At 61.9% G+C, this 55,544-nt stretch carries 61 protein-coding genes (2 of these 61 only partly in view); 10 read left to right on the top strand and 51 right to left on the bottom strand.

Features of this window, described 5'->3' with window-relative positions; genetic code table 11:
- A protein-coding gene (locus tag D0Y96_RS04680) for a hypothetical protein (protein WP_215601608.1) crosses the window boundary here: on the bottom strand, positions 1-301 show its 5' portion. It extends 254 nt beyond the left edge of the window; 301 of the gene's 555 nt are visible here — the first part of the coding sequence; it begins with the start codon at positions 299-301; its stop codon lies off the left edge, out of view.
- 315 nt (positions 302-616) lie between these two features.
- On the opposite strand from D0Y96_RS04680, the gene D0Y96_RS04675 reads away from it, so the two are divergent.
- Together D0Y96_RS04675 and D0Y96_RS04670 are read left to right on the top strand one after the other, a co-directional pair.
- Positions 617-1,222, top strand: coding sequence for a GrpB family protein (locus D0Y96_RS04675; protein WP_117298205.1), 606 nt, complete (start codon positions 617-619; stop codon positions 1,220-1,222).
- A gap of 312 nt (positions 1,223-1,534) precedes the next feature.
- Positions 1,535-1,963 carry a hypothetical protein gene (locus D0Y96_RS04670; RefSeq protein WP_158562212.1) on the top strand — a complete coding sequence of 143 codons (429 nt, stop codon included), beginning with the start codon at positions 1,535-1,537 and terminating at the stop codon, positions 1,961-1,963.
- Positions 1,964-2,047: 84 nt separating this feature from the next.
- On the opposite strand, the gene D0Y96_RS04665 is transcribed toward D0Y96_RS04670, so the two are convergent.
- From D0Y96_RS04665 to D0Y96_RS04455, 43 genes are all read right to left on the bottom strand, one after another.
- The gene (locus D0Y96_RS04665) at positions 2,048-3,625 is read right to left on the bottom strand and encodes a twin-arginine translocation signal domain-containing protein (protein WP_117298203.1); all 1,578 of its coding nucleotides are present in this window, start codon (positions 3,623-3,625) and stop codon (positions 2,048-2,050) included.
- 218 nt (positions 3,626-3,843) lie between these two features.
- Positions 3,844-4,131 (bottom strand): Dabb family protein, encoded by a 288-nt coding sequence (locus D0Y96_RS04660; RefSeq protein WP_117298202.1) that lies wholly within the window; start codon positions 4,129-4,131, stop codon positions 3,844-3,846.
- 35 nt (positions 4,132-4,166) lie between these two features.
- Positions 4,167-4,403 (bottom strand): DNA-directed RNA polymerase subunit omega, encoded by a 237-nt coding sequence (gene rpoZ / locus D0Y96_RS04655; protein WP_117298201.1) that lies wholly within the window; start codon positions 4,401-4,403, stop codon positions 4,167-4,169.
- A gap of 57 nt (positions 4,404-4,460) precedes the next feature.
- On the bottom strand, positions 4,461-5,162 hold the full coding sequence (gene gmk / locus D0Y96_RS04650; RefSeq protein ID WP_117298200.1) for a guanylate kinase: 702 nt from the start codon (positions 5,160-5,162) through the stop codon (positions 4,461-4,463).
- Positions 5,163-5,314: 152 nt separating this feature from the next.
- Positions 5,315-6,226 carry a YicC/YloC family endoribonuclease gene (locus D0Y96_RS04645; protein WP_117298199.1) on the bottom strand — a complete coding sequence of 304 codons (912 nt, stop codon included), beginning with the start codon at positions 6,224-6,226 and terminating at the stop codon, positions 5,315-5,317.
- Complete coding sequence (locus tag D0Y96_RS04640; RefSeq protein ID WP_117298198.1) at positions 6,223-8,100, bottom strand: ABC transporter ATP-binding protein; 1,878 nt, start codon at positions 8,098-8,100, stop codon at positions 6,223-6,225. The genes D0Y96_RS04645 and D0Y96_RS04640 overlap by 4 nt, the downstream gene beginning before the upstream one ends.
- A gap of 1,121 nt (positions 8,101-9,221) precedes the next feature.
- Positions 9,222-10,247 (bottom strand): RNase adapter RapZ, encoded by a 1,026-nt coding sequence (gene rapZ / locus D0Y96_RS04635; protein WP_117298197.1) that lies wholly within the window; start codon positions 10,245-10,247, stop codon positions 9,222-9,224.
- Between the two features lie 115 nt (positions 10,248-10,362).
- Positions 10,363-11,241: a flagellin N-terminal helical domain-containing protein gene (locus D0Y96_RS04630; protein WP_117298196.1), complete on the bottom strand. Its 879-nt coding sequence runs from the start codon at positions 11,239-11,241 to the stop codon at positions 10,363-10,365.
- Between the two features lie 80 nt (positions 11,242-11,321).
- On the bottom strand, positions 11,322-12,755 hold the full coding sequence (gene flgK, locus D0Y96_RS04625) for a flagellar hook-associated protein FlgK (protein ID WP_117298195.1): 1,434 nt from the start codon (positions 12,753-12,755) through the stop codon (positions 11,322-11,324).
- A 53-nt stretch (positions 12,756-12,808) separates the two neighbouring features.
- Complete coding sequence (locus D0Y96_RS04620; protein WP_117298194.1) at positions 12,809-13,063, bottom strand: hypothetical protein; 255 nt, start codon at positions 13,061-13,063, stop codon at positions 12,809-12,811.
- Positions 13,064-13,067: 4 nt separating this feature from the next.
- Positions 13,068-13,370: a flagellar biosynthesis anti-sigma factor FlgM gene (gene flgM / locus D0Y96_RS04615; RefSeq protein WP_117298193.1), complete on the bottom strand. Its 303-nt coding sequence runs from the start codon at positions 13,368-13,370 to the stop codon at positions 13,068-13,070.
- Between the two features lie 53 nt (positions 13,371-13,423).
- Positions 13,424-13,786: a hypothetical protein gene (locus tag D0Y96_RS04610; RefSeq protein WP_117298192.1), complete on the bottom strand. Its 363-nt coding sequence runs from the start codon at positions 13,784-13,786 to the stop codon at positions 13,424-13,426.
- A complete protein-coding gene (locus D0Y96_RS04605; protein WP_350448965.1) occupies positions 13,786-14,913 on the bottom strand; it encodes a flagellar basal body P-ring protein FlgI in 1,128 nt (375 codons plus the stop codon). Before D0Y96_RS04605 ends, D0Y96_RS04610 begins: the two co-directional genes overlap by 1 nt.
- Before the next feature lie 74 nt (positions 14,914-14,987).
- A complete protein-coding gene (locus D0Y96_RS04600; RefSeq protein WP_252263491.1) occupies positions 14,988-15,707 on the bottom strand; it encodes a flagellar basal body L-ring protein FlgH in 720 nt (239 codons plus the stop codon).
- Positions 15,704-16,159, bottom strand: coding sequence for a flagella basal body P-ring formation protein FlgA (locus D0Y96_RS04595; protein ID WP_117298189.1), 456 nt, complete (start codon positions 16,157-16,159; stop codon positions 15,704-15,706). Before D0Y96_RS04595 ends, D0Y96_RS04600 begins: the two co-directional genes overlap by 4 nt.
- Before the next feature lie 43 nt (positions 16,160-16,202).
- Positions 16,203-16,991, bottom strand: coding sequence for a flagellar basal-body rod protein FlgG (gene flgG / locus D0Y96_RS04590; protein ID WP_117298188.1), 789 nt, complete (start codon positions 16,989-16,991; stop codon positions 16,203-16,205).
- 44 nt (positions 16,992-17,035) lie between these two features.
- A complete protein-coding gene (locus tag D0Y96_RS04585) occupies positions 17,036-17,770 on the bottom strand; it encodes a flagellar hook-basal body protein (protein ID WP_117298187.1) in 735 nt (244 codons plus the stop codon).
- Between the two features lie 70 nt (positions 17,771-17,840).
- Positions 17,841-18,323, bottom strand: coding sequence for a chemotaxis protein CheX (locus D0Y96_RS04580; RefSeq protein ID WP_158562210.1), 483 nt, complete (start codon positions 18,321-18,323; stop codon positions 17,841-17,843).
- A 34-nt stretch (positions 18,324-18,357) separates the two neighbouring features.
- Positions 18,358-18,741: a response regulator gene (locus D0Y96_RS04575; protein WP_117298185.1), complete on the bottom strand. Its 384-nt coding sequence runs from the start codon at positions 18,739-18,741 to the stop codon at positions 18,358-18,360.
- An 82-nt stretch (positions 18,742-18,823) separates the two neighbouring features.
- Complete coding sequence (locus D0Y96_RS04570; RefSeq protein WP_117298184.1) at positions 18,824-19,726, bottom strand: GspE/PulE/PilB domain-containing protein; 903 nt, start codon at positions 19,724-19,726, stop codon at positions 18,824-18,826.
- Complete coding sequence (locus D0Y96_RS20370; protein ID WP_252263490.1) at positions 19,714-20,454, bottom strand: FliM/FliN family flagellar motor switch protein; 741 nt, start codon at positions 20,452-20,454, stop codon at positions 19,714-19,716. Before D0Y96_RS20370 ends, D0Y96_RS04570 begins: the two co-directional genes overlap by 13 nt.
- Entirely contained in the window at positions 20,455-21,462 is a 1,008-nt protein-coding gene (locus D0Y96_RS04560) for a flagellar motor switch protein FliM (protein ID WP_117298183.1), read from the bottom strand. It lies immediately after the preceding gene.
- Positions 21,429-22,379: a FliA/WhiG family RNA polymerase sigma factor gene (locus tag D0Y96_RS04555; protein ID WP_252263489.1), complete on the bottom strand. Its 951-nt coding sequence runs from the start codon at positions 22,377-22,379 to the stop codon at positions 21,429-21,431. The genes D0Y96_RS04560 and D0Y96_RS04555 overlap by 34 nt, the downstream gene beginning before the upstream one ends.
- 83 nt (positions 22,380-22,462) lie before the next feature.
- Positions 22,463-24,562: a flagellar biosynthesis protein FlhA gene (gene flhA / locus D0Y96_RS04550; RefSeq protein WP_117298182.1), complete on the bottom strand. Its 2,100-nt coding sequence runs from the start codon at positions 24,560-24,562 to the stop codon at positions 22,463-22,465.
- Complete coding sequence (locus D0Y96_RS04545) at positions 24,559-25,722, bottom strand: EscU/YscU/HrcU family type III secretion system export apparatus switch protein (RefSeq protein WP_117298181.1); 1,164 nt, start codon at positions 25,720-25,722, stop codon at positions 24,559-24,561. Before D0Y96_RS04545 ends, flhA begins: the two co-directional genes overlap by 4 nt.
- Positions 25,719-26,507 (bottom strand): flagellar biosynthetic protein FliR, encoded by a 789-nt coding sequence (locus tag D0Y96_RS04540; RefSeq protein ID WP_117298180.1) that lies wholly within the window; start codon positions 26,505-26,507, stop codon positions 25,719-25,721. The genes D0Y96_RS04545 and D0Y96_RS04540 overlap by 4 nt, the downstream gene beginning before the upstream one ends.
- A 17-nt stretch (positions 26,508-26,524) precedes the next feature.
- Positions 26,525-26,800 (bottom strand): flagellar biosynthetic protein FliQ, encoded by a 276-nt coding sequence (locus tag D0Y96_RS04535; RefSeq protein WP_117298179.1) that lies wholly within the window; start codon positions 26,798-26,800, stop codon positions 26,525-26,527.
- A 31-nt stretch (positions 26,801-26,831) separates the two neighbouring features.
- Positions 26,832-27,542, bottom strand: coding sequence for a flagellar type III secretion system pore protein FliP (gene fliP / locus D0Y96_RS04530; protein WP_252263488.1), 711 nt, complete (start codon positions 27,540-27,542; stop codon positions 26,832-26,834).
- Positions 27,539-27,937, bottom strand: a complete 399-nt coding sequence (locus D0Y96_RS04525; RefSeq protein WP_158562207.1) for a flagellar biosynthetic protein FliO — start codon at positions 27,935-27,937, stop codon at positions 27,539-27,541. The genes fliP and D0Y96_RS04525 overlap by 4 nt, the downstream gene beginning before the upstream one ends.
- Before the next feature lie 39 nt (positions 27,938-27,976).
- Complete coding sequence (locus tag D0Y96_RS04520; RefSeq protein ID WP_158562205.1) at positions 27,977-28,315, bottom strand: FliM/FliN family flagellar motor C-terminal domain-containing protein; 339 nt, start codon at positions 28,313-28,315, stop codon at positions 27,977-27,979.
- 123 nt (positions 28,316-28,438) lie between these two features.
- Entirely contained in the window at positions 28,439-29,962 is a 1,524-nt protein-coding gene (locus D0Y96_RS04515; RefSeq protein WP_117298176.1) for a flagellar hook protein FlgE, read from the bottom strand.
- Between the two features lie 39 nt (positions 29,963-30,001).
- Entirely contained in the window at positions 30,002-30,541 is a 540-nt protein-coding gene (locus tag D0Y96_RS04510) for a flagellar hook assembly protein FlgD (RefSeq protein ID WP_117298175.1), read from the bottom strand.
- Between the two features lie 34 nt (positions 30,542-30,575).
- The gene (locus D0Y96_RS04505; RefSeq protein ID WP_147324904.1) at positions 30,576-31,118 is read right to left on the bottom strand and encodes a flagellar hook-length control protein FliK; all 543 of its coding nucleotides are present in this window, start codon (positions 31,116-31,118) and stop codon (positions 30,576-30,578) included.
- 1,262 nt (positions 31,119-32,380) lie between these two features.
- A complete protein-coding gene (locus tag D0Y96_RS04500) occupies positions 32,381-32,857 on the bottom strand; it encodes a hypothetical protein (protein ID WP_117298173.1) in 477 nt (158 codons plus the stop codon).
- A complete protein-coding gene (locus D0Y96_RS04495) occupies positions 32,854-34,170 on the bottom strand; it encodes a FliI/YscN family ATPase (RefSeq protein ID WP_117298172.1) in 1,317 nt (438 codons plus the stop codon). Before D0Y96_RS04495 ends, D0Y96_RS04500 begins: the two co-directional genes overlap by 4 nt.
- Positions 34,171-34,911 carry a FliH/SctL family protein gene (locus D0Y96_RS04490; RefSeq protein WP_117298171.1) on the bottom strand — a complete coding sequence of 247 codons (741 nt, stop codon included), beginning with the start codon at positions 34,909-34,911 and terminating at the stop codon, positions 34,171-34,173.
- 16 nt (positions 34,912-34,927) lie between these two features.
- Entirely contained in the window at positions 34,928-35,998 is a 1,071-nt protein-coding gene (gene fliG, locus D0Y96_RS04485; RefSeq protein WP_117298680.1) for a flagellar motor switch protein FliG, read from the bottom strand.
- Positions 35,999-36,009: 11 nt separating this feature from the next.
- On the bottom strand, positions 36,010-37,551 hold the full coding sequence (gene fliF / locus D0Y96_RS04480; protein ID WP_158562203.1) for a flagellar basal-body MS-ring/collar protein FliF: 1,542 nt from the start codon (positions 37,549-37,551) through the stop codon (positions 36,010-36,012).
- 133 nt (positions 37,552-37,684) lie between these two features.
- Positions 37,685-38,029 carry a flagellar hook-basal body complex protein FliE gene (gene fliE / locus D0Y96_RS04475; RefSeq protein WP_252263487.1) on the bottom strand — a complete coding sequence of 115 codons (345 nt, stop codon included), beginning with the start codon at positions 38,027-38,029 and terminating at the stop codon, positions 37,685-37,687.
- 90 nt (positions 38,030-38,119) lie between these two features.
- Positions 38,120-38,629, bottom strand: coding sequence for a flagellar basal body rod protein FlgC (gene flgC, locus D0Y96_RS04470; protein ID WP_117298169.1), 510 nt, complete (start codon positions 38,627-38,629; stop codon positions 38,120-38,122).
- Between the two features lie 60 nt (positions 38,630-38,689).
- The gene (flgB, locus tag D0Y96_RS04465; RefSeq protein ID WP_117298168.1) at positions 38,690-39,082 is read right to left on the bottom strand and encodes a flagellar basal body rod protein FlgB; all 393 of its coding nucleotides are present in this window, start codon (positions 39,080-39,082) and stop codon (positions 38,690-38,692) included.
- Between the two features lie 92 nt (positions 39,083-39,174).
- The gene (locus D0Y96_RS04460; RefSeq protein ID WP_117298167.1) at positions 39,175-40,449 is read right to left on the bottom strand and encodes a sigma-54-dependent transcriptional regulator; all 1,275 of its coding nucleotides are present in this window, start codon (positions 40,447-40,449) and stop codon (positions 39,175-39,177) included.
- Between the two features lie 53 nt (positions 40,450-40,502).
- On the bottom strand, positions 40,503-41,198 hold the full coding sequence (locus tag D0Y96_RS04455) for a response regulator transcription factor (RefSeq protein ID WP_117298166.1): 696 nt from the start codon (positions 41,196-41,198) through the stop codon (positions 40,503-40,505).
- Between the two features lie 221 nt (positions 41,199-41,419).
- Between D0Y96_RS04455 and lexA the strand changes: the two genes are divergently transcribed.
- The gene (lexA, locus tag D0Y96_RS04450) at positions 41,420-42,022 is read left to right on the top strand and encodes a transcriptional repressor LexA (protein WP_117298165.1); all 603 of its coding nucleotides are present in this window, start codon (positions 41,420-41,422) and stop codon (positions 42,020-42,022) included.
- 102 nt (positions 42,023-42,124) lie between these two features.
- On the opposite strand, the gene trxA is transcribed toward lexA, so the two are convergent.
- The 3 genes from trxA to thrC all read right to left on the bottom strand — a co-directional run bounded on the left by trxA (position 42,125) and on the right by thrC (position 44,982).
- Positions 42,125-42,457, bottom strand: a complete 333-nt coding sequence (gene trxA / locus D0Y96_RS04445; protein WP_117298164.1) for a thioredoxin — start codon at positions 42,455-42,457, stop codon at positions 42,125-42,127.
- A gap of 306 nt (positions 42,458-42,763) precedes the next feature.
- Positions 42,764-43,660 (bottom strand): homoserine kinase, encoded by an 897-nt coding sequence (gene thrB / locus D0Y96_RS04440; RefSeq protein ID WP_117298163.1) that lies wholly within the window; start codon positions 43,658-43,660, stop codon positions 42,764-42,766.
- Complete coding sequence (gene thrC / locus D0Y96_RS04435) at positions 43,657-44,982, bottom strand: threonine synthase (RefSeq protein ID WP_350448964.1); 1,326 nt, start codon at positions 44,980-44,982, stop codon at positions 43,657-43,659. Before thrC ends, thrB begins: the two co-directional genes overlap by 4 nt.
- A gap of 247 nt (positions 44,983-45,229) precedes the next feature.
- Here thrC and D0Y96_RS04430 point away from each other — a divergent pair, with 247 nt between their 5' ends.
- The 6 genes from D0Y96_RS04430 (at position 45,230) to D0Y96_RS04405 (ending at position 50,676) form a co-directional block, all read left to right on the top strand.
- Positions 45,230-45,382, top strand: a complete 153-nt coding sequence (locus D0Y96_RS04430; protein ID WP_252263486.1) for an excisionase family DNA-binding protein — start codon at positions 45,230-45,232, stop codon at positions 45,380-45,382.
- A gap of 54 nt (positions 45,383-45,436) precedes the next feature.
- Positions 45,437-46,213, top strand: a complete 777-nt coding sequence (modA, locus tag D0Y96_RS04425; RefSeq protein WP_350448963.1) for a molybdate ABC transporter substrate-binding protein — start codon at positions 45,437-45,439, stop codon at positions 46,211-46,213.
- Positions 46,214-46,217: 4 nt separating this feature from the next.
- Positions 46,218-46,886: a molybdate ABC transporter permease subunit gene (gene modB / locus D0Y96_RS04420; protein WP_117298162.1), complete on the top strand. Its 669-nt coding sequence runs from the start codon at positions 46,218-46,220 to the stop codon at positions 46,884-46,886.
- Positions 46,879-47,595, top strand: coding sequence for an ATP-binding cassette domain-containing protein (locus D0Y96_RS04415; protein WP_117298161.1), 717 nt, complete (start codon positions 46,879-46,881; stop codon positions 47,593-47,595). The genes modB and D0Y96_RS04415 overlap by 8 nt, the downstream gene beginning before the upstream one ends.
- Positions 47,596-47,987: 392 nt before the next feature.
- A complete protein-coding gene (locus tag D0Y96_RS04410; RefSeq protein ID WP_117298160.1) occupies positions 47,988-49,799 on the top strand; it encodes a hypothetical protein in 1,812 nt (603 codons plus the stop codon).
- A gap of 307 nt (positions 49,800-50,106) precedes the next feature.
- Positions 50,107-50,676, top strand: a complete 570-nt coding sequence (locus D0Y96_RS04405) for a TPR end-of-group domain-containing protein (RefSeq protein ID WP_117298159.1) — start codon at positions 50,107-50,109, stop codon at positions 50,674-50,676.
- A 9-nt stretch (positions 50,677-50,685) separates the two neighbouring features.
- On the opposite strand, the gene D0Y96_RS04400 is transcribed toward D0Y96_RS04405, so the two are convergent.
- A complete protein-coding gene (locus D0Y96_RS04400; protein ID WP_434090768.1) occupies positions 50,686-51,777 on the bottom strand; it encodes a gluconeogenesis factor YvcK family protein in 1,092 nt (363 codons plus the stop codon).
- A 504-nt stretch (positions 51,778-52,281) separates the two neighbouring features.
- Here D0Y96_RS04400 and D0Y96_RS04395 point away from each other — a divergent pair.
- Complete coding sequence (locus D0Y96_RS04395) at positions 52,282-53,988, top strand: amidohydrolase (RefSeq protein ID WP_117298156.1); 1,707 nt, start codon at positions 52,282-52,284, stop codon at positions 53,986-53,988.
- Positions 53,989-54,015: 27 nt separating this feature from the next.
- Here D0Y96_RS04395 and D0Y96_RS04390 read toward each other — a convergent pair whose 3' ends face one another.
- From D0Y96_RS04390 to D0Y96_RS04380, 3 genes are all read right to left on the bottom strand, one after another.
- A complete protein-coding gene (locus D0Y96_RS04390) occupies positions 54,016-54,450 on the bottom strand; it encodes a TA system VapC family ribonuclease toxin (RefSeq protein WP_117298155.1) in 435 nt (144 codons plus the stop codon).
- The gene (locus D0Y96_RS04385) at positions 54,447-54,599 is read right to left on the bottom strand and encodes a hypothetical protein (protein ID WP_158562201.1); all 153 of its coding nucleotides are present in this window, start codon (positions 54,597-54,599) and stop codon (positions 54,447-54,449) included. Before D0Y96_RS04385 ends, D0Y96_RS04390 begins: the two co-directional genes overlap by 4 nt.
- Positions 54,600-54,717: 118 nt before the next feature.
- Positions 54,718-55,544: the 3' portion of a TCR/Tet family MFS transporter gene (locus D0Y96_RS04380; protein WP_117298154.1), read on the bottom strand. Its footprint extends 490 nt past the window's final position; 827 of the gene's 1,317 nt are visible here — the last part of the coding sequence; the start codon falls outside the window, past its right edge — the gene reads right to left on this strand; its stop codon occupies positions 54,718-54,720.

Genomic DNA, 55,544 nt, shown 5'->3' with positions numbered 1-55,544 from the left:
CGAAATGCCAGTAAGATTCCGTCCACGGCATCACGAGAAGCAGAAGCGCCGTGAACAGCAGAAGGATGCGCCCCGCAACGATGGAGTCCGCAAAAAATCCATCGATACACATCCGTCTTGTCATGAAAATCTGCTTCACACGGCTTCTCAGATTAACCATATAGTACACCCCCTCTCCACAGGGACAGAGGAAGTACGAATCGAAATGGAAAACGGAAATGGAAGCGAGCGCTGTTTCCCTCCGTGCCAATCCTGTTTTCGGAAAACCCCAGCCCGGCCCGCATGCAACGAATCCGCTCATCCAATCCACGCGTTTATTAAATCCGCGTACGTTATTGGATGCGCCTGCCGAAGAAATCGTCTGGCCGCCGGACGCATGGTGCGAGTGCCGGGTGCCCCATGTCCGGATTTTCGGACATGAGAGCCAAACAAAAGGCTACAAATCCTGATTCCTGTCATCCTGAGCGAAGCGACCGCAGGTCGCGTAGTCGAAGGATCTGCATTTCCTCGTTGCAATCTGCTCCATCCTTTGCCCTACAGCCTGCCTTGCGCGCACCCTAAGTGTCTGGACTCAGACGCGGATTCTGCACACACCTGGACATCCCTTCCAGCCATCATGCGGGATATTCCCGCAATTCACTACACTAACCAAATGCACGATCCCGCACAGGCGAGACGGGCGCTCGGCCATGTCTCCATCGTCTCTCCGGACCCGTCCTGGCCGGAATATTTCTCGCGGGAGCGTGCGCGGCTGCGGTCCTTCCTTGGCCCCCTGGCCGATGAGCTTCAGCATTACGGGAGCACCGCCGTTCCCGGACTCAGCGCGAAACCCATCATTGACATGATGACGCCCGTCGCCTCTCTTGAGCAGGCGGACGCGCTGAGCGAGCAGCTTGCAGCCGCAAAGTACCGCAGGATCGATGCAGGTTTCTTCAAACGGCGCTTCTTCCGGAGAACAGCCGCAGATACGAACCTCGCCTGGCATCTCCACCTGGTCGTTGCGCCCGCCTGGCCCGTCAAAAATGAGCTGCTGCTCCGTGACTGGCTGATCCGTCGCCCTGACGTCGCCCGCGCCTACGAGGCGCTGAAGATGGAACTGGCAACCGCATACGGCGACGACATGCCGCGATATACCGAAGGTAAAACCATCTTTCTGCGAAAAGCCGTCAACGATGCGCGTCTCAGCCACGGCCTTCCGGCCGAGCACGACTGGGATGAATAGTTCCTCCTGCCTGCGACGGCCAACGCGCTCATACAATGTGAAGAGCAATCCCGTCTGAACAGAATCTGACTGCGGCAATCATGGAGTTATCCGGGGGTGTTATGGCGTTTCGCGTTTTACGTCATCCGCATGAAACTAAAATCGGTATGTCGCAGTCTTCCCACAGCAGGAGAATTACCCTTCACAGGAAAGACTATGAAAATCATAGCGTTCGTTGCATTTCTCTTCGCTGCATTGATATCAGCATCTGCCCAGGCTCCGTTAGACGGCCCTCTTCCTCCATCCTGTGGTCCCAGGTACGACACGTTCAAGGTGAAGCTGGACAACTCCCGGCACTCACTAGCGCAGCCTGATTCCGGAAAAGCACTGATTTACTTCATTCAGGAAAGAGTTGCCGTCGTTGGCGTCGCCGACTCCATGTTATTCGGAATTGACGGAACGTGGGTGGGCGCCGATCGTGGCAATTCGTACTTTTCGGTCTCCATCAATCCGGGAGAACACCACATTTGTGCCGCGCTGCCTTACTACCGGCAGACAAAATCCTCCGGCTTCCATCGCGAAACAAAAATCGTGGTGCCGATACAGCTCGATGCGAAGGCGGGAAAAACTTATTTCTATCTCGCACAGCATGTTACGGCAGGTTACACGCTGGAAGTAACTCCGGTCAGCAGGGACGAGGGTAAGTATCTGATCGCTTCATATCCGCTAAGCGTTTCCCACAACAAACACGAAAAGGAATAGCACGCCATTCCGGCTGGATACCGCAGGCAAAAAGGCCCGCATCAGCGGGCCTTTTTGCCGAACAGCCTTCAGATCACCGCAGCCTCAGACCTCCTGCCGCAGGTTCGCGCGCAGCGTGAGTGAGCCGTCCTCATTGAGCTGCTGGTGGCAGGCCCAGCGCACCGGATAGCGCATCTCCTTCACCTCGATCTCCGCTTTCAGTTTCAGCCCCTGCCACTTCGTTCCCTTCGGCAGCACGATCTGCGCCTGACGAATCTTCCCCGGCAGCGGATACCCCGGATCGAGACAGCCGCTCCGCAGCGGCTTGCCGTCCTCGCTCTCCACCGTCACCCGCAGCACGCCCGGAACCCCGGCAATGCCGTCATTCGCAAAGCCGATAATCAGCCCCGTATAGCCATCGGCCTCATAGCCCCAGATGAACGATGGCCGCACGCGATACCCGATCTTCCGGTTGATCCGGTCGAACCACGCCGGATACGCCTGGTAGTAGCCCGCCAGATTCTGTGCGCTGATCTGATGAAAGTTCCACAGCGACCAGTAATTCGCCCCGATATCCATCACATGGGCAATCATGTTCTCTGCCGGAGAGATGCCCTCGACGCTGGCCTTCGGGTCCGCCGGCTTGCCCGGAAGCCCCTGCTCGAGCAGCGCTCCAATCCACGGCGGCCGGTTGCTCAGCGCCTCGATCTGTTCGTTCTCGATAAAAATCGTGTCGCTGCGAATCCAGTTATTGCTCCGCACCGTGCAGTCCAGCATCTCCGAGTTCCCTACCCGGCTGAAGTCCGGCTGCGTGTTGGTCAGCAGCGGTGTCTTCTTAAAGTTATCGAGCTGCACTTCGAGCATGTCCATCCACGTGCGCTCCGCCGTCTGGTAATCGGGAAAGGGATTGTTGCTGAAGGGCCACGTATGCCCCTCGCCCCAGAACCCGTACATGAAGGTGTCGATAAACTCGACCGACGGATTGCCGTCGAACTCCGCCGCCAACTGTCCCACCAGCTCGCGAAAACACTGCTGAAAGAAGGGATCGTCGAAGCGCGGCTGATACCGCGAGTAAGGATTCTTCACAAAGCGCGCTCCCGCCGCCTGATCCTTCGGATCGTTCAGCACCAGATCCACCTTCGGCACCCGCTCCAGCACAAAATCCGGCAGCGCCGGCGCGTGCCAGTAGTCCGGCGCGGACATCTGAATGCGCAGCCCCACCTGCTTGCCGCTCTTCTTCGCCAGATCGAAGACCAGCTTCACGTAATCCGGCAGCTCCAGCCGTCCCGGCCGGGGCTGAACCTCCCGCCAGGTGGGACGGATATACAGCTTCTGCCCCAGCGGAAAGTTCACCAGATCCTCGATCCCCTTCGACACGTTGTCCGACTTGATCTCTTCGGTTCCCATGTCCGCCGTAATGTAGGTGACCAGCCCTTTGCCGTAATTCGGCACCACCTCGTCCGAAGGCGTCGTGGTCATCACCACCTCGTCGCTCGGTATCACCGCATCCGGCGGATACTGCGGAAAGGGCCCCTGGTTCAGCCGGTCTTTTACCGCCGGCCCCGATCCAAAGTCGTACTTACTCCAGTTATGGGCAGGCACAATGCCCTGCGCCGCGCCGGTGCCGATCCCGAGCACGCCGGCCGCGGCAGCGCCGCCTTTCAGAAAGTCTCTCCGCTGCATCAGGTTCGTGTCTCTCTTTCCGGTTCAGATCATTCCGCTGAAGACCAGCAGCACTATATCGTCGGCATCCGGCTTCCTGCAAAACAAATCGTAAAGGAAACAAAGAAAACGCAGGAAAAATGAAAGCAAAACAAAAGGCCCGCCATCGCCGGCAGGCCTTTGATTCTGCTGAATGTCCCCGAATTTACCGAATCGCCGCTGTTTGCTACCCGCGGCGATCAGACCTCGAAATCGACCTCGACCGGATCGACCAGCGGCACCAGCCAGCTCAGCAGCCGCTGATGCACCGGATGTCCGTGATACGCTTCGAGCGAAGCCAGGTCCGTGAACTTCATCACCCCGCCCAGCTCATAGCCCAGCGACCGCGGCGAGAGATTCGTTCCCACCCATGTCTCGTCCAGCCCCGGAATCTGTCCCTGAAGCGCTCGAATCTCGTCGATCACGCGCTGCTTCTGTTCTGTCGTAACACCCGGCTTCCACCGGAACGCAAAGGTATGAATGACCATGCGGTCATTCTACCCGCGCTCAACGATGCCTGTTGTTACGAGATCACGAACCGCGGTACATCCGGCGAAGCGATCTCCGGTTTCACAATCGGAGTGTTCTCATGCCGCACATACGCCACTTTCCCGGCTGCGATCTCTTCCTGCGCCACCTTGCACGCCTTTGTCGATCGCGCTGAAATCAGTGGCTGAGAACCGTTCTGAAGCTGCCGTGCCCGGCGCGCCGCCACCAGCACATAACGGAAATTACTGTCGAACTCCTGTTGTATGCCCATCTCTGCTCCCCTGGCCTTCTGAACCCGATCTCCCCGTCCGGCCCCGGCAGCCGCCTGTCAGACGTGCACCGGCGTCACCCCGAACTTCTCCAGTACCGGCCGAATCCGCGCCTCAGCGTTCTTTTGCCTGCATCCTTCCGCCAGCCGGATCAGCCGTTCCGTATCCGCCGTGATTTCGCCGCCCTGACGGCGCACGCGCTCCGCCGTCACAATGGCTGCCAGTTCTTCCACGGCCCGGTCGAGAATATCGTTGACGAGAATATAGCCATATTCGCGGTAATTCTCAATCTCCTGTTTTGCTTTCGCCAAACGCCGCTCGATAATCTCGTCCTGAATCTTCCCCTCGGCCCGGCTCCGGTTCCTCAGCCGCATCGCCAGAATCTCCGGACTCGGCGTCACCACAAAGATGCTCACCGCCTCCGGAACCTTTGCCCGCACCTGCGTCGCGCCCTGCACGTCGATATCCAGCAGCAGATCGCGCCCCCGCGCAAAGGCATCGTCCAGAGTCTGCCGCGCCGTTCCGTAGTAGTTACCAAAGACATCGGCATACTCCAGAAACTCGCCGGCCTCGATCATCTGCTGAAACGTTTCCCGCGTCGTGAAGTGATACTCGCGGGCCTCTTCTTCCGATCCGCGCGGCGGCCGCGTCGTGTACGAGACCGAAAATTCCAGTCCGTTGACCAGCGACCGCAGCTGGTTCACCAGCGTCGATTTCCCCGATCCCGATGGCGCCGAAATGATGAATAAAATACCAGCCAAGTGTGTGCGCTTCTCCTTAAGCGATACCTGCCTTTTCGGTAGAAGCACCAGGCTTCAGCCCGGTGAATATAGCCGGAAAAGGAAAGGGGGGCTTTAGCCCCGGTGCTCTTCAGACCCTTCTCATCGGGCACGCCCTGCCTCTCTACTGGCAGTTATTCTAAATTCTGAACCTGTTCTCTGGCTTTTTCGATCTCCGACTTCATCGCCAGGCCGGTTTCCGTTATGCGTGGACCATTTCCGGCAACGCCGCCCGTCTTGGAAAGCAGCGTGTTGGCCTCGCGGTTCATCTCCTGCAGCAGAAAATCCAGCCGCTTGCCGACTTCTCCGCCTGCATGCAGCAGCCCGTGAAAGTGATCGATGTGCGTCCGCAGCCGGGTCACTTCCTCTTCCACATCGCTCTTCTCCACCAGCAGCGCTACCTCCTGCAGCAGCCGGTCCTGGTCGAGACTGCTGTTCAGCACTGCCTGCAGCCGCGTCTGAATGCGATCCAGATAGGCCTGCTGCACGTTCTCGCGCAGCTTCGCAACTTCTTCCACATGCACCAGCAGCCGATCCATCCCGCCATGCAGATCCACCGCCAGCACGCCGCCCTCCTGGCCGCGCATCGCATTCAGCGCATCCACCAGCCCGTCGATCTCCGGCAGCACGGCCTTTTCCATCGTCTGCATCTCTTCTTCCGAGTTCCGCGAGTCCCCCGTCAGCACGCCCGGCAGCCGAAAGATCACATTCAGATCCGGCTCCTCGCGCAGTCCGTGCTCCTTCGCCGCCGTGCGGAAGGCGGCGATGTAGCCGGCCACCAGCGCCGCGTCGTAGCTGGCTTCGGCCTTCTGGCTGCGATCGAGGCTCAGCGTTACCTCCACGTGGCCGCGAATCAGCTTTTCCTTGAGCGCCCGCCGCAGCTTCATCTCCAGCGCATCCGTTCCGCCCGGCATGCGCATGTGCAGATCCAGAAAGCGGTGATTCACGCTCTTCAGGCTCAGTGAAAAGCCCAGCGTCTCTGTGACGCGCCCGGCAATGCGCGCGTACCCCGTCATCGAATGCACTGTCTTCGCCGCCGTCGTCATAGCTCTGCTTTCCCCATCAGCGCCGGCTCCGCTGTCATCGCTTCATCCATATCGATAAACTGCAGCCGGTACAGCTTCTGATACGTGGGCGATATCTGCAGCAGCTCCTCATGCGATCCCACCGCCGTAATCCGCCCGCCTTCCAGCACCACAATTCTGTTGGCCCGGCGCACCGTCGACAACCGGTGCGCGATCACGATCACCGTGCGCGCCGCCATCAGATTGCCCAGCGCCACCTGCACCAGCGATTCGCTCTCCGTATCCAGCGCCGACGTTGCCTCGTCCAGAATCAGCACCGGAGCATTCTTCAGAATCGCCCGCGCAATCGCCAGCCGCTGCCGCTCACCGCCCGACAGCCGAAAGCCCTTCTCGCCGATCAGCGTGTCGTACCCGTCCGGCATGCGCAGAATAAAGTCATGCGCCAGCGCCGCCTTCGCCGCCTCCTGCACGCGCGCGAACGAGACGTCCGGCTGACCGTACGCAATGTTGTTCCGCACCGTGTCGTTGAACAGAATCGTCTCCTGCGTCACCTTGCCGATCTGTTCCCGCAGCGAAGCCAGACTCACCTCGCGCAGCTCGTGCCCGTCAATCAGAATCCTGCCACCCGTCGCATCGAAGAAGCGCGGAATCAGATTCACCAGCGTCGACTTCCCCGCGCCGCTCGGCCCCACCAGGGCCAGCACCTCGCCCTGCCGGATCGTCAGATTGATATCGTGCAGCGCTTCCTTCTCGCCCTCATCGTCGCTGTATGCAAAGCTCACATGCTCGAGCGCAATGCTCTCCCGAAAGCCCTTCAGCACATGAGGATGACGCGCCTCGCACACCTCATCCTGCGCGTCCATAAAATCGAAGATCGCCGACGATGCGCCCAGCGCCTGCTGAAAGCTGTTGTAGTACTGCGCAAATCGCCGGATCGGGTCATAGAGCTTGAACAGCGCCACGATGAAGGCGAAAAAGGTGCCCACCGTCATCGCGTGGCTCTGAATGCGCCCGCGTCCCACCAGCAGCAGCAGCGCAATCGCCACCGCTCCCACAAAGTCCATTAAAGGAGAGCTGATCGCCTGCGCCCGCACCGAGCGCAGATTGGCGCGGAAGAGCCGCCGTGCCGCCTGGCGAAAGCGCAGCAGCTCCCAGAACTCCATATTGAAGGCTTTGACGATGCGGTTGCCGGTGATCGTCTCGTGTAAAATGTTCTGGATCTCGGCCAGCCGGTCCTGCCCTTTGCGCGTCGTCTGCCGCACATCGCGGCCGATCCGCCGCATCGACACGATCACCACCGGCACAAACAGCAGCAGAATCCATGCCAGCTTCCCGCCCAGCGCGATCACCAGAATGACGGTGAAAAAGAGCGTGAAGATCTGCTGCAGAAAATCCGACAGCACCGACGAGGTGGCATACTGCACCCGTTCAATGTCGTTGATCAGCGCCGACAGCAGCGTTCCCGTCGCATGCTTCTGAAAGAACGAGACCGACCGCCGCAGAATTGCCTCATAAAGGTCGTCGCGCAGATCGGTAATGGTGCCGAAGCCGGCATAATTCGCCAGATAGGTGCCGATGTAATCGCAGATGCCCTTGAGCAGCGTCGAGACCACAAAGGCAAACGCCACCACGCTCCAGTCGTTGTGAATCCAGCTCGGGACCAGGCTTTGCAGCGTGATGTGCAGATGGAAACGGGCGCCGATCTCGGTCAGCAGCGAATTCTGTTTGACGCTGCCGGCCGTCTGCCCCGGGTGCAGCACATTGTCGAAGATCGGTCCGACCAGAAAAACACGAAAGGCGTCGAAAAGTCCCACCCCGGCGGCCAGTACCACCGCCGCCAGGCTCTGCAGCCAGTACCGGCGCGCATAGTACAGCAGGCGCCAGACTCGCTTCACGCGCGCCCCGTTTCAGACCAGGAAGAATCAGGCATCCTCGTATTCTAGGGGATTCCGCGCCGCCCGGCATCTCCCATCTGCCCGGCAGCCGGTGAATCCCTCCTTGCCATCCCGGCATACCGCTTGCCATCTTTAATCCTTCTCCTGTCATCCCGAATCTGCCTTCTCATCCCAAACCTTCCCCTTCTCATCTCCGAGCCCTTCCTTTTGTCATCCCGAGCGAAGCCGAGGGATCTGCATTTGCTTCTCGTGAGGTGGGTGTTCGCAGAATCCGGGTGCCCCACCTTCGCGAACCGGGGTCCCCGGCGAACAACGTTCGCTGGGGTGGAGAAGCTAAGGTGGGAAGGCTTCATCGCTTTGTATCAGGGCACGGCTTTAGCCGTGCCGAACCAGCCTCAAAAACTAAAGGGCTTCAGCCCCTGTGCGACTCAGCCACGGAACACTTCCCCTCTCGCGTCAGCAAGACCCGGTAGAAGCACCGGGCTTTAGCCCGGTGAATAAAGATGTAAGAAGAAAGGGGCTTTAGCCCCGGCTCCGCCAAAACACGAAACCACCAGGGTGCTCCATGTCCGGATTTTTGGACATGGGAATGAGAATCTCTCCCCTTTGTCATCCCGAGCGAAGTCGAGGGATCTGCATTTGCTTCTCATGAGGTGAGTGCTTGCAGAGCCCGGGTGCCCCCACCTTCGCGAACCGGGGTCCCCGGCGAACAACGTTCGCTGGGGTGGAGAAGCTAAGGTGGGAGGCGTCATCGCTTTGTATCAGGGCACGGCTTTAGCCGTGCCGAACCCATCCTCAAAACCAAAGGGCTTCAGCCCCTGTGCGACATAGCCGCGGAACACGTCCCCTCTCGTGTCAACGAGACCGGACGCACCTGTCAAGCCCCCTGACCGCTAACCTGTTCCGGAAGAAGCACTTCGGAAGAAAGATTCCGGAATGGATTTCTTCCCCGTTTTTTATACTGGAAACAGGAGAAAACCGGATGGGCATCTCTGTCTGGCCTCACAGCTATGATTTCTTTTAAAAACAACAGGATAGCCGGGGATAACCGAAGTAATACCTTCGTAAGATGTTGAAAACAAATGATTTAGCGCGCCTATAGGGTCAAAAAGAAAACGCGCTTAACGGGGCATATCCCGGTGCTCGGTTTTGACCCGATACCCCTGATTCGAGAGCCGCCGCGCAATCTCTTCGGCAATCATCACCGAGCGATGCTGTCCGCCCGTGCAGCCGAAGGCCAGCGTCAGATAGCTCTTGCCCTCATGAATGTAGTGAGGCAGCAGAAACAGCAGCATCTCCGTCACCCGCTCCAGAAACTCCTTCGTCTGCGGAAACTTGAGGATGTACTGAATCACCTCCGGGTCCTTCCCGGTCAGCGGACGAAACTCCGGCACGAAATGAGGATTGGGCAGAAAGCGAACATCGAAGACCAGATCGGCTTCGAGCGGCAGACCGTTCTTGTAGCCGAAGCTGAGCGACGAGACCAGCAGTGTGCTGCCGCCGCTGTCCTGACGGAACTTGTTCTGAATGTAGGCGCGCAGCTCATGCACATTGAAGTTCGAGGTATCGACGATCAGATCGGCGACATTCCGGATCGGATCGAGCAGCTTCCGCTCCGCCTGAATCGCCCGCGCCACCATCTCCTCGCGCCCCAGCGGATGCGGTCGCCGCGTCTCGGAGAACCGCCGCAGCAGTGCCGGCTTCGAGGCCTCCAGATAGACCACCGAGGTGGGCAGAATCTCCCGCACTTCCTTCAGAATCGCAGCAAACTGATCGAGGCTCTGCCCCTCGCGCACATCCACCACCAGCGCCGCCCGCCGAATCTCGACCGACTGCGCCACCAGCTCGGCAAAGCGCGGCATCAGCGCAATCGGCATATTGTCGACCGCGTAAAAGCCGAGATCTTCAAAAGCCTTCAGCGCAGAGGCCTTGCCCGAACCGGAGAGCCCGGTCAGCACCACCAGGTCGCGCGTCTCATGCGCCCTCGCCGCTGCTGCTGCTGCCGCTCCGGTCAAAGAAGCGGCCGGAGTACGATCCGCGCTCTTTGCAGACTTCTTATCGGCTGCGGGCCTGCGCCGCTGATTCCCCTTACTCCCGGATGGCGGCGGCGGTGCAGGAACGCTCCTGCTGTCTTTACGGGGAGGCATGCGCCCATCCTAGCATTCTGTCATTTCATCCTGTCACTTCACCTGATACATGCCACAGCACTTCATGCTCGCGGCTCAGTTACAGCGGTTACAACGGTGCGGTGATCGGTTCAGGTCACAGATAGTTGAACAGAGTGCCCTCTTTCTCGATGATCGAGATCGTCTGCGAGATCGCCGACTGCTGCGACTCATCGAGGCTGAGCTGTGTCGCCGCCTGCGCCGTATCCGTCTGCAGCAGATTCGTCTGCGCCGCCTCGGCATCGGCCGACTGCGTTCCGTTGTAGGTCTGCGCCGCTTCAAGCCGCGTCATCGAGTTGTCGAGCGTGACCCGCTGCGCACTCAGCCACGTCATCGCCGTGTTCAGGGCCGTGGTATCCGCCGCCGCGGTTGCCGAAGGCGTGCCGGAGGAGTAATCCGCAATCAGGTTGTTCAGCGCGGCCATCACATTGCCTCCGCTGCCGGAGAAGATCTGACTGCCGGGAAGATTAAGCTGAATCTTCTGTCCGCTCGGCGTCTCCAGATAGCTCACCACCGTATCGCCCTGATATGTGCCGGTTGAAGAGTACGCGGGAGTATTGCCCTGACTGCCGGAGAAGACATACTGGCCCAGATACGTCGTATTCGCCAGCGCCACCACCTCATTGAGAATGCTGCCCAGCTGCGAGGAGATCGACTGAATATCGGAGGCATTCAGCGTTCCGTTGTTGGCCTGCGTCGCCAGCGAAAGCGCCTGGGTCAGCTGGCTCACCACGCCTCCCAGCGCCGAGTCGCTGACCTGCAACATGCTGTCGACCGCATCCGACGTCTGCGAAAAGGTGTCTTCGACGCCCAGCTCCGCGTTCAGCAGCACGTTGCTGCCCACCGCCACCGGATCATCGCTCAGTGCATTGATCCGCCGGCCATCGGAGATCTCCTGGCTGATCTGCGCCTGATTGGCCGTCGCCGCATCGAGTGCCGCCGTCAGATTGGAAACATACTGCGAATCCACACGCATCGCTTTCTCCTCGCTTCTCCCTGTTTCTCCCGTCTCTGCCCCGTACCGCTCTGCCTGATCCGCTGCGCCTCGATCTGTGTTTAGCTGATGGAGGTCTCCACACCCAGATTCAGCGCCGACACCATTACCTCATCGAGAATGGTGAATATCTTCGAAGCCGCCTGATACGACTGCTCGAAGGCCTCCAGCGACGCAGCCTCTTCGTCCTGATTCACGCCGGAGAGCGAGCCGATCTGATTGTTCAGCTGCGTCAGCGATGAGTTCTGCGCCGTATTCTCCGTCGAAACCTCGGAGACCAGGCTGCCCAGGCCGGTGACAAAGGCCGAGTAATAGCTCGTCGCCGTGTCCCCGCCCACGATCGTCGCACTGGCGAGATTCGCCATCGCCGTCGCGTTCGTATTGTCCGACGAGCCATTGCCCGAAACCGCTGCAGCCACCAGAGACGGATCGCTCATCACGACCGACAGATTCGCCGCCGATCCCTCCGGATTCGCTGCCGTCGCCGTTCCCGGAAGGCTGAAGATCGCCGTTCCCGCATTGCCGTTCAGATCGGTTCCGGCCTCGTTCTGTGTATTGACCGCAGATGCCAGCGAGTACGCCAGCTCATCGAGCGCATGCTGCGCCTGCGGAATGTCCTGGTCACGCGTTGTGAGAATGCCGCCCAGTTCCCCGCCGCCTGAGGTCAGATCGGAGGTGATATCGGCGTTGGCCGCGTCGTAGAAGTGTGTGACCCCGTTCTTCATGCCGGTCGTAATCGCATACGACTGGCCGCCGGAGACCAGCAGCGCGCCACTCGAGGTGGTCAGCGTCAGGCCGTTATCCTCGGTCTGAATCTGGTTGAATCCGATCAGCTGCGAGAGCTGGGTCAGATCCTGCTGGCGCTGATCCTCGAGCACGCCGGCATCGCTGTTCGGACTCGTCGACTCGATCTGGAGGTTGAGGCCCGCGATATTCTGCGTCAGCGTATTCACCTCGCCGGCAATGCCGCTGCTCTGCTGGTCGAGCGCCTGCTGCTGGCCGGAGAGCTGCGAGGCCACGCTGTTGAAGTCGTCGCTGAGTGTCGTCGCCGCGCTCAGAACCCCCTGCCGCGCCGCGTTGCCCGACGGACTTGCCTCGAGCGAGGAGAGCGAATCGAAGAACTGCGTGATGTCATTTCCGATGCCGTCCGCAGTATTGTTGCTGCTGCTGGTATTGGAGGTCGCGTCGGAGAAGAGCTCCTGCAGCTGATCGAGCGCCGTCAGCCGCGCGCCCGAGGCGCTCTCCGCCTGCGTCTGCTGCTGCATGCTCTGCTCGAGCACCCGGTCCCGCTGCGAGACCGGCCCGGTCACAATGGCTCCGTCGCCATAAGTGGTTCCGTTCAGCGTGACCGAATCGTTCTCTTCCCAGTTCGCCACCTCGCGCGTATATCCCGGCGTCGAGGCATTTGCGGTGTTGTTGGCGACAATGTCGAGCGCCGCCTGATCGGCATCGAGCGCTCCGGTGGCAATGCTGAATGCGGTATTGAGAGTGGCCATAGTCTCCGTCCTTCGTTCCCTGTCGTTGCGCCGCCGGAATGCCGCCGTACCGCTCAGCCCCGGAAGGGCGGCCAGGCACTCCGCCGCTCATCTCCGGGCAGATGTCTGCTTCCCGCCAGACGGAGGTTGTGCCGCGTATATCCCAGCATTCGTGCCAGTACCCTGCTGCGTGTCATCACTTCCTTCCGCTCTCCTGCCAGAGGTGGCGAGACCGGATGCATCGCCGCCTCCGCCAGGGCTTCCAGCCTTTCCGCGTCGACACGCGTCAGAGCTTCAATTGTCTCGTTGACCAGCATCAGAGCGTTCATCCCGTCACCTCTCCAGCATCGAACCCATCAGTTTCTCCGCCACCGCCGAAGCGCTGACGCTGTACGTGCCTGCAGACAATGCCTGCTGCACCTCTTCCACCTTGTCCATGCGCACATCGGGCAGCGCAAGCGCCTGATGCACCAGAACCGCTGCGTCACTCAGATGTGCTTCATCACTGGCCGTCGTACCGGTTGCCGGATATCCTCCGGCTACTTCTGTCGCCGGCGTCTCTATCGCCTGAGCTCTCTCCGCCGCCGGTACAGCCTCTGCCTGCCGCACTCCCTGAAACTGACTTCCAATGTCCATACACTCCGAACTCCTCTCTCTGATCCCTGCATCGGCAAGGGAGAGGAAGCACTTTAGTCATTTCTGATGTTCGACTCTGAGACAGTTCTCACACTTCCGTGGGACGGCTCCGCTTTGCCCGCCGCCCCGGTCTTTTCGAAGTGCTTCAGAATCTCCGTGGCGATCCCGAAGCCGCCTCGCTCGGAGATAGCCTTTGCCATCGACTCTGACCCGAAGCTGGCTAGCGCATTCTGGCTGTCGTCTCCGTCCTCCTGGCCGTCCGCCCCGTCAGAAAACAGGCTGTGCCGCTGCATCGGCTCCAGAAGCTCCTTCATCAGAGAGGCTTCAAACTCGTGCGCCGCCGATTTCAGCCTCGGATTGTATGGCGCAGCGGCTCCGGCGGCAGCGCCGGTACCGGTCAGTCGGCTTGCCTCCATCACAGCACCTCCAGTTCCGCATCCAGAGCCTGGGCCTCTTTCATCGCCTGCAGAATCGAGATGATGTCCCTCGATGTCGCGCCAATCTCCTGCAGGCGCTCCACCAGGTCGTCGACGGTCGCTCCCTCGTGCAGCTCGATCTGATTGGCCGGCTTATCCTGCGCCTGAACCGAGGTTTGCTGCACGACCTGGGTCGTTCCCTGCCCCAGCGCATTGGGCTGCGACACTTCCATCCGGCTTACCACATTCACAATCAGCCCTCCCTGCAGAATCGAGACCGGCTGCAGGCGCACATCGCCCCCGATCACCACCGTTCCCGTGCGTTCATTCACGACCACAATCGCACGCGGATAGACCGCCGTTTCCACACTTTCGACACGGGCAAGGAGTGCCGGCAGATCCTCATCTGGGCGGGGTGCGAGAACAATTCTCCGGCTGTCGACCGCGTGGGCCAGATCACGCCCCAGCGTGTGATTGATGGCATCCGCCATCCTCTCCGCAGTGCGGAAGTCGGCGTCGTTCAGCAGCAATGAGAGAGGACGCAACTGCGAAAGATTGAGCGGTACGGCGCGCTCGACAATCGCTCCCGAAGGAACCCGTCCCGTCGTCGGGTGATTGAGCGAGCGGGCATTGCCATTGCTGCTGACCGAATATCCGCCCAGCACCAGAGGGCCCTGTGCCTGGGCATAGATCTGTCCGTCGGCTCCGTAGAGCGGGGTCATCAGCAGCAGACCACCCTCGAGACTCCGCGCATCCCCTGCCGAAGAGACCGTGATATCCATCTTGTTGCCGGGCTCGGCAAAGGCCGGCAGCGTCGCCGCCACAAAGACCGCCGCCATATTCTGTACCCGCATCTGGGCCGCCAGCGAGGATTGCTGCAGGTTCACTCCCATGCGCTGCAGAGCCGAGATCAGGGTCTGCACAGGAAAGACGGTCTGCGAGCTGTCGCCGGTACCGCGCAGCCCCACGACGATACCGTAGCCCACCAGCTGGTTGTCGCGAATTCCCTCGACCGTCGCCAGATCCTTCACCCGCACCAGCCTGGTATGTGGAGTGGCCTGCGCGCCGGCGGATTCCGCTCCGGTGCCGGTCTGCGCTGCCGCCGAGAGCGGGCAGAAGACCGGCAAAAGGCTGCACAGCAACAGACTTCGCGCGCAGCGCCGCATTGTGTCCATCCAGCCTGATCGCACCCTCGAACTCCTCAGAAGATCAGCAGTTTTTCGAGCAGACGCACAATGGCATTCTGCCGGTATGTGTAATCGTTGATGATGCCCTTGCCGGTCACTTCCACCTCAAGATCGGTGATGGCCGTCGAAAGCACCTGATTCTGAGAGCTGATATCGTCCGGCCGCACGAGACCGCGCAGCGTAATCAGCTCCGTCTGCTGGCTGAAGGTCACCTGGCGCACGGCCTCGATCACCAGCATTCCGTTCGGCAGCACATCGGCCACCTCTCCGCCCAGCGTCGTGCTCAGGCTGGAATTCGTCACGCTCTGTCCCTGCGCGTTCAGCCCCGAGGAGGAGTTCTGATTCAGCAGATTGTTCAGCACGTTGCCCCCGGTACGCTTCCCCAGCAGGGCGGAGATCGAAGAGCTGGCAGTGGAGGCGCGCGAGTTCTTGACTGTGCCGTCGGTCGAAGCCGCCAGGCTCTCGGAGACCACGACGGCGATCGGATCGTGAAGGTGCATCGCGCGCACGTCGGCGGTGAGCCGCGAGAAGCGCCCGTCATCCCTCCAGATCGAGCCCGGCGTGCGGGTGTCGATGCTGGCCTGCGCCTTCACCCGCGTGATATAGGCGCGCAGCTCGGCATCCGGAGGAGAGCTCTTTGCCGTCTGGGTCTTTTTGCTCTTTGCCGCATGCGCAGGCAAAGAGCAAAAAAGCAGAAGACACAGCGCCGGCAGCAGAACAAAGCCCGGCTTCATCGTTTCCTCCATCCCGTTGCCGCAGGCAGCAACTCGACTGAGGCCGGCCCGCGTACTACCCCGGTCAGCACGGTTCCGGAAAGACCGGTTCGCACGCGAATCTTTTGTCCTGAGTGCCCGGCCTCGAGCGCTGTTCCGGTCAGACGCATGTCAGCTGCTGACTCCCGCTGCCACAGGGTGACGCGCATACCGTTTGTCACCTGGGGAGAAGAGGGCGTGATGCGAGCCGCTTCCATGCTCTGCGCATCGCCAGCCGCGGGCGTCTCCTGCGAAGGCATGAACAGGGCCGGATGGTCCGGATGGGCGCAGTCGATCATCATGGCCCATCTGCGATGCAGGCCGGCATCCTCCCAGTAGCGGTAAATCCGGGTCGTCGATCCGCTCCGGCAGGGAGCCGCATGGGCGACAGGGCTTCCAGCCAGCATGGCAATCAGCAGAGGTATGGCTCGCATCGTTCTTCTCCTGCTCTTCCTGCTTCTCTGAGGTCTCTTCCTGTTACCGGGCCATATTGTTGACCTGGCTGTACATGTCGTCCGCGGCGCGAATCACCTTGGAGTCGCTCTCATAGGCGCGCTGCGAGAGCACCATCTGCACGAAGGCGCTGACCACGTCGACGTTCGAGTTTTCGAGATATCCCTGCTGAATGGTTCCCAGTCCCTGCGTGCCACCCGGAGTATCGAGAATCGGATCACCGGAGGAGAGCGTCGCCGTGTACAGGTTCGATCCGACGCTGTCGAGGCCTCCGGGATTGACGAAGGTCGCCAGCTGGATCTGCCCGAGCTGCGTCGGGTTCTGCTGACTGGGCAGCGTCGCATTGACGACGCCATACGGCGTGATAGTGATGGCTGTGGCGTTGGAAGGAATGGTGATATTCGGAATCAGCGTGTTTCCGTTGATATCAACCAGCATTCCCTGATTGTTGGGAGTGAAATTGCCGGCGCGCGTGTAGGCCAGCGTGCCGTCCGGCCGGGAGACCTGAAAGAAGCCTCCGCCCTGAATTGCCATATCGTACTGGCCGTTGGTCTGGTTGAGATCTCCCTGGGTCATGATGATCTCCGAGGCCGCAGACTTCGTGCCGAGACCGACCTGGAGACCGGCGGAGACCGCCTGCTGGCTCTGCGCCGCGCCGGGCGTGATCAGGTTCTGGTAGATCATGTCCTGGAACTGCAGCTGCCGCTGGCGAAAGCCCACGGTCGAGGAGTTGGCCAGGTTATTCGCAATCGTGTCAAGGTTGAGCTGCTGCGCGCTCATGCCGCTGGCCGCTGTATAAAGAGCTCGAATCATCGCATTCCTCCGTGCATCTGCCGATCTGCGCGCACTCTCTGCCGCTATACCTTCGGAAGGTCTTCGCTGGCTGTCTTGTCAAACTCTCCGTTGAAGATGGAGAGCGCCTTCTGCATCATCTCGGCCTGCCGCTGCACCAGGATCAGCTGCAGACTGCCCTGAATCACATCCTCGTTCGAGGATTCGAGCGCTCCCTGGCGAATCGATCCGTCCGCCGCGCGACGCACCGCATTCTTCACCGGCGCATAGCGGTTGGCGCCCTCCGCCTCGATGTCGGAGGCCGATGGAAAGGTAAACAGCCCAATCCTTCCGGCGACGGCGCCGCCCACGGAGACAGCCCCATCGGAGCCGACCGTGATCTCGCCATCCGGAATCTGAATGGCTTTGTTCTGCGCATCGAGCACGGGATCGCCATCGGCGGTAATCAGCATGCCCTGCCGGGTGCGCTGAAACTGGCCGTCCCGCGTATAGCGGATGCCCTGCTTTGTCTGAATGGCGAAGAATCCCTCGCCCTGGATGGCGAGGTCGAGCGTGTTGCCGGTCGGCGTCATCGCTCCCTGTCCCAGGTCGAGCCGATTGCCGCCCAGTACGCCAAAGTCGTTGACGGTACGGTTCAGCTGGGACCCCGGAGCATCCGGCCCGACAATCGCATCACGGAAGTATTCGCGCTCGGCGCGAAATCCGCTGGTGTTCACATTTGCCAGATTGCTGGCCGCCGAATCGAGGGCTTCGGTTCGGGCCAGCAGTCCGGAAAAAGCTGCATAGTAGCCGCTGTCCACCGTTTCTCTCTCCTGCCCTTACCTGTTGCAGAAGAAGTGCCAGAGTCGGCGGCCGCAGATGAGAAAGCTCTCAGCGAATCTCTTCGGAGAAGATGGTAAAGCTGAAGGCGCAGCTCTCAAACTGATAGCAGCGCTCGATGCGAAACTCCGCGCGCTGCGGATACAGCTCATAGCTGGTTCCGGTAACTACAGTCGGTGTCGAAAGCATGCAGGCCGAGGCCAGGGCGGGCAGTTTTCCCTTCCATGCTCCGGCGATCATATTGCAGACCTCACCGACCGCGTCCTTCACCGTTGGATCGAGCCCTGTGATCTCCATCCCGGTCAGATGCTCGGCCATGCGTATGGCCACACTTTCGCCGGCGCGCAATACGCAGGCCCCGCTCATCGCGCCCGCAAGCCCGATGACCGCCGAGATCGTCTCCCGCTCCTCGGCCGGCCACTCCTCCACGATCGAGCAGGGCAGGCCCATCATCATGCCGAAGACCTCCTCGACCGTCTGGTCAAGGTGCTGACGATAGACCTCTGCTTCCGAAATCCTTGCCGATGTTGCCATTCTCTTCTCCGTTTCGCGGTGGTTTAGCTGAAGCTCAGACTGCGTCGAGCAGCGGGAGTACCCGGTCCTTGACCTGCTCCGGAGTGAAGGGTTTGCGGATATAGCCCATGGCGCCGGCCGCAATGGCCTCGCGCACATGTTCCTCGCTGCTCTCCGTCGTGATCATGACCACCGGCGTATCCGGCGCCAGATTACGGGCCTGCATCTGGCGCAGAAACTCGAGGCCGTCCATGTGCGGCATGTTGATGTCGGAGAGAATCAGATCCACCTGTTCTCTGTGCAGAAGATCCAGGGCTTCCACCCCGCTTGCAGCCTCAAGAACCGTTGAAAGCTCAAGGCCGGCCTGGCGCAGGGCGCGTTCCACAATCTTTCTCATCACGGAAGAGTCGTCCACGATCAGCGTGCGAATCCTGTTCATTTGGTGAGTGCTCCCCTTCTTCTCCGGATTATCGGCAGGGCCGATCCGGACTTCAGAGCGGCTCCCGGGGGGAAACTCCTGGTCATCCGAACCGGGTGATCGAGCACACGACGTCTTCCGTTTCGTCTTCCTGTGCCGGCGCGCCCTTTCGATGCCACAGGCGCAGCCAGAAGTACTCCCGCAGCCTCACGAGTTTCCCCTCCTGCGGTTTTGTGGCTTCGATTACCCGGGTCAGCTCCTGCGTCAGAACAGATGAAGAGGCCGCTTCGATCAGCCGGGCGGCGGGAAAGCGCTCTCCAAGCATCACCGCATGGGCGGCGCGAAACTCTGAGCCGTCGGCCAGACCCGCCTCCACCCGCAGCCCTGTCATACGCTCGAGAGCAAAGGTCACACAGCGATCGATCCGATCGGCAAAGGCCACATACAGCACGCTTGCTGCAGCCACATGCAGCGGCAGAACTCCAAAGGCATCGAGAAAGAGCCGCGGCACCAGGCCGCAGACCGTCTCCGGCCGATAGTTTGCAATCTCAAAGACCGGACAGTTCCACTGGATGCCGAGCGCACGGGTCAGCAGCCGCTCCTCGAGACCGGTCTGCTCGACCAGCCACGTACCGACGCGCACCGCCTGCTTCCCTTTTGCGATTGCCTCGCGGTGTGCATCGAGTGCCGCACGAAGCTGCTCACGGGAGATCCATCCCTTTTCGAGCAGGATCAGCCCGATGGGAACACGATGCCGGTGCCCCTGCGGAAGGTCGGCGGCACCCTCCGTCTCGCGCCGCAGACAGCCTTCGACGGCTGCACGCGTGCATTCGGCGCTGCATGTCCAGCCGCCCTCGATCACCGGCGCCTGCCGGTTTCGCCATAACCGCAGCCAGCTGCTGCCGCACTTTGGATTGGCGCAGACCGGAAAGAGCGCGGAGTTTCCCCGCACCGCGCTTTGAAGAGACACCTCTTCATGAGGCTTCGGCTTTGCTAAAACAGGCATCGGATGCTCTCCAGGCGGCTCCGCGGCTCCGCCACTTCGGTGACGCGCAGCCCGAAGTTTCCATGCACCAGCACCACTTCGCCGCGGGCAACGATCTTGTCGCCCACCACCAGATCCACCGGATCGGTGACGTTACGATCAAGCTCCACCACGTCGCCTGGTCCCAGATCGAGGACCTCCCGCAGTGGCAGCTCCCGCGAGCCGAAGCGCAGCGACGCCTCCAGCTCAATATCGAGAAACAGATCCAGATTTTTCACCCGAGCTCCGGAATCGGCCGCAGCCGTTTGTGTGGTTCTCCCGCTGTCCTTCTTTCGCACTTCATCGGAAAAGGTGATGCGTACCGCCGAAGCGCTGAAGCGCATTTCATAGCTGACGGCGAGGCTCCCGAGCGGTTCTCCGGATACTTCGCGGCATTCCACCGCAGAGGTTCCGGGAACCGATTCCGCAGCGGCGCAGAGCCATGCCGCCCATCGGTCTTTTCTCTCCTGCCGCTGCCCCTGCTGCTGATCTTCCTGTTGCGGGCTGCCGCCGGCCGGCAGCGGAAGGCTGGCCCAGTCGGCAAAGGTTCGCAGACGCCCCGCATGCTCTCCTTTTATGGTCAGCTCGAGCGCGGCACTCTCCGGATCGACAGAAGAAGACGCGCAGGGCGCAAAGAGAACCGATTCATTCAGCTCACGCTGCAGCACCCGTGTGACCGCAGCCAGAAACTCATCCAGAAAGTTCTTCATTTAGTCTCCCGTGTCCTCTCTGTAGGAAACCAGGTGGGCCCCGCGCTGCTCTCCGTGTCTGACCGCTACCGCCTGGAAGCGTGAAATGCCGGCGATGCGAAACTCCGCCGGGTGATGCGCGCCCAGAGGCAGGCGCAGGATCATGCCCTCCTCGAGACGCTCCAGCTCCTGTGCCGCGAGGCGCATCGGGGGCAGCTGCAGCGCAGCGCCGAAGCGGGCATGCGCCAGACGCTTTCGCATGCGCTCGCGAATCTCGGCCGGATGCTGGCGCTGCCGAGTCCAGTCGCCGCTCAGCCGCCGCAGAATCGTATTCGAGACCACCGCCGGAAAGGCCAGATTCAGCAGACCGCTGGCTTCGGCCATGCGAATCTCGAAGCTCAGGCAGAGCGTCTTCTCCGAGACCGGCATCAGCCGCGCCACCTGCGTCTGCATCTCGCGGCGCTCAAAGTGGAAGTTCAGCCCCACCGGCTGCCAGGCGCTGCTCAGCTCGCGGCAGATCGCTTCGACGACGCTCGACAGAATCGACTCTTCGATGTCGGTCAGCTCGCGCAGCTGTCCGGAGCGGCCTTCGCCGCCCAGCAGCAGATCGACGATCGAGGGAGCCGGCGCAAGATCCATCTGCAGCACCGAGACCGCACGCAGCGGCTCCAGACGTACCGAGCAGATATAGGCCAGCTCCGGAATGCGGAGCATAAACTCGTTGAACGGCATCTGCTCGGCAGAGACCAGATTGACCTGAAAGCGGCTGCGCAGCCATGCGCCCAGGTTGTGGGTGAGATTCCGGGCAAACATGTCGTTGAGCAGGCTGATGGCGCGAAGCTGCTCGTTGCTGATCTGTCCGGCACGGTTGAAGCTGTAAGGCTGGACATGGCTCCTGTTCTCCTGGACGGTCGACTGCCTGCGCGCCCGCGCCGCCTGGAAGAGCTCATCGATCTCATTCTGCTTGAGTGCTTTCTTTTCCATCATCCGTCCTGTCAGTGACCGGCCCGCGTACGAGGTGCCCGCCATGCTGTGCCTGCGGGGCGTTTCGCGCCCTTTGCCGCAAAGTCGGCCAGCAGCGCACGAAGGTGCAGCACGGCGCCGGCGTGAATCTGAGAGACCCGCGACTCGACGACACCCAGCGTCAGCCCGATCTCCTTCATCGTCATCTCTTCGTAGTAGTACAGCGTCATCACCAGCCGCTCCCGCTCCGGGAGCTGCTCAATGGCCTCCACCAGCCGCTCCCGCAGCTCTCCGTGCAGACAGCGAAAGAGGGGATCATCCTCCGGCCGGTTCGGAATATAGGCGAGCTCCTCTTCGCCCGAATCCTCGGCCCGCTCCATGTGCAGCGTGCCGATCTCAAGCCCCTTCAGCTCGCCCAGAAGCTGCTGATAATCGCTCAGCTCCATCTCAAGCTCGGCCGCAATCTCGGTCTCCGACGGCGCGCGCCCCATCCTTGCCGTCAGCCTGCGAATCGCTTCTTCCACAGCGCGGCCTTTGCGCCGCAGATCTCTCGGACCCCAGTCAAGCGTGCGCAGGCTGTCCAGAATGGCGCCGCGGATGCGGAACTGCGCGTAGCTGCGAAACTGTACCTTCTTGGCCGGGTCGAACTTCTGAAAGGCGTCAATCAGACCCAGTACGCCCGCGCTTACCAGATCTTCCATCTCCACATGCTGAGGAAGCCGTTCGTGGATACGCCTCGCCAGATAACGCACGATAGGCAGATGCTCAACCATCAGCCTCTCCTGTTCGGACTGGGAGTTCTCGCCCGCATATCCTGTGGCTCTGGCCGCCTCTTCTGCGAAATCTCCTCCGGCATCGGCCGGGGCGGTGGAAAGCCTCAGAACCGCGCCTTCCTGGAATGCAGCCTCGCGGAGCGTCAGCTCCACGGAGGCCGGCCGTACCTCGGTTCCTGAAATCCTCTGCGCCCGCACCGTGTTTTCCATATCTGTCCTGTCCGTATCCGGCCTGACCGTGACTTTCCCGACGGCTGTTCTCTTCCTGCTCCGCTTTTTCTCTGCGCCGGCGATCACCGCACCACTCCGATCGATCGCAGCCGGACTTCGGGGGAGATCTCGGCAGGCGAAAGAACGCTGATCTTCGGCATCACAGGCTCAAGCCAGCGCCGCAGGTAATATCGGGCCGGACTCTGACAAAGGAGCACGGGACGTGCCGAAGATGTGCCGGAACCGATTAGCTGTTTCAAAGAATCGGCGATGCGGCGGATGACCGGCGTCGACGGCCCACGGGTATCGGCGGAGAGGCGCGCCGCGCCCTCCGGATGACAGGCCGCTGCCAGCTCCTCCTCGATCGCAGGATCGAGAACCACGACCCGCAGCGTGCCGTCGCCGTCGAGCAGCGGCTGCACCACGCGCCGTCCCAGCGCCTGGCGGGTGGCCTCCACCAGATACGCGAGGCTGCGGTTCTGCGGCGCCGCTTCGACCAGCGTTTCAAGGATCGTCCCCAGATCGCGGATCGAGACCTGTTCGCGCAGCAGCTGCTGCAGCACCTTCTGCACCTCGCCGAGAGAAAGCGTCTTCGGCACCAGCTCTTCGACCAGCTTCGGATGGCTTTCATTCAGGGCATCGAGCAGCCGCTTCGTCTCCGCGCGCGTCAGCAGCTCGTGCGCATGTTGGCGGATCATCTCGCCCAGATGCGTGCTGACCAGCGTGACCGGATCGGCCACGGAATATCCGGCCGCCAGCGCCTGGTCCTCGAGCGCCGGCTGAATCCACTTCGCGGGCAGGCCGAAGGCCGGCTCCCGTGTCTCCCTGCCGGGCAGCGGACGGGGCTGCGCGTCGCTGCTGACCGCGAGCAGCGAGCTTCCCTCCGTCTGCCACCGGCCGATCTCCATGCCGCGCAGCGAGAAGACATACTCCCGCGGCTTCAGCCGCAGATTGTCGGAGATATGCACGGGAGGCACCAGAAAACCGAGATCGCCGGCCAGATGGCGGCGCAGCATCCGCACCCGGGTCAGCAGCTGTCCACCCTGTTTTTCATCTACCAGCGGGATGAGCTGGAAGCCGATCTCGAGGCTCAGCTCGTCCATTTTGAGCAGCGAAGCCATCTCCTCGCCCCGCGCTCTGGCGTCGGCCTTCTTTGCCGTCTCCTGTGGTGCGGCATCCGCCTCCGGACGCTTCTCCATCCTTCGCCCCAATGCCATCAGGCTGGCTGCCGGCAGAAGAAAGGCCAGCTTCGGAAGCCCCGGGACCAGACACAGCGCAGCCAGCACGCCTCCTGCGATGTACAGCGTGGTGCCGCGGCGAAAGAGCTGGCTTCCCAGCTCGCTCGACAGCGCTCCGGAGGTCGATGCCCGGGTCAGCACAATGCCGCCCGCCACCGAGACCAGCAGCGAAGGGATCATCGTCACCAGACCGTCGCCCACCGTCAGCGTGGTGTAGGTTTTAAGCGCTTCGCTGACCGCCACTCCCTGCTGCAGCGTGCCGATCAGCAGCCCGGCCACGATGTTGATCGAGGTGATCAGGATCGTGGCCAGCGAATCGCGCTGGTTGAAGCGCGCCGCGCCATCCATTGCGCCGTAAAACTCCGACTCCTGAGCCAGCGCCTGGCGGCGCTTTCTGGCCGTGGCCTCATCGATCAGGCCCGCATTCATGTCGGCGTCGATCGCCATCTGCTTGCCGGGCAGCGCGTCGAGGGTGAAGCGGGCCGTCACTTCCGCGGTGCGCACCGCGCCGTGGCTGACCACCAGAAACTGAATCGCGATCAGCGCCAGAAAGAGCACGAAACCCACGACATAATTGCCGCCCACCACGAACTGCCCGAAGGCCTCGATGACCTTGCCGGCCGCGGCTGTTCCTTCGCTGCCATGCAGAAGAATGCGGCGGCTCGAGGCGATGTTGAGTGAGAGGCGGAAGAGGGTCAGCAGCAGAAGCAGGGTCGGAAAGACGGAGAAGTCCACCGCCTTTCTCACCTGCACCGCCGACAGAAAGACCAGCACCGAGGCCGCCATCGAACAGGCCAGCAGCAGGTCCATCAGCAGTGCCGGAATCGGAATCAGCATGACGAAGATCACGCTGATGGCGCCGGCCGGCAGCGCCACTTCTCTCAGCCGATGAATGAATCCGCCATGCTTCGGCGTGGCCGCAGGCAGAAGCGTTGCAGTACTCATGGTTGTTCTCCTCCCGAATAAGCGTGTTGCATGGTGGCTGCCTGTGCGGCATCCTGGGCGGCCCTGGCCTGCCGCTTCTTCGCCTGCTCCCGCAGCTGTTCCTGGCGAATGCGCTCTTCCACCTGGCGGCGATAGAGCCATGCGAGAATCGCGGCCACGGCGGCGTAAAGATCGTGTGGAATCGCCTGTCCCGGCTCGACGTGCCGGTAGAGTGAGCGGGCCAGCGGCGGGTTCTCGACGATGGGCACTCCGGCCCATCGGGCCTCGCTTTTGATCTGCTCTGCAAGCAGATCCCGGCCCTTCGCCAGAACCTTCGGAGCCTCCATCGTGTCGAAGTCGAAGCTCAGCGCGACGGCATAATGCGTCGGGTTCGTAATCACCACCGAGGCCCGGCTCACATCGGCCTTCAGCTGTCTGCGGCGCATCTGGCGGCGCAGCGAGCGGATGCGCCCCCGCACCTGGGGATTGCCCTCGGTCTGCTTCAGCTCTTCACGGATCTCTTCCTTCGACATCTTCAGCCGGTCTTCGCGGCTTCGCCATTCGACCAGGTAATCGATGGCCGACCAGGCAAAAAGAATCCACGCCGTATCCTGCAGCAGCCGCCAGGCTTCTCCAAAGAGCGCCGGCATCCGTGCCAGGCTGAGCACCGGATACGTGAGCTGCTCCATCGTCAGCTTTTGAGCCATCCACAGCAGCGCTGCGACCGGGATCAGCGTCTTCGCGAGGCGAGCGGCGCCGCGCAGCGAGAAGATGTTCTTCAGATTGGTCACCGGGTTATACCGCGACCACTTCGGCTGCAGCGCTTCGGCATGGAACCGCAGTCCGCGATTCTGCGCGATCCCGCAGAGCAGCACCGCCGCGACTCCGGGCAGCAGCACCGTCACCAGCGGCAGCAGCGCCACGACCGTGGTTCTGCGCAGCGCGAGGATCACCTCCATCGTCCGGCCTTCGTGCCACACGGCCGGAGAGCCGAGAGAAAGAAAGTCGTCATAGGCTCCGCGCCATCGCATCACCCACGACTCGGCCGCCCATCCCAGAGCCAGAACACTGGCCAGCATGCCGCAGGCCGAGAGCATCTCCCGGCTGAGGACACGGTCTCCCTGCTCCTCGGCCTTCTGCCGCCGCCGCGGTGTTGCCCGTTCTGTCTGCTCGGCGCTCATCGCAACCCCGGCTGCACTGCCGAATGCCGTACCAGCTCGGCGGCAGCGGTGAGCAGGCTGTCAAACCTGGCTTCGATAAAGCGCGGCCACAGCGCAAGAGAGCCGATCAGGACCACATAACCGCAGATCGTCTTCAGCGGAATCGCCACCGACATCACCGGCAGCTGCGGCGAAAGCCGCCCCACCATGGCCACGGCAAATTCGACCAGCATGGTCGCCGCCAGCACCGGAGCGGCCAGCTGCAGCGCAGCGAGAAAGATGCCCGCAGCCATTTGCGGCAGCACCACCCCCGGATGCGAATCCATGGCGAACCCTCCCAGCGGAGCCCAGGCAAAACTGCGCAGCAGCGCCGCCAGCAGTGTGCGGTGCAGCCCCGCGGCCAGCAGCACCAGCGTGCCCAGCAGCGAGAGCGCCTGCCCCAGCAGCGGCGTCTCCACCTTTGAATTCGGATCGAGCAGGTTGACCAGAGAAAAGCTGAACTGGATACCCAGTATCTGCCCGGTAAAGAGCAGCATCTCGTCAAGCAGGCTGAGGCAAAGCCCGAAGATGAGCCCCACGCTCAGCTCTCCCAGAACCGGAAGTACGCCGATCCGCGCCTGCGCCAGAGGCAGACCGGCCACCGCCGGAGCGATCAGGATGCTGACTGCCAGCACAAAGAGCGCTTTCACTCGTACCGGAATCGCTTCGGACGAGAAGACAGGAGCGAAGACCATCAGCCCGCTCAGCCGTACCATCACCAGCACCATGGCCGACAGAAATCGTGGCCAGCCGGGCGCGGATGGCATCCCTGCTCCGGACGCGATCATCCCTGCCCCAGAAAGCGATGGAAGTCGAGAAAGAGGCTGCTGGTATAGCTGATCAGCCGGCCGAGAAACCACGGCATCCCGGCGATCAGAAGCGCCATCACCACCAGCAGGCGCGGCACGATCGAGAGTGTCTGATCCTGCAGCGAGGTCAGCGTCTGAAAGAGACTCAGCAGAAAGCTTGTCGCGCTCGCCGCAATCAGCACGGGCGCGCCGAGAATGAGAGCTTCGCGCAGCAGATGCCGCATCAGCTCCGCCGCCTGGTCCGGGCTCATCGTTTCCTCCCTGGGAACGTTGCACCGCACACTAAAAACTCTTCAGCAGCGACCCGGCCAGCAGGTTCCAGCCGTCCACCATCACAAAGAGCAGAATCTTCAGCGGCGTCGAGATCACCACCGGCGGCAGCTGAAACATGCCGATCGAGGTGGTAATCGAGGCCACCACCATATCCACCAGCAGGAAGGGCAGAAACAGCACCGCGCCGATCTCGAATCCGGCCTTCAGCTCGGAGAGCATGTAAGCCGGAATCACCACCTGCAGCGGCAGATTCTCCGGCTTTGCCGGACGGCTGGTCTGGGAGGCCGCCGTAAACAGCGCCAGATCCTTCTCCCGCGCATAGCGCAGCATGAAAGTCTTCGGCGGCCCGGCACCGCGCTCGATCGCCTCCCATCCGGTGATCTGTCCGTGACGGAAGGGCTCGACCGCCTGCTGATCCACCTGCAGCAGCACCGGCTGCATCAGAAACCAGGTCATCATCAGCCCCAGCCCCATCAGCACCTGATTGCTTGGTGCCGTCTGCGTCCCCAGCGCCTGGCGCAGAAAGTGAAAGACCACCAGCAGGCGCACCATCGGCGTCATCGACAGCACGATCGCCGGCAGCAGCGTCAGCAGCGTCAGCGTGAAGACAATCGTCCAGGGAACGGAATTGCCCCCTGCTGCCAGACGGCTGTCCAGTCCCGGCAGCGGAAGCAGGCCGGGCGTGGCAGCCACGGCGCTCATCAGCAGTGCTGCGCTCATCGGGCCTCGCTCCTGTTCCGCTCTTTTCTCTGCACAGTCCTGGAATCCCTGGAATCCATTGCCGGATCGGTCAGCGAAACCGCCGTCGGATCTGTTCGCGACTCTCTCGCCGCGCTGCGCGGTATCGCGGCGATCCGGCTCCGGCCGGTGGTCGGTGCTGCCTCCGTCACTTCCATCAGAGGCGTGATCGTCTCATCGGAGACCGCGATCAGCATCTGCCGGCCGCAGCAGCTCACCAGCATCAGAGCCTTCCGCTGGCCCAGAGGCAGACGCTCCTCGATACTCAGCCGCGTCTCCCGGTGCATCTGTCTTCGGCTCGCGCTGCGCGCTGCAGCCTTCAGGGCATGGACAGCCTTTGCGCACCACGCGAAGAGCGGCACCGTACTCAGCTGCATGACGAGTTCTTTCTCTCTGATCCTTTGCATCGCGGGTTCTTACACCAGGCGCGTTACGCGCACGGCGAGTTTTTGTTCCACCACCTCGAACTCGGACCAGACCAGCTGCACACCACCGCCCCGCACGGGCAGATCGTCGCCGCTGGCCCACACCGTTTCGAGCACGCGGCCTTTTTCGAGCGCAAGCAGGTCTTCCACGCGAAAGCCCGGAACCGGAACCAGAACGTCCATCTGCACGGGAAGGCGGCTCAGCACCGATTCCGGAGAGAGAGGGTCCTTTGCGGCAGTCGCACTTTCGGTCGGCACCAAAGGGGCTGGTCCGGCATGCTCCTGGGAGGCGACTGTGGGGGTAGCGGGAATCTCGGCATCGGGTGGCATGATGCCGGACTGAAGTGCAGATATGTGACCGAAAATGAGGCAAAAAGATAAGCAGTTTCTAATAAAAAGCGGCGACATCAAAGAGATACCGCCGCTGGAGTGTCCGTGTGCTGCCTGTCAGTTTCAATGGATCATATTTATTGTTTCCTGCGCGATCTGATCGAAGGTGGTGACGGCCTTGGAGCTTGCGCCGTAGGCCTGCTGTTCCACGATCAGGTTCGAGAACTCGTTCGAGATATTCACGTTCGATCCCTCGAGCGCTTTTCCCTCGATCGATCCCAGTCCGTCGGTCCCGGCCACCCCGATCGTCGCCGCTCCGGAGGCTGCCGTTGTCTGGTAGCTGTTGCCCGCATCCAGCTGCAGGCCCTGTTCATTGATCACGCTGGCCAGCGCAAGCTGACCCACCGCAGCCGTCTGGCCGTTGTCGTACGTGGCAGAGATCACACCGCTCGAGTCCACCGTGAAGCCGCTGTACTGGCCGCTGGTGTAGCCGTTCTGCAGGGTGCCCGAAGAGCCGGAGGCTGCCGATACCTGCTCGATGGAGGCGTCTCCGTTCGATTCGAAGAGATTCCAGGTGATATTCAGGTTCCCCGCCCCGTCGGCCAGGCCGGCAAACTGAATGCCGGAGATATTCGCCGAGGGAGAGGAGAGATTCCCGCTGGCATCGAAGCTGAGCGTGCCGGTGGTGTTGGTTCCGACCGCATCCTGCACCACGTTTCCGGTGGTGGAGATGTTCGTCCCCGAGATGTTCAGCGTATTGCCGGTCACGGTCACGGTCGTGCCGGTAATGCCCGCCGTGGTGATGGCGCTGTTCAGATCGGCGGCATAGGTCGCGAGGCTTTCGCCCGCGGTAATCGCCGGAGCGGCAATCGTGCCGGTGCCGGCCCCGGCCGGTCCGGTGATCGTCAGGTTCGTGGAAGGATCGAGGGTGGCGCCTGCGCCGAAGTTGTAGCCGACCGTTGTGACTCCCGCCGTTGTCGAGGAGGCCGGTGAAAGCGTGTCGGCCATCGAGATGTTATACGACCAGGTATTGGTTCCGGTCTTGGTGAAGTTCACATTCGCCGTGTGGCTCTCTCCCAGCGAGTCGTACACCGTGATCGGCACGGTCACCGCCGAGGCGGAGCCGGCCGCCGCCGAGGCGTCCAGATTGGCCGTCATCGACATCGTGGTCGTCGCCTGCGGAGCTTCCACCTGGCCGATCGGGAGCCGAATCGCCGTCAGTCCTGCGCTGGTATTCACGGCGCCGTTGGCCACCGGATATCCCATCACCGACTGGCCGCTCAGCGTAACCAGGTTCCCGTTCTCATCTGCCGTGAAGCTTCCGTCGCGCGTATACTCGGTGCCCGAACCATTCTGCACGACAAAGAATCCATTCCCGTTGATGGCATTGTCATACGCGCTGGACGTTGGAGTGATGCTGCCCTCGTCGGAGAAATCGGTCGTGGTCGAATCGACCTGGGTGCCGGCGCCCACCTCGATCGGGTTGCCCGAGCCGGTCGAGCCCAGCTCCTGGTAAAACAGATTGCTGAAGCTGGCCTCCTGACTTTTGAAGGCCGTGGTGTTCATGTTGGAAAGGTTGTTGGCAATGGTATTGAGCGCGGTCTGCGCCGACTCAAGCCCGGTCAGTGGAATCGAAAACGAGGACATCCTTTTCTCCTTTGTCGGTGTTCTGCGCATAGCGCGCGTTTACTGCTGATGAAGTCTCTGCAGAATGTAAGCCCGCAGATCAGACGCCGAGGACGATGACGGCAGAGAAGATCGATCTGCGCTTCCGGATGCCGCCTCACCTGTTGCACCTGGTACATGCGCACTGAGAGCGGTCGCCACTCTTCCGGCTGAGGCTCCTGTGTCGTGTGCGCTCAGGTTGCCGTGGATTGTCTGCTGGCTGGCCGCCGCCGCCGTGCCCGATGCTGCATCGGAGCTGCTCGTTCCGGAGCTCGAAGAGCTTCCACCCAGATCCGTATTGATCTGAATCAGCTGCTCCAGACTGTTGACCTGCACCAGCTGATCGATATATTCGTTCGGATCCTGATTCGAGGTTGGATCCTGATTCTTCATCTCGCTGACCAGCAGCGTCAGAAAATCATTTGCGGTAATGCTTGCTTCGCTGGTATTCGAAGAAGAGCCCGAAGAGGCATCCTCTGCCGAGGCCCCGGAAGCCGCCGGCGCCGGATGCAGGCTCTGAAGAGATGACAGCTCTGCTCTTTGCTGCTGCGGAATATGCATACTTTCCTTTCTGTCTCGTTCGTCCCGATCTGTGTCAGGCCACAACGCGGATCCGGGAAGCCGTACCCGTCGTGATGTTCCCGGCAGCCGGCGTGGACGCATCCTGATCCGGCCCCGGCTGTCCAGCGTGCTGCGCAGCCTGCGCCTGGCGGGACGCATCAGGCCCCGCGCCGCCCCCCTGACCATGACTGTGCGGAGCATTCCCCGTGCCTCCATTCCCGGCATTGGTTCCTGCACCGGCACTCTGCGACCAGCCATGCTGGACCGCTACGTTGCCTATCGCAACGTTGTGGTCAGAGAGAAACTGCGAGAGCGAGGTCAGATGTGATGCCAGGCTGGCATGTGCGGCCGTGGAGGCGGTGGTGAGCAGCGCCGAAACCTGGCCTGCCTGCGACTGAGCGTGAATCTCCGTCCAGCCCAGAGCCGGATCACGCACTCCGACCGTCACGCTCTGCGGCGTGCTGTGGAGCAGGATTGCGGCTGAGTCGGTCCCGGCGTGCTGATCCATCCGGTCATAGGGGTTCACCGAAGTTGTGGCGTCGTGACCGGGTGCCGTCGCGGCAGTCTGTACCGCCATCCCACGCGGCGCGGAGGAAAGATGTCCTGCTGCCGCGATGCTCCCTCCCGGAAGCGCTGCGCCTGAAGGCGTTCCCGAAGCCGGCCCTGTCAAAGCGCCTGATGTGTCTCCGGAAGCCGCTCCCGCTGAAATGGTTCCGCCCGGCCGTGCCGTGGCCTTCTGTGCTGCGGCATCTTCGCTGGCTGCGTGTCCCACGGTCTTTGCGGCGTCGGCTCTTTGTTCCACCGGAGAAGCCGAACGGTCAGGGACAAAAGAAAGAGCCCTGGAACCAGAAATGCCTTCGTTGTCCGCGGATCTTTCTCCCCGCCCGCTCGGTATTCCCTGCACTCCGCTCCCAGGCATGGAATCCGGCGGCGCCTCGCCGATCTTTACCGCCCCTGTATTTGTATTTGCAGCTTCCGGTGATCCTGTACCTGCTTCTTCGACATCCGGCGCGCGATCTGTACCATCTGTGCCTTTGGTGCCGCCATGCAATGTCGCTGCATTCTGCCGCGTATCCGCTGCCACCGGCGAGTCCGGCCTCTGATCGTTCTGATGTACGGTCCCCCGCACTGAGAGAAACAGATGCGGACCGTACAACGTCGCGGAGAAAGCAGGTGTTGCCACTCCCCCTGATGCCTGCGAGCCTTTCGCATCGGTCCCGGATTCCGGCTTCGTATGCCGCTTCGATTCTGTCTTCGCTCCCGCGCCGTTCGAATCTGCATCCGCGTCCGTCTTCGCAGTGGAAGGCGCTGCTTCGTTCTGTTCTGCTGGCCGTCGTTCTGCCGCATGACCGGAAACGGTCTCCCGCACAGCGAGCCGTCCGGCCTGTACTCTTTCTGTTCCGGTCTGAAGCTCCGCAGTGGTTTCGGCATCCGCGTCGCTTCCTTCTGTCAGAACCGGATGCTGGTCCGGCTCCTGCGCCGGTCCGCCGCGAGATCGCCCTGCAGCCGGCGTACCCTCTCCGGCGGTGTTCTTCATACTCTTCGAATCGGATATTTCCTGCTCCATGAGATCCGTGAAACCTCCGCAATGCACGGAATCTGCGTCCAGCCTGTCCCGCAGCACTGCACCGAACATTGCCGGATGGATTTCTCCGGCCGACGCCAGGGACCCGGCCGGTGATTTTCCCGGTCCCCCCGATCCTGTGAAAAGGCTCTGTCGCTCTGGCGAATGCGCCGAAGCGGCTCCGGCGGCGTGAACGGGCAGGTGCATGCGTTTCTCCCTGCCCTGTCACATGCAAACGACGTGCCAGGGAAGCGCACTGGCGGCTTAGAAAATTTTCAGGCAGGTCCGCTCTTCGATCCACGCTTTTGCCGGGCCTGCGACTGGGCGCGGCGCAGCTGAAACCAGTCATCGAGGCTTCGCTGCATCCGGCGTTCCTCCTGCACCTTCGCCTCTGCCGCTCCTGCTTCGATCACCACCGCCACCTGCCGCTGCTCCCGCCGCCGCACTCGCCAGACCTCTCTCGCGCGATCGGCCTCCTGCGTCTTACGCTCTCGCAGAACATCGAGCTTCGCTTTCTTCCATTGGGCCAGATCGCCATCGGCCCTGGCCAGCAGCCGCTCTTCACTCGCCGCTTCCGGGCTCTTCTCTGTTGAGGCCATCCGGATGCGCAGGCTCTCCGTCAGAATGGACTGTTCTCTCGCCACGCTCTCCTCAATGCGAGCCAGCTGCTGCGTCCGCTGCTCCACCTCTACGCGGCTTACGTCTTCAAACAGTGTCCGCAGGCGCAGCACGCGCGTAAGATTTCCTCTCACCCTCCGCACTCCCGCGCCAGAGCCAGCAGGCGATCACGGCCTTCCGCAAAGGTGACCCGTTCCGCGGCGTCCTGTTCCAGATAGCGGCGGATCGCCGGCCGGGAGCGCATCGCCTGATCCAGCTCCGGGTCCGACCCCTGGCGGTAAGCACCGATGCGCACCAGATCTTCCGATCTTGCCCACGCGGCCAGCAGACGGCGCACCACGGCAGCCGATCGCCTGTGCTCCGGTGTGGTCACAGCCGGCATCAGCCGGCTTATGGAGTCGAGAACTTCAATGGGGGGATACCATCCCTCGGCTGCGAGCGTGCGAGAGAGAACGACATGCCCGTCAAGAAAGGAGCGCACCGCATCGACCAGCGGGTCCTGCTGATCGTCGCCCTCCATCAGCACGGTATAGAACGCGGTGATGCTGCCCTTCTGAAACTGCCCCGCCCGCTCAATCAGCCGGGCCAGACGATGAAAGACCGAAGGCGTATAGCCCTTGGCCGTCGGAGGCTCTCCGGCAGCCAGCCCCACCTCCCGCGCCGCCATGGCAAAGCGAGTGAGCGAATCGAGCACCAGAAGAACATGGCGTCCCCGCGCGGCAAACCACTCCGCCACACAGGTCGCCGCCAGAGCTGCGCGCATTCTCAGCAGCGGCGACTGGTCCGAGGTGGAAACCAGTACCACCGCACGCTTCCGCCCCTCCGGACCAAGGCTCTCTTCCAGGAACTCTCCCACCTCACGTCCGCGCTCACCCACCAGCCCTACAACAATCACTTCGGCTTCGCTGTTCCGCGTCATCATGCCGATCAGCGTGCTCTTGCCTACGCCCGAGCCGCCAAAGATGCCCACACGCTGGCCACGGCCCACGGTCAGCATGCCGTCGATGGCACGGATTCCCGTCCCCAGCGGTCTGCGAATGGCGACACGCTCCAGCGGATGCGGGATATTGCCATCAAGAGGCATCGCCGCAGAGACCTGAGGACGCCTGCCTCCGTCGATCGGCTGCCCCAGTGCGTTCAGAACTCGCCCGATCAGCGCCTCGCCCACTTCAATATGCGGCATGATGCCGAGACCGGTAACCGCATCGCCGTAACGAATGCCATCCGAGGAGTCGAGCGGCATCGAAAGCACCTGAGCCCCGCGAAAACCGATCACTTCGGCAAGGTGCCGCGTGCCCTCTCCATCGATGATTTCGCAACACTCGCCGACCGAGCAGAGAGGCCCGGCCGACTCAATGGTCTGGCCGACCGCCTCCAGCACGCGTCCTCTCCAGCGCAGCGACGATCTCTGCCGGAGCCGCGAAAAATAAGTGCCCAGCAGTTCCATCTACCCCGCCTGGCCCCGGCTCCCCGACGCCTGCTCAGAAGCCGCACCGCGCATCTCCTCACGGCTCTCCAGCAGATCGAAGAAGCCCCGTTCAATCTCTTCCATCTGGGCGCGCACTCCCAGATCCACGCTGCCTGTCTGCGCCTCCAGCACCGCTTCGCCCGACTGCAGCCGCTCGTCGGAGATCAGCTCCGGCCGCAGCGCCAGATTGGGTATCAGCCGCAGCATCTCCGCCCACAGATCAAGCTCTGCGGCAGGCACGCGCAGACGCACCTCGGCCGTCTCGGCGAGCTGCCCCAGCGCCACGCGCACCGCGCCGGAAAGCATCAGCGGGTCCATCTGCGCTTCACGATGCAGAACGCGCGCCGCGACAGCGAGTGCCAGACGAACGACTTCATGTTCCACCGCGCCAAGATACTGGTCCCGATCGGCGCGAAAGGATTCCGCCGCCTGCGTCAGACCCGTTGCGCATCGTTCGAGCAGCTCCGTCTGCCTGTGCAGCTCTTCCGTGCGCCCCTGCTCGATACCCTCCCGCCGTGCTTCTTCGGTCTGCCGCGTCAACCTTGCCGTCTGTTCGCGCAGAGTGGCGATCTGCCGCTCCAGCTCCGAAGCGCGCTCTGCGGCGCTCTGCTCCTGCACCTCGCCGGGCTCGGCCAGTATGCTCACAGAAAGGTTTGCCCCGTTACCGCCAAAGGGCAGGTATTCAAGACGCTGAACTCTGCGTTCGGTCTCCTGCAGCATTGCTTCGCCTCCGCGATCAGACAATCAGATCGTCACCCTGTTCCAGCTTCAGAATGATCTTGCCTTCGGACTCGAGCGTCCGCGCCAGATTGAGAATCTCCTGCTGTGCGCCGGCGATCTCGCGCGCCCGTACCGGTCCCATCACTTCCATGTCCTCGCGCAGCATCTCCACCGCGCGCGAAGACATCGCCTGATAGACATGCGCCCGCAGATCTTCCCGCGCGCTGCGCAGCGCCAGAGCCAGCTGACGCTTGTCTGCGGCGGCGACGATCTCGCGCATGCTGCTGACCGGAATCGTCACCAGATCCTCGAAGGTGAACATCAGGTTCCGGATGTTCAGCGCCATCTCGGGATCGGTCTCTTCGATCTCTTCGAGAATCTTCTTCGCCTGCTCTGCATTCTGCCGGTTGAGCAGATCAGCGACCGCCTTGTGGCCGGAGTAGGATTTCCGGGTCCCGTCGCCGATATTTTCAAGACGCCGGTGCAGAATCACGGCAACCTTCTGCGCCATCTCCGGCGAGAACTGACGCATGGCCGCCAGCCGGACAACCGCCTCTACCCGGCGCTCCTCATTCAGGCTGTCCAGCACCAGAGAGGCACGCCTCGGATCGAGATGCGCCAGTACCAGCGCGATGGTCTGCGGATGCTCGCTGTCAAGAAACTTGCCCAGATGCAGCGGGTCAACCTTCTGCAGCATCGAAAGGTTTCCCTGGCTGGCCTCCTGCGCGCGCTTCACCAGCTCCAGCAGATCCTCGGCGCGCTGTTTGCCAAAGGATTCGACCAGTAACCGCGTCGCGTAATCGATGCCGCCATGCAGCATGTAATGCTGCGTCTCGAGCATCTCGTAGAACTCCTCCACCACATAAAACGAGAGGTCGGGAGGAATGTTCTTCAGGTCCGCAAGCTCTTCCGCCAGGCGCTGCACGTCCTGCTCGGGCAGGTTCTGAATGATCTTCTTGCCCAGCTCGTCGCCCATGGCCACGATCAGGATCGCCGCCTTCCGCAGACCGGAGAGGCCAGGGTAGGAAGTCCGGCGATCCGGAGTCGAGGCAGGCAGCGCCGGAATGGGGGATACAGGTGTGGTCATCGCGCTCTCCGTCATTCCGTATGAATCCAGCTCTGCAGCAACCTGGCGCTCTGCGCCGGATCGCCCTTCATCTGTTCGGTCACCTGGTCAAAGACCGCCTGGGCCCGCAGCTTCTGCTGCTCGATGGGAGGCTGCTCCAGAGCTTCAGACGCCGCGCCATCTCCGCTCACCAGCGCCGCCACCGGAAGCTCACCTGCTCCGATCTTTCCGGCTTCGGCTATGGCGTGCATTGCCGGCCGGACCGCAAAGAACAGCACGGCCAGCAGTCCGAGCAGCAGGGTTGCGTATTTCAGCAATGGCTGCGAAGAAGAGAGGGTTCGCAGCAGACGCTCTCCGGTGTTTGCCTGCTGAACCGCGCCATTCTCCTCGAAGGCAATGTCCTCGACGCTGACCTGATCTCCGCGCGATGCGTCGTATCCAACCGCAGCCTGGGCAAGATCGGTCAGCCGCTGCATCTCCTGCTGCGTGCGCGGCTCCCACTGCGGCTGTCTGCTACTGCCCAGCTGACGGTAATTGATCAGAATCGCCGCCGTAATCCGGCGCACCCGCCCCGGATTCTGCACCGTATGCCGCACTTTTTTCGATGCGCCGTAGGTCGCGCTCTCCTGCTTGATGCTCTGCATCTGCGCGCTCTGCGAGGGATAGAGCGGCGGCTGCACGTTAGGAGCGTTGCTGGCCGTTCCTGGAATCCCGGAGACCTGCGGCGGTGCGGAGGTCTGTTCCGAGCGCTGCATCGAAAGACTCACCGTTCCGTTCGGATCGTAGGTCTCGTCCACCTCATCGGCGCTCGATGTGTCATAGTCCACGTTGACCGAGGCGCGCACATTGCCTGCTCCCGCCACCGGCTCGAGCGTGCTTACAATTCTCTCTGCCAGCGCCTGCTCATGAGCCTCCGCGACCGCATCCGCGCTTTTGCGGCCGAGCTGCCGTCCGGCATCATCCACCAGCACCACATTCTCCGGATGCAGGTCGTCGACGGCGCTGGCCACGAGGTGGCGAATGCCGTCGGCCTCTTCGTCGGAGAGCGTGCGGTCCCGCAGCTTCAGCGTCACCGACGCCTTGGCGTCGCGCTGCTGCTCGCTGAAGAGGGAGTCATGCGGCATCACCAGATGCACATGCGACGACTCGACCGGGCCCAGCGTGTCGATGGTGTGCTCGAGCTCGCCCTCGAGCGCCCGCTGATAATTCACCTTTTCGTCGAACTCCGAGCCCACCCAGTTCGGCTTGTCGAAGAGCTCGAATCCCATCCGTCCGCTCTTCGGGCCGCCTTTGGCCGTGGCCGCCAGCCGCGCCTTGTCCAGCCACTCCGCGGGAACCCGCAGCACGGTGCCATCCGGCGATACATCGTAGGGAATCCCGGCCGTAGTTAATTCCGCAGCGGTCTCCCGCGCATCGTCCGGCTGCATCCCCGCATAGAGCGTGCGCCAGTCAGTCCGTGTCGCATACCAAAGGATTCCGGCCAGACAGGCCAGAACCGCGGCCGCGGCCACCGCCAGGCGAATCCGGTGAGGCCGCTCCATCTTCTGAAGACGCGCCAGAGCCTCTGATGCCATGGCGCTCGCGCGCTGCGGAAAGCCCCTTTGTAGCTGCCGATTCTCGTCCATCTCTCTGGTTTCGCTTTCTCAGCTTCCGCTCGTTTGTGTTGCCCGCTTCCCACCTGCGCATGCTTCGCAGTGCAGCGTGAGATCAGAACTGCATCCCCATCACCTGCTGATATGCCGCTACGGCCTTGCTGCGCACGGCCAGCGCCAGCTCGAACGACATATCCGCCTTCTGGGTAGCGATCATCGCCTCGTGCACATCCACCCCCGTGCCCTCGAGAAGCCCGTTCACCGCGCCCGATGCCTGGTCTTCGAGCGCGTTCAGATTCTTTACCGCATCCTTCACCATGCCGGAAAACGGCATCGCTGCCCCGGTCGCCTCCGCGCTGCTGGCCGTCTCCGGCGTCACTCCGGTACTGATCGATGAAAGAGCCACAGTCAGCGCATCACTCACCGCGGAGGTCATGGCATTCACGGCGCTGGCCATCATCGGAGAAAGCTCCCTTCTACGGTCTTCTTTGCGATCTGCATCGTCTTCGGCCTCTTCATCGTTTCCGCGGCGCGCTGTTTCGGCAGCCGGCTATTTGAGGATGTCGATCGACGAGCTGATCATGCCCTTCGTCGCCTGCACCGCCGAGCTGTTCAGCCCGTAGGCCCGCTCAGCGCCCATCAGGTCCACCATCTCGGTCACCGGATTGATATCCGGATAGGAGACAAATCCATTCGCATCGGCATCGGGATGCTGCGGATCATACCGCTTCAATACCGAAGCCTTGTCCTCGACCACGGCCGAGACCTCGACACCGCCGATCTGTGCCTCATCTTCGGCCTCTGCCCCGATTGGCGCGCCGACTGGAAAAGCCGTCGTGGAAGTCCCACCCAGCACGCCAGTCTCTCCCAGCAGAACGTTGCCGAATGCAGACTGTGTCCCCGGCGCAGCCGTGAAGACCACATGATGCCGGCGGTAGGGACCACCCTCCGGCGTCCGCGTCGTCTCCGCATTTGCCATATTCGCCGCCACCACCTCGGCACGGATGCGCTCTGCCTTCAGTGCTGAGCCGCTCACTTCCATCACTCCGAAAAGATTCATCTCTGTGCTCCCTGCATGCTCCTGCCGCTGTTCTTAAATCCGGCCTGCTTCTGATCGACCCTACTTCTGATCGACGTGGATCGCGTCCATGACCGTGGAGTACTCATGTTTCAGCAGTTCCACGCCGGCGCGAAACTGCAGCTGTGCCTGGGCCATGTTGAGACCCTCGCGGTCCATCGAGACGTTATTGCCATCCGGACGCTCGAGCAGATGGTCCACCTGCCCTACCGCGATGCCCGGCTCCGCGGGCATCTCCGTTCCCTCTTCCTCGGCCCTGCGCTGCGCTTCCAGCTCTCCGACCGATCGCTTCATCTCCGTCTCGAAATCGAAGCCCATCGTGCGATACCCGGGAGTATCCACATTGGCCATATTCTGCGCGGTCAGCTTCAGCTCCAGCGTGGACAGTTTCAGATACCGCTCCAGCTCATCCGCCATCTGTGTCGTAATCTGCATCGCAACTCCTGTCACGCCTGCGGAGCAGGCCTCTCCGCTGAGGGTTTTTGCAGGAACGGGACCATATTTGCGGTTTAAAGATGAGAGTCTTCTCAGAAAAGCCCTTTCCGGGAATCCTCCGCGCCCACCCGCGTCATCGCTTCGCCGAATTCAATCTCCGCAGCATCGATCTGCGGCCGCTCTTCGGCCAGAATCCACGCGCGCTCGATCACATGCTCCAGCTCCCGCACATTGCCCGGCCACGGATGAGCTGCGATCCGCTCCATCGCCGCGGCCGTGATGATCTTGGCCGGACTCTCCTCGCCCATCCGCCGCAGAAAATGCTCCACCAGCACCGGCAGATCCTCCGTATGATCGGTGAGGCGCGGCGTACGAATCAGAAAGACGGCCAGCCGATAATAGAGATCGGCCCGGAAGGCTCCCTCCGACGCCTGTTTCGCAAGCGACTGATGGGTCGCGGCGACGATGCGCACATCCACCTTCACCGGCTCGTTTTCGCCCACCCGCTGCAGCTCACCCGATTCCACAAAGCGCAGCAGCTTCGACTGCAGAGCAAGCGGCATCTCTCCGATCTCATCCAGAAACAGCGTGCCGCCATGCGCCGTCTCAATCCTTCCCATGCGCCCCTGCACGGCGCCGGTAAAGGCTCCGCGCGTGTGCCCAAAAAGCTCCGCTTCGAGCAGCGCATCGGGAATCGCCGCGCAGTTCAGCGCGACAAAGGGCCGCGCCGACCGCAGACTCAGCCGGTGCAGGGCTCTCGCCACCAGCTCCTTTCCCGTGCCGGTCGGTCCCTGGATCAGCACCGGCGTGGTTCGCGGAGCCACCAGACGAATCCTGCGGCTGACCTCCAGCATCTCCGGATGCGCGCCGATCAGCTCCGGCAGCCGGGCCGTATTCGCAGCCGCAGCGGCACGCGAAGGCTTCTCCATCTGCAACGCCTTCCGCCGCTCATACGTGGGTGCTTCCCTCTCTTCCAGCACCGGAGCCGTATTCCAGATCGCGCCGTCGCCATCCTGGCCTGCGCGCAGCGCATGCAGCACCTCATTCCGGCGCGGGCTTCTCGCACCGCCCCGCAGCGCATCCAGGTCATCGACCGCCACCAGATCCACGTCCGGGTGCAGCCTCTCAAAATCGGCGAGAAACTCGCGGATGTCGAGATCCGGCAGCCAGGAATCCACAATCACAGTTTCGACCGGCGAGGCGTCGAGACAGGCCAGCGCCTCGGCCCCACCACCTGCCTCCCGCACCTGCCATCGCAGGCCGGCGAGCGCATCGCGCACTCTCTGCCGGAAGGAGAGATCGGCGCTGGCCAGTACGGCGGTTCGCGGTGGAATACGGTTTGCTGAAGTTGCCGGACAGGTTGCCATTACGCCTCCTCGGTATCCCTGAATCGTTGTCTCCTGCGATCTCGTGCAGATCGTTATGCGCTTACCTGAGAAAGACCGCGCCGGTTCAGCCCGATCGAGTAGCCCTGACCGCGCACCGTCTGAATCAGAGGCTCCGGTCCACAGTCCTTCAGCTTGCGGCGAAGATAGTTCACATACACATCCACCACATTCGTCGCGCCATCCGGACTCAGATTCCACACCCGCTCCAGCAGCGTGGCCCGGGAGACAGCGCGTCCCCGCTGCAGCAGCAGGCATTCGAGCAGCGCAAATTCCTTGTTGGTCAGCGTCACCGCTTCTCCATCCCGCACCACCGTTCGCTCCACGCGATTCACCTCGACTCCGCCATGACGCAGCACCAGGCCCGTATCGCCCCGGCGGCGCAGCAATACGCGACAGCGAGCGCGAAGCTCCGCGAAGGAGAAGGGCTTGAGCATGCAGTCATCCGCCCCCATCTCAAAGCAGCGCAGCCGGATGTCCGCTTCACTGCGTCCGGTCAGCACCAGGATCGGGAGGCCTTCCGCCAGTCCGCGGAGGAAGCACAGCACCTCGGCGCCGTCTCTGCGCGGCAGGTTCAGATCGAGGATCGCCAGATCGGGCAGATCCTCCGTCAGCACATCCATCGCCGTCTGTCCGTCGTGGACGATCCGGACCTCATGGCCGTCCGCTTCCAGGCCCCGGGCCAGAAAGCCTCCCAGCGCCCGATCATCCTCCGCAATGAATAGCCGCATCGCTTGCGTCTCCCGTCTGCTGCAATCACCTTCTCCTGTGTCCGGGAACGAAACAATCGAAATGGAGAAAGAAAAACAAGGCGATTCCGAAAACGGGAAGAGGAAGAAGGCGGGTGTCAAAACGGGAATCGGAGGGCGAAACTCCCCGGCATAACGGGGAACCTGTTTGTGTAACAGAAACTTTATCGCGTAATTCGCTTTTTATTCGCTATAATGCGCGCATGGCTGTCACACGGCGTCAAAAGGAAGTGCTCGACTTCGTCACAGGCTTCGTTCAGCGCAACGGATACTCCCCTTCTTTCGAGGAAATCGCCCGGGGACTCGATCTGAAATCGCTGGCGACCGTGCACAAGCACATCACGAACCTGCAGAACAAAGGCCTGCTGCAGCGCGCTCACAATCGCAGCCGCTCCATCGACGTGCTCCCGCCGCGCAGCAAAGCCCGCCAGAGCGAGCGGCTGCCGCTGATGGGACGCATCGCCGCCGGTCTGCCCGTCGAAGCCACGGAGACGCCGGAGAGCATCTCGCTCGGCGACATCATCGGCAACCGGGAAGTCTTCGCTCTTCAGGTGCGCGGGGAATCCATGCGCGATGAGCATATCGTCGACGGCGATTATGTTCTTGTGGAGCGTACCAGCGTTGCCCGCCAGGGAGATATCGTCGTCGCCCTGGTACGCGGTGCGGAGACCACCCTCAAGCGCTTTTACCTCGAAGGCTCTCTGGTCCGGCTGCAGCCCTCGAACGCCGAGATGAATCCGATCTTCGTCTCTGCCGCGCAGGTCGCCATTCAGGGACGCGTTCTCGGCATGCTGCGCAAGTACTGACCGCGGCAGGGTTGCCGGAAGGTCTCTGCCGCACAGCATGGCTCAAAACAGAAAGGCCCGGAGCACTCTGCTCCAGGCCTTTTCTCTTTACCGCGCTGAATGTTACTCGATGACGCGCGTGATGCTCTTCGCAATCGTGTCCTTCGGCACATAGCCGACGATCTGATCGGCCACCTTGCCGCCTTTGAAGAGGAGCAGTGCCGGAATCCCGCGAATTCCGTACCGCATCGGCGTCGCCTGATTGCGGTCCACATCCATCTTGGCGACCTTTAACCTGCCGTTGTATTCGACCGCAATCTCATCCACGGTCGGCGCAAGCGCCTTACAGGGACCGCACCAGGCAGCCCAGAAATCCACCAGGACCGGCTGATCGGACTGGAGAACCTCCTGTTCAAACGTTGTATCGTTCACTTCCACCACAGCCTGTCCAGCCATGTTCCTCCTTATTGTGCGTTTCACCACACCATGTGGTTTTTCTCTCGCACAAACAGTCTACAGGGCTAGATGCGCACACCCCTTAAAAAGTCGCAACGCAGGTGGCAGGAAGTGGAATAACTGCCTGAAAATGAAAGCGCCCGGGACTCCGTTAAAGAGAACCCAGGCGCTGGAGCAGCCCTCCCCCAGAACTGCCCACGGTCAGAAGTTAGGCTTTTCCAACTTCTCTGTAAAGAACTCTTAGGTAATGCCAAAGTAATAACATCCTTTGATTACGAGAGTTGCAGGCGTTCTCCCTCTTTTGGACTACTCTCTCCGGGGCGCCAGCTCACAGGCCAGAATCTCGACCGTCTCGCCGCGTGGCAGCGCCTCCCGGATACGCTCGCATGCTCCGGCGATATCCTCTTCCGAAGCCAGCAGTGCCAGCACCGCCGGACCGGCTCCGCTCAGGGCCACTCCCGGAATCCCGCCCTGCCCGGCCAGGGGCAGCAGCGCCGGCAGCAAAGGACAGACCTCTGCCCGATACGGCTGATGAATCCGGTCCCGCATCGCGTGGACCAGCAGGTCCGCTCGTCTCGCGGCGAAGGCTGCCGTCAGCAGCGCCACCGACTGCAGATTCACCACCACATCCGCGCGCGAATACCGCTCCGGCAGCACAGCGCGGGAGGCCGTCGTCGCCAGCGGCTTCTGCGGCATCACGACCAGCGCCCGCCACTCCGCAGGCGCGGCGAACGAGACGGCCTGCACACCGCTTTCATCCATGCCGCTGGCTGTGAATCCTCCCAGCCAGCATGCCGCCGCGTTGTCCGGATGTCCTTCCAGCCGTGAAGCCTCCGTCAGAATGCGCGCTCCATCCCACCCCAGGCCGCCGAAGTGCGCCGCCAGCGATACGCCCGCCAGGCGCACGGCAGCGGACGAGCCGCAACCCATCCCCAGCGGAATTTCGTTATGAACACGCAGCCGCAGCGGTGTCACCGGCCGGCCAGCGGCGGTCAGGGTTTTGCTGTAGGTCTCGAGCAGCAGATTGCCTTCGAGCGCTCCGCAGATATCCTGGTTGCGTCCGGACGCCTCGATGGAGAACGAGGCAGCAGCCTCGGCCTCGACCTCGAGATAAAGCCGCAAAGCCAGCGCCAGAGTATCGAACCCAGGTCCCAGATTGGCCGACGTGGCCGGCAGTTTAATCCTGAAAGCCTCACTGCTCATCGTGAGGCCCGCTCCAGCTCACGCAGCACATTATCCGCTGCGGCCTCCAGCTCGATCGTATTCCGCCGTGTTGCCTCGATCTCGGCTTCCATCCCCGCCGCTTCGTCTTCGCCGAGCAGCTTTCCGCGATGATACTGAATCGTGTACTCCGAATCCTTCAGCGTATGGCCGGTCAGCACCAGCACCACCGACTCTTCCCGCGCGATCCGGCCCTGCCGTACCAGCTTCTTCAGCCCCGCCAGCGTGACCGCCGAGGCCGGCTCGCACCCGATTCCCTCTGCGCCGATCTCAGCCTTGGCCAGCGCAATCTCCGCCTCGGAAGCCTGCTCCACCCAGCCGCCCGTCTCCTGAATCACCCGGACCGCCTTCTTCCACGACGCCGGATTTCCAATGCGGATCGCGCTCGCCCGCGTATTCGCGGCCACCGGCTCGAGCGTTTTACCGCCTGTCTTCACCATGCTGCAGTACAGCGGATTCGCGCCCTCCGCCTGAACGACCGAGATCTTCGGGACCCGCGTCGTCAGCCCCAGACGCTTCATCTCGAGAAAGCCCTTGCCCAGCGCCGAGCTGTTCGCCAGATTTCCGCCCGGCACAATCACATGATCGGGAACCTCCCACTCCATCTGCTCCGCAATCTCCATCGCCGGGGTCTTTTGTCCCTCCAGACGATATGGATTGACCGAGTTCAGCAGATACACCGGAGCCCGCTCGACCACTTCACTCAGCACCCGGAAGCAGCCGTCAAAATCCGTCTTCACCTGCAGCGTCAGCGCGCCGTAATCGAGCGACTGCGCCAGCTTGCCCCATGCAATCTTGCCTTCCGGAATCAGCACCAGGCTGCGCATGCCTGCCCGCGCCGCATAAGCGGCCATCGCTGCCGAAGTGTTGCCGGTCGAAGCGCAGGCCACCCAGGAAAAGCCCATCTCGCTTGCCACGGAAAGCGCCGTGGTCATTCCGGTGTCTTTAAAGGACCCCGTCGGGTTCATTCCCTGATGCTTGGCAAACAGCCGCTCCACGCCCGTGCTGCGGGCCGCGCGCCGCAGAGGATACAGCGGCGTATTCCCTTCCCGCAGCGACACAATGCTCGCATCGCTCTTCACAATCGGCAGCATCTCGCGGAAGCGCCATACTCCGCTCTGATCCTCCATCGCCGTCGAGGCGCGCCGCTCTCTCCACAGCCAGCGCAGCGCATTCGGATTCGGCCTCGTCGCCTGGCTCCGTTCTTCGTTTCGCCCCGCACTCCAGCCCGGATATTCGACTTCGTACAGATCACCGCATGCCTCGCAGCGAAAATTTCCGCGCAGCGCCTGCTGTTCGATCACGCGTGCGCATCCCGTACAACGCAGTTGATGTGTTTCGTTCACCATGGAATCTATTGCCAGCCTACCATCCACAGCGAGCAGCATGCCTCGCGCGCCCCGAAAATCCTGCACTTCCGCAGCGGCACAAAACCGTGATTCCTCCGGATACGCGCCGGAATATCGCGCCTGCATAAAGAAGGACGCGCCTCTGTCCGTCGAAGAATCGAAATTCGTATAGTCTGCCGGACGATTTGTATAAAATCGCCGCATGGCATCGCTCCTCACACCTCGGGAAGCTGCCCTTCGTCTCGGAATCTCCTGCCCCGCCATCAGGCAGTGGAGCTATCGCGAAAAGATCAGGGCGATGAAGACCCCCGGCGGCCATTCCCGCATTCCGATGCCGCGCGCGAAATGCAGATGAAAACCGGCGATACCATCGCAGCTCTGATCAAATCCACCGAGGTGATGGTGCTCCGTGTCTGAACTTCGTCGATTTTTCAGTGTGTGGATCGTCTCTCTTCTGATCGGCGTCTTTCCCCAGGCGCACGCCCAGCAGACACTCCGCATCGCCGCAGCCGCCGATCTTCAGCCCGTCCTGCCGCCTGTCCTCGCGCAGTTTGAAAAGCAGACCGGCATTCATACCGAAGCCTCGTACCAGTCCTCCGCCACGCTCGCCACGCAGATCATCAACGGCGCGCCCTTCGATCTCTTTCTCGCCGCCGATCTCTCTTTTCCTCAAAAAGTCATCGATGCCGGACGCGCCGAAGAATCTCAGCCGCTGCCTTACGCACGCGGTACGCTTGTTCTTTGGACGCGCAACGACAGCCCGTTCACCCATCTCTCGCTCAACACTCTGCGTGACCCGGCACTCAAAACCATTGCCATCGCCAACGCCGGGCACGCTCCCTACGGCCGCGCCGCGCAGGCCGCGCTCACGCATCTTGGGATGCTTGACACTCTGCGCCCAAAGCTCGTCATCGCCGAGAACATCGCGCAGACCGCTCAGTATGCTGAGTCCGGCAACGCGCAGATCGGCTTGCTCTCTCTCACCTCCGCGCTCACTCCACGTCTGCAATCCACCGGACATTACATCGAAGTTCCGGCGGACGACTATCCGCCTATCCTTCAGGGAGCCGTTGTGATCAAAGGCTCGGCCAACGCTGAGACGGCGCATCGCTTCCTCACCTTCTTTACCTCGCCTGCCGTCGGCCGGGAGCTCGCCGTGAGCGGCCTGCAGCCAGTCAGTCATTAACGCGATGGACCTTCAGGCCCTGTGGCTCACGCTTCGTCTGGCGGCAGTCACCACCGTCATTCTGCTCGCCATCGGAATCCCGCTCGCTGCCTGGATCGTCTCCACCCGCTCGCCGCTGCGCCCGCTCATCGAATCGCTCACCACGCTGCCGCTGCTTCTTCCGCCCACGGTCCTCGGCTTCTATCTCCTCGTTCTGCTCGGTCCGCGCACAGCTTTTGGGCGCCTTTGGATACATCTCCTCGGCCATCCACTCGCCTTCTCGTTCTCCGGCCTCGTCTTCGGCTCGGCCATCTACAGTCTGCCCTTCGCCGTGCAGCCTGTCGTCTCCGGATTCCACGCGGTCGATGCAGCGCTCATCGATCAGGCACGGCTTCTCGGTGCAGGCCGTATGCGACTGCTGCGCGAGATTCTGCTTCCGCTCTCCACGCGCTCCATCCTCACCGCCGCGCTGCTCTGCTTCACCCATACCATCGGAGAATTCGGCGTCGTCCTCATGATCGGCGGCGACATCCCCGGAGCCACGCGCACGCTCTCCATCGAAATCTTCGATCAGGTGCAGGACTTCCACTACACCGCCGCCAATCACACCGCGCTCGTCCTGCTTGCTGTTTCATTCATCGCTCTGGTCGTTCTCTACCGGCGCAACCCGCGCTCCTGGTCGCTGCATGCCTGACGCCGCAGCCTTCCATCTCAGCGCCTCCGTGCGTCATCGCGTCGCCGGCTTTTCGCTCGAAGCCGAATTCTCCATCGCGACCGCCTGGACCATCCTCTTCGGTCCCTCCGGAGCGGGCAAAAGCACATTGCTCCGCATCCTCGCCGGACTCATCTCTCCCGGCGAAGGCCAAATCCATCTGAATGGCCGCAGCCTCACCGATACAAATCGGAAGATCGCCGTCGCGCCCGGCCGCCGCGGCATCGGATTCGTCACACAGCAGGCCGCGCTCTTTCCTCATCTCACCGCGCGCGAAAATATTGCCTTTGGCATCCGCCATCTCTCTGCCGGGCAGCGCACAGAGCGCATCGAAGAACTCCTCGCACTCTTCGGAGCGGAGCCGCTCGCTGCCCGCAAACCCGCGCAGCTCTCCGGTGGAGAACGCCAGCGCATCGCGCTCGCCCGTGCGCTCGCTCCGCGTCCGCATTTTCTTTTGCTCGATGAGCCGCTGGCCGCGCTCGATGCCGCCTCGAAGCAGACGCTGCTCGCCGCCCTTCGCTCACTCGATGTGCCGGCTCTCTATGTCTCGCATGACCTCGCTGAAGTCTGGCAGGAGGACGCTGCCGTCCTCGTCCTCGATGCCGGACGCATACACGCCCATGGTCCTGCCCGCGAAGTCCTCGCCCCGCACCGCGATCATCTGCTGCGTCTGCTTACCACGGCCCGGTAATTTCGCATTGCTTCCATCGTCCGGATATCTCCGGAGATATCTGCCCTCTTCTGCATCCCGGCCGAATGCAGAGCTGGCTCTGCTTCCTTACGATAAGTAGTAACCGGTGTTTCAGGTGTTTCTAATAACGAACTGGACACTTGTCAAACTTCCGATCTTTGTTACAGTAACTCTACGTTTTGCAACATACCTGCATGTCTCATAGATAGATATCACTTATAAGATAGAAGAAACAGAATCTGTAAAGAGAATCCGCCAGCCATGATCTGCCTGTAAAAGCAGCTTCACTGAAGTTTTTCGCACCGGATCACTCCGGCCGTTCTGCCATCTCTCGATATTTCTCAAAATTTACCTTCCAGGAGGTTCCTATGAATCGACTGAAAAGGAGCAGAGTGTCTGCACGATGCCTCTGCATCCTTCTTCTTTCCGGGCTTATCGCTCCGCTGGCCGGCGCAGATACACCTGATAACGTCTCCGTTGTGCCGGATCACCTCAACTTTCCTGCCGCTGGTTCCGGAGCACCCGTACAAAGCCAGACCTTTACTCTGATCAACACCAGCGGGCACCGTTACACCATGAACCTGGCCGCTCCAAAGCAGCCTTTCACGGCGGCAACGGAGACACTTTGTGCCAATCCGCTGCCCTCCGGGCAGCACTGCGCCGTGACCATCACCTATCAGCCCACCACCTCCGGAACTGACAATGCCACCCTCGAGATCAGGCTGCAGGATGCTGACGATGCCACGGCAAAGCAATACACGGTGGATATAGCGCTCACCGGCGGCGGCCTGTCCAGTCCCGGCGGCAGTGCAGCGGCCACTCCGGCTCTGTCGCTTCCTCTGCTCGAAGGTGCGACCAAAATTGATGCCACCGGGCAGGAGGGTAAAGAGTATGCCGTCCTGGCTGGATGTGCCCCCGTACAGCCTGCCGTCGAGTGCACTCCGCGAGTGCTGGCCACCGGCACCGTACCGAAGGGGGGAACCATAACCTTTGATATATCCAGCAATACTCTGCGCAAGTCGCAGACTATCTGGCTCACCGCTTTTCCCCTGAGCGCGGACGTGCAGAAAGGCACTCCCGGCAAAGCTCTTCTGAACTCCGCAGTAGTTCAGCCCAAAATCAAAATGCCTGTTGGAGAGCAAACGCGGCTGATTCTCGGATATGAACAGGGCGGCGCCAGCGGAGCCGATGGAGAAGGCCGCCTGTTTCTCGATTTCTACTCGAACCGGGCCATCCCGGATACCCATGGCTTTCGCTGGATAGGCAATGTCCGCATCGGCAGCAGCGCCCAGACGCAGACCGCAACACTCGGCGATTTTGTCGCCGGCCTCGCCAGCGAGGAAAACTCTCTGAAGCTGAATGCAGTCGCCAGCGTAGCCGAGTTTCTGACCGGACTGGAGTATCCTTTAAATCGCGGCTACGCCCGCCAGTATGCGGATCAGAGCACGCCGGAGATGGAGCGCTTCTCGTTCGCGGCTTTTGCCATCGCCGGAGCCAGCGGCTATCTCTCCAGCAACGAGCTGAATCAAACCTTCGCCTTTCCTGCCGATACCTCGCAGGCCTACCAGTTACTCGTGCAGATGGACAAAAACCAGAAATACGCAACAACAACCCCAACAACCATAGGTCAGATCTGCGTAAACCCCGACGCCTCCACGAATAAAGTGAAAAACGTCAGCGACAGCTGTGATTTCGCAGAGTTTCATAAAACTGCGGATCGCTTCGACCGGGAGGCATATGGCGGAATCAAGCTCACGACACATTATCTTGATTCGTATGGGAAATGGCAGTACTCGCCTCCCGCTCTTGTAGCCTTCGGCATTGGAGTCGATGAGGCCGTGAAGACCAATACCCACTTCGGCGTCGCCAGGGTCGAAGGGTTTCTCCCTGTTCCGCTGCCCATCAGCTCCGGTTCCCATTCCAGCTCCGCCATCTCCGCGCTTTATGTCTTCGGCACCGCCAACATCGCCATTCATCACGGTAAGAATGCTTCTCCCAATACGTTTATTGGATTAAACACTTCCGATTCGGTGAAAACCGCCGACGGCGCCACCATCAACCCATCTGCGAACAATACTTACGTCATTCAGGTGCGGTCGGTCTCCCGGGATCTCTACAGCATCGGTGTGGGAATCGATCTGGTCTCCGCTCTGCGCGGTGGATTGCTCGGCAAGCTCTTTGGCAGCGGAGGCGGAGGCAACTGATCAGACTGCCGCAAATCACAAGCCAATCCTGGCACATTAAATTGCTTTCTCTCTGCCCGCAGGCCCGCATCTTTTTTTTGCCGGTCTGCGGGCAGTGTCGCGCGTGCCCGTTCCTCGCAGGCAACACGCTCGCAGTAAAGCGAAACTAAGAAGACGAAGGCCGGCAGCGCTGTTCCCCTGTTCACACGCCGCAATTCCCCCGCCGGTGTGCCGCATTTGACGCCGGGTGGTACTTGCCCTTATAAACGTGGGTCTATAAGCATCACATTGGCGCATCGCGCCGGAAGTTTCCGAGGCACGTACAGAAATGGTTCGTATACAGGAATCGCGTCAGGGAGCAGGCATCGGTAAAGTCCCCCGCACCATTGCCGGGAAGATGCGTCCAGTGGCGACCCAGCCGCAGCAGCAGGCTCTGGATACCTACCAGAGTGCGCTCAAGCTGATGCAGGAAGGCAAATACGAAAAGGCCCGCGCCCTTTTCGAAAAACTCATTCAGGATGGTTCGCCCGAGATCCTCGAGCGGTCGCGCGTCTATCTTGCCGTCTGCGAGCGCAACGCGCGAAACATCTCGCTGAGCTTCACCAGCTCCGAAGAGCGGTATGACTACGCCATCTCGCTGCTCAATACCGGCAATTACGAGGACGCGCGCGACCAGTTCGAGGCGATCCTCAAGAGCAAAGAGGACGTCGACTACGCCCATTATGGTCTCGCCGTGCTCAACAGCATGACCGGCCAGGCTGAGGAATGCCTCCAGCATCTGTCCCGCGCCATCGCGCTCCGCGAGCACAATCGCATCCATGCCCGCAGCGACACTGACTTTCAGGACATGGCCGACGATCCGCGCTTTACCGAGCTGCTTTACCCCGAAATCTCGTAGCGGCAGCCCTCACACACTGCGCGCCGCTCGTCGTGCCCTGCGTCCCGATTTCTGTGTCCCGCGTCCGTTCTTTCGCAGCGGCAGGCGCAGCAGCGCATCCGCGACCCGGTCCGCGGCGTGACGCAGAACATTCCCTTCGGCGGCAAAATCTCCCTCGATGCAGCGAATGCCCATCGCTTCGATGCGCTCGATGTCCGGCTGAATCACATCCGCGCCCTCCGCGGCATACCGCTTCCGGATATCCTCTGAAACCGGCGCCGTATTCACCAGCGCGTAATCGAAGATCGGCTGGCCGGTATGCTCGTAAATGCGCTCGATATGCTGCGATGCCGTCAGATCCAGACTCTCGTTGGCCTGCGTCATCAGGTTCGCGATATACACCCGCTTGCCCTGCGCTCCCGCCAGCGCCTCCGGAATCCCCTGCACCAGCAGATTCGTGACCAGGCTCGTGTAGAGTGAGCCGGGCCCCAGGGTAATCAGATCGGCGCGCTCGATCGCCTCCAGCGTCTCCGGCACCGGCCGCGCATCCGCCGGCTCCAGCATCAGCTCGACGATCCTTCCGTGGCTCGCGCTGATACTCGTTTCCCCGCGCACCACCGAGCCATCGGCCATCTGCGCCGCGAGCGTCACATTGGAGGATGTCGCCGGATAGATATGTCCGCGCGTCGCCAGCACCTCGGCCGACAGCCGGATCGCCTGCCCGAAATCTCCCGTCATCTCCATCAGAGCGGCTACCAGCAGATTGCCCACGCTGTGGCCTGACAGGTCTCCGCCCGCCTGAAAACGATGCTGGAAGAGGCGTGAGATCAGATGCTCATCTTCCGAGAGCGCGACCATGCAGTTGCGCAGATCGCCCGGCGGCAGCATGTTGAAGTCGCGGCGCAGACGTCCGCTCGATCCACCGTCATCGGTCACGGTCACAATCGCCGACAGGTCGCTGATGCGGTACGGCACTCCATCGTGCTGCTCATATCCGCCGGACAGAGACGAAGGTGCGTAACGTTTCAGTCCGCGCAGCAGCGTGGAGAGACCGGTTCCCCCGCCCATCGCAACCACGCGCACTCCCGGCAGAGAAACGGAGGAAACAGAGCCTGTACTCACAGCTTCCAGTGTAGCCGTTCAGACGGCCGCAAGTCGCTTCCTCAGGCTTCGCTCCTCTTTGCCGATAAGGAACGCAAAGCGCTCCTGCCCACAGGCGAAAGCGTGCAGACAGCAACCCGAAAAGAGGCGTGAAGCGTACTCATGACCGTCATTAAGCTGCAGTGTCCGAAATGCGGCGAATTCGAGCTTACACGCGCGCACCGCGCAGGATTTCTTCAGCTTCGCATCTATCCAAAGCTCGGCCTTTATCCGTGGGAGTGCGCACAGTGCCGTCGCATATCCATGCTCAAAAGCCGCACCGGACGCTCACTCATGGCTCACGCCAGGGTGGAACACCGTACCGGGCCCGGCAGCATTCCGGCCCATCTGCACGCCGATTGTCAGCCGCAGCAGCCGTCACGGCCGCCCTTCACCCCCTGAATCAGAAACTTCGGCAATCCATTCCCGATCCGCATCCGGTCTCCTGCCATCTGCCATCCATCGTGGCCTGTTACACTGCCGTCCGTGAACTACCGCACGCTCCCCGTCTTTGTCGCCATCTTCTGTCTGGTCTCTCTTCCCCTCTTCGCGCAGTCCTCCGCCGCGCCCGCCGAAATCATCTGCTTCCACGGCAACATCCTTACCGGCGTTGCGCTGCAGTCCACCCGTCCCGAACGGGTCACCGCTCTGGCTATCGCGCATGGTGAAATCCTCGCCGCCGGTGATGACACCTCCATCCTCGCCCGCTACAAAGGCCCCTCGACGGAGCTTATCGATCTCCATCGTGCCTTCGTCATGCCCGGATTCAACGATGCCCATGTTCACCTGGGCGATGCCGCGCAGATTCTGCTCTCCGTCAACCTCACCGGAACGCACTCGCTCGCAGAGATGCAGCAGCGTATCCGCGATGCGGCACAGAAAGCCGCTCCCGGCGCATGGATCACCGGCGGCGGGTGGGATCACACCCTCTGGGCCTCGAAGCAGCTTCCCACCCGCGCCGACATCGACGCCGTCGCCGGCAGCCATCCCGCTTATTTCGTCCGCGTCGACGGACACATCGCCGTCGTCAGTACCGCCGCGCTCCGCGCAGCCGGCATCACCCGCGCCACGCCCGATCCTTCAGGCGGAAAGATCGATCGCGATGCCAGCGGCAACCCCTCCGGCATCGTTCGCGAGACCGCCCGCGCCCTCGTGGAAAAGCGCATCCCCGCACCCACTCCCGAGCTGCGCCGCAAAGGCATCGAGATGGTTCTTCAGGATGCCGTCAGCCACGGCCTTACCTCCGTGCAGGACAACTCCGGCTGGCAGGACTTTCTCGTCTACGAGCAACTGGAGCAGGAAGGCCGGCTTCCTCTGCGCATCAGCGAATGGCTGCCCTTCGACGCGCCCGTCGCCCTGCTCAGGGAACATCAGGCACATCACGCAAAGACCGACCGCATGCTCCACACGACCATGCTCAAGGGCTTCATGGACGGCTCACTCGGCTCGCGCACTGCGGCCCTCGACGCGCCTTACTCCGACGATCCCGGCAACTCCGGCATTCCCCGCTACGATCAGGCAAAGCTCAATCAGATGGCCGTCGAGCGCGCCAAAGCCGGCTTCCAGATGGGCTTCCACGCCATCGGCGATCGCGCTGTTGAAATGGCGCTCGATGCCTTCGCTGCCGCCGAGCAGGCCGATCCCGCCGCGCGCAGCGCACGCAATCGTATCGAGCACTCCCAGGTCCTCGGCCCTGATGATTTTGCCCGCTACCGGCAGCTTGGCATCATCGCTTCCATGCAGCCCAACCATCTGCTTACCGATATGAGCTGGGCCGCGCAGCGTCTCGGCCCCGATCGCTCAAAATACGCCTACGCCTGGAAATCATTCCTCGACGACGATGTGGCCCTGGCCTTCGGCACCGACTACCCCGTCGAGCCCATCACGCCCTTTCGCGGAGTCTATGCTGCCGTGACTCGTCAAAACGAAGCCGGCAATGCCGTCTTTGATCCTGAAGAGCGGATCACTCTTGGCCAGGCCATCACCGCTTACACCCAGGGATCGGCCTACGCTGAATTCGCCGAGACGTGGAAAGGAATTCTCGCGCCCGGCTATGCCGCCGACTTTGTCGTCCTCGACCGAGATCTCACCGCGGTTGCACCCAACGCGATCCTCGGCGCGACCGTTCTCCGCACCGTGGTTGCCGGAAAGACGGTGTATCAGGCAGCGGCCGCTGAAGCGAAACGCCGCTGAACCGTCTCTCGGCGAGTGAAGAGGCAGTTATTGGATCAATGCCAGGTGACTGGACAACTGCTGGCCCGCCAGATGGACGATGGCTTTATCCAGAGTAGCGAGCTTTGCCTTATGCCGCATAGCCAGCCCCAGCAGATAGGCATCAGTAATCTGCCGGTGGCCGAAAATCCTGTCCTCAAATGGGGCTGCGGCCTCACGGAAGCTACATTCCATCTGCAGAAAGCCATGCCCCGATTGCTGCACCAGACTGTCCAGCAATTCCTGCGCCTCGTTCAGCGTAATCTTTTCGCCGGTCAGCACTGGGTTCATCATCATCCGCAGAAACCCCGCCTGCGTAAGCGCGCAGGTACAGAATGACTTCCTGCCTGTGCGTAAAAACCACTCGAAGACACGGCTGTGCGCCTCGTGCTCCGGTAAATGAAGCGCAACCATAACATTTACGTCGAGCAGGTGCAGGCTCATTCCTCCTCGCTCTCCAGCCGCTTCACCTCATCCGTCGTAATTCTGCGGCTGCCGGAGGGTAAATCCAGAATCGCAAGTCCTTCCGCATAGCGAACGCGCGGCTTTTCTCTTGCACTGCGCTCGATCAGTTCCGAGACTGCCTGACTCATCGAGACGTCACAGGATTTCGCATACCGCATCACAAGCTCGGAAGCTGCATCAGAAAGCGTAACAGTGGTTCTCATACGCAAAAAATGATACAAATTGCCCCGCGTTGATGCAATCCGATTACGCCGCCACTTCGACTTCAGTCCGCCTTTTAGTCACCACTACCGCCAGCAGGGCCGAAGCCAGCAGAATGGCCGCCGCCAGTACAAACGGAGCCCCCGGCAGGTGCCAGGTATTGCCCGGCCGTACCGCCTCAGCGAAGACCGACGTAAACAGCGTCGGCCCGATCAGCGCCGTCAGCCCGCGAATACACTGCACCGCGCCCTGCAGCTGCCCCTGCTCGTGCGCCTCGACATGGCGCGTCATCATCCCCTGGGCCGCCGGACCCGCCAGCCCCCATAAACTCATCACCGGAATCCCCGCCAGAAAGCCCGCACCCGTTCGCGCCAGTCCATACACGGCAAAGCCGATCCAGCCAATTCCCAGTCCCGTCAGCAGCGTCCTTCGCTCGCCCAGCCTTCGCACCACCGGCTTCATCACAAAGGCGCCCACAATCGCCGAGCACACCCCCACCAGCGCCAGCGACAGTCCGACCGAGCGGTTGGTCCAGTCGAAGCGGTAATCGAGATACAGCACCCAGGCATTCTGCAGCGACTGCTGCGTTAGATAGCTCAGGAAGAGCACGCCCGCCAGTCCCAGCAGCTCGCGATGCCGACGCATCAGGGCCAGTGAGCCGACTGGATTCGCCCGCTTCCACGAAAACACGCCGCGCTTCTCCGGCGGCAGCGACTCCGGCAGCACGAGCAGGCCGTACATCGCATTCACCAGGCTCATCGCACCTGCCACCCAGAACGGCAGTCGCGGATTCACATTCCCCAGAATGCCGCCCAGCGCCGGTCCCAGCACAAAGCCCATGCCGAAGGCCGCGCTGACCATGCCGAAGGCCT

Origin of the sequence: Paracidobacterium acidisoli (genome assembly GCF_003428625.2) — a bacterium.
Taxonomy (GTDB): Bacteria; Acidobacteriota; Terriglobia; order Terriglobales; family Acidobacteriaceae; genus Paracidobacterium; species Paracidobacterium acidisoli.
Note: the sequence above shows the minus strand (reverse complement) of the source record. Positions and strands in the feature narration are given on the sequence as shown.

Coding starts and splice junctions, on each gene's coding strand:
- D0Y96_RS04555 (WP_252263489.1), bottom strand. CDS start 22,379: ATGGAAAACACGGTGCGGGCGCAGAGGATTTCAGGAACCGAGGTACGG.
- D0Y96_RS04515 (WP_117298176.1), bottom strand. CDS start 29,962: ATGTCCTCGTTTTCGATTCCACTGACCGGGCTTGAGTCGGCGCAGACC.
- D0Y96_RS04510 (WP_117298175.1), bottom strand. CDS start 30,541: ATGCATATTCCGCAGCAGCAAAGAGCAGAGCTGTCATCTCTTCAGAGC.
- D0Y96_RS04390 (WP_117298155.1), bottom strand. CDS start 54,450: ATGAGCCTGCACCTGCTCGACGTAAATGTTATGGTTGCGCTTCATTTA.
- flgB (WP_117298168.1), bottom strand. CDS start 39,082: ATGCAGATTACGACACAGATGGCGGATGAGCTGGAGCGGTATCTGAAA.
- flhA (WP_117298182.1), bottom strand. CDS start 24,562: ATGAGTACTGCAACGCTTCTGCCTGCGGCCACGCCGAAGCATGGCGGA.
- fliE (WP_252263487.1), bottom strand. CDS start 38,029: ATGATGGCCAGCGCCGTGAATGCCATGACCTCCGCGGTGAGTGATGCG.
- trxA (WP_117298164.1), bottom strand. CDS start 42,457: ATGGCTGGACAGGCTGTGGTGGAAGTGAACGATACAACGTTTGAACAG.
- D0Y96_RS04580 (WP_158562210.1), bottom strand. CDS start 18,323: ATGGCAACATCGGCAAGGATTTCGGAAGCAGAGGTCTATCGTCAGCAC.
- D0Y96_RS04600 (WP_252263491.1), bottom strand. CDS start 15,707: ATGAAGCCGGGCTTTGTTCTGCTGCCGGCGCTGTGTCTTCTGCTTTTT.
- rpoZ (WP_117298201.1), bottom strand. CDS start 4,403: ATGGGCATACAACAGGAGTTCGACAGTAATTTCCGTTATGTGCTGGTG.
- fliP (WP_252263488.1), bottom strand. CDS start 27,542: ATGAGCGCAGCACTGCTGATGAGCGCCGTGGCTGCCACGCCCGGCCTG.
- flgK (WP_117298195.1), bottom strand. CDS start 12,755: ATGGCCACTCTCAATACCGCATTCAGCATTGCCACCGGAGCGCTCGAT.
- flgM (WP_117298193.1), bottom strand. CDS start 13,370: ATGGACATTGGAAGTCAGTTTCAGGGAGTGCGGCAGGCAGAGGCTGTA.
- D0Y96_RS04505 (WP_147324904.1), bottom strand. CDS start 31,118: ATGGCGGTACAGACTGCCGCGACGGCACCCGGTCACGACGCCACAACT.
- D0Y96_RS04675 (WP_117298205.1), top strand. CDS start 617: ATGCGGGATATTCCCGCAATTCACTACACTAACCAAATGCACGATCCC.
- D0Y96_RS04665 (WP_117298203.1), bottom strand. CDS start 3,625: ATGCAGCGGAGAGACTTTCTGAAAGGCGGCGCTGCCGCGGCCGGCGTG.
- D0Y96_RS04630 (WP_117298196.1), bottom strand. CDS start 11,241: ATGCGTGTGGATTCGCAGTATGTTTCCAATCTGACGGCGGCACTCGAT.
- lexA (WP_117298165.1), top strand. CDS start 41,420: ATGGCTGTCACACGGCGTCAAAAGGAAGTGCTCGACTTCGTCACAGGC.
- D0Y96_RS04415 (WP_117298161.1), top strand. CDS start 46,879: ATGCCTGACGCCGCAGCCTTCCATCTCAGCGCCTCCGTGCGTCATCGC.
- D0Y96_RS04560 (WP_117298183.1), bottom strand. CDS start 21,462: ATGGCGGGCACCTCGTACGCGGGCCGGTCACTGACAGGACGGATGATG.
- flgG (WP_117298188.1), bottom strand. CDS start 16,991: ATGATTCGAGCTCTTTATACAGCGGCCAGCGGCATGAGCGCGCAGCAG.
- fliF (WP_158562203.1), bottom strand. CDS start 37,551: ATGGCATCAGAGGCTCTGGCGCGTCTTCAGAAGATGGAGCGGCCTCAC.
- D0Y96_RS04570 (WP_117298184.1), bottom strand. CDS start 19,726: ATGCCTGTTTTAGCAAAGCCGAAGCCTCATGAAGAGGTGTCTCTTCAA.
- D0Y96_RS04610 (WP_117298192.1), bottom strand. CDS start 13,786: ATGGAGGCAAGCCGACTGACCGGTACCGGCGCTGCCGCCGGAGCCGCT.
- D0Y96_RS04460 (WP_117298167.1), bottom strand. CDS start 40,449: ATGGCAACCTGTCCGGCAACTTCAGCAAACCGTATTCCACCGCGAACC.
- D0Y96_RS04620 (WP_117298194.1), bottom strand. CDS start 13,063: ATGAACGCTCTGATGCTGGTCAACGAGACAATTGAAGCTCTGACGCGT.
- D0Y96_RS04455 (WP_117298166.1), bottom strand. CDS start 41,198: ATGCGGCTATTCATTGCGGAGGATGATCGGGCGCTGGGAGGCTTTCTG.
- modB (WP_117298162.1), top strand. CDS start 46,218: ATGGACCTTCAGGCCCTGTGGCTCACGCTTCGTCTGGCGGCAGTCACC.
- D0Y96_RS04525 (WP_158562207.1), bottom strand. CDS start 27,937: ATGCAGCTGAGTACGGTGCCGCTCTTCGCGTGGTGCGCAAAGGCTGTC.
- D0Y96_RS04430 (WP_252263486.1), top strand. CDS start 45,230: ATGGCATCGCTCCTCACACCTCGGGAAGCTGCCCTTCGTCTCGGAATC.
- flgC (WP_117298169.1), bottom strand. CDS start 38,629: ATGAATCTTTTCGGAGTGATGGAAGTGAGCGGCTCAGCACTGAAGGCA.
- D0Y96_RS04545 (WP_117298181.1), bottom strand. CDS start 25,722: ATGAGCGCCGAGCAGACAGAACGGGCAACACCGCGGCGGCGGCAGAAG.
- D0Y96_RS04495 (WP_117298172.1), bottom strand. CDS start 34,170: ATGGAACTGCTGGGCACTTATTTTTCGCGGCTCCGGCAGAGATCGTCG.
- rapZ (WP_117298197.1), bottom strand. CDS start 10,247: ATGCCTCCCCGTAAAGACAGCAGGAGCGTTCCTGCACCGCCGCCGCCA.
- D0Y96_RS04520 (WP_158562205.1), bottom strand. CDS start 28,315: ATGCCACCCGATGCCGAGATTCCCGCTACCCCCACAGTCGCCTCCCAG.
- D0Y96_RS04660 (WP_117298202.1), bottom strand. CDS start 4,131: ATGGTCATTCATACCTTTGCGTTCCGGTGGAAGCCGGGTGTTACGACA.
- thrB (WP_117298163.1), bottom strand. CDS start 43,660: ATGAGCAGTGAGGCTTTCAGGATTAAACTGCCGGCCACGTCGGCCAAT.
- D0Y96_RS04490 (WP_117298171.1), bottom strand. CDS start 34,911: ATGCTGCAGGAGACCGAACGCAGAGTTCAGCGTCTTGAATACCTGCCC.
- fliG (WP_117298680.1), bottom strand. CDS start 35,998: ATGACCACACCTGTATCCCCCATTCCGGCGCTGCCTGCCTCGACTCCG.
- D0Y96_RS04405 (WP_117298159.1), top strand. CDS start 50,107: ATGGTTCGTATACAGGAATCGCGTCAGGGAGCAGGCATCGGTAAAGTC.
- D0Y96_RS04645 (WP_117298199.1), bottom strand. CDS start 6,226: ATGACGACGGCGGCGAAGACAGTGCATTCGATGACGGGGTACGCGCGC.
- D0Y96_RS04575 (WP_117298185.1), bottom strand. CDS start 18,741: ATGAACAGGATTCGCACGCTGATCGTGGACGACTCTTCCGTGATGAGA.
- D0Y96_RS04540 (WP_117298180.1), bottom strand. CDS start 26,507: ATGCCATCCGCGCCCGGCTGGCCACGATTTCTGTCGGCCATGGTGCTG.
- D0Y96_RS04385 (WP_158562201.1), bottom strand. CDS start 54,599: ATGAGTCAGGCAGTCTCGGAACTGATCGAGCGCAGTGCAAGAGAAAAG.
- D0Y96_RS04535 (WP_117298179.1), bottom strand. CDS start 26,800: ATGAGCCCGGACCAGGCGGCGGAGCTGATGCGGCATCTGCTGCGCGAA.
- D0Y96_RS04595 (WP_117298189.1), bottom strand. CDS start 16,159: ATGCGAGCCATACCTCTGCTGATTGCCATGCTGGCTGGAAGCCCTGTC.
- D0Y96_RS20370 (WP_252263490.1), bottom strand. CDS start 20,454: ATGAAGAACTTTCTGGATGAGTTTCTGGCTGCGGTCACACGGGTGCTG.